The organism is Pseudomonas syringae pv. cilantro, from assembly GCF_001293775.1.
GTDB classification, from domain to species: domain Bacteria; phylum Pseudomonadota; class Gammaproteobacteria; order Pseudomonadales; family Pseudomonadaceae; genus Aquipseudomonas; species Aquipseudomonas syringae_P.
In genome coordinates this window covers 482,435-531,717 of the sequence record NZ_LGLN01000013.1, presented here as the reverse complement: position 1 = coordinate 531,717, position 49,283 = coordinate 482,435, and the positions used below count along the sequence as shown (strand labels likewise).

Here is a 49,283-nt window from a genome sequence, read left to right as displayed (position 1 = left end):
GCGAAGGCGGTAGTCCAGACACAGAAAGTGCATCGGATGTACCGACCCATTCGCGGACAAGTCCGCTCCTACAAAAAACGAGAGATCGTGGCCAAGCGAAGCGTCGCCGGGCCCACCACACAAGCCCTGTTCTGGGGGCTTTTCAGTGCTTGTGTTAGCGACCTGGGCTCAGCCCTGGGAAATAGTCTTGGCGATCACATCAACCGTTGCGTCGACCTTCTCCCGATAACGCTTCAGCTCGACCTTGTGCAACTGTTCGAGCTCGATCTGTTGCGAACAGAGGTTCAGGGCGGCGAGGACCAGTAAACGGTCACCGATCAAGGTCGGGTATTTGCGCTTGGTGTCGGCCAGCGACGCATTGAGCATCGCGGCCGCCTTCATGAGCGTCAGGTCTTCGCCAGCCGGGGCCTTGACCGAATACTCATTACCCAGAATCGAAAGAACGGTTACACCGCTGCCGTCGACGTTCATGCGCTGACAGCACTTGCGCTGGTCGCGCGATCAACCAGCGCCTGAATGCGGGCGGCGGTGCTGCCCTGCTTCTCTTCCTGTTCCATCAGGCTCAGTTGCAAGTTCTCGTTCTCGTCCTTGGCTTTTGCCAGCTCGGCGTTGAGCTGCGCATTTGTCTCTTGAAGCGCCTGATTCTGTTGCACCAGATCACCGACAAGTTGTTCCAATTGGCTAAGGGAGGCTTCCAACATTTTGATTTCTCGAGCAAATTTCAACGGGCGCACACGATAAAGAAAAGTCACTGCGCATGCCAGCGCTTGGCCATGAATACTGACCTGCCACGGCATGGACACGTCGATAACGCAACGCATAGGAGGCTTGTGACTGCGTAATCGGATTCCGGTTCCTGCTGTTCGTCAGCCCATCATCACGTGCGACAAATCCGCACACTAACTGGGCCAGTTGCCATCAACGAACTCCAGCCCACCTCAGTGTTTTCAAGGGGTTGCGCAGGGTGCGGGGGATTTCCAGTAAAAACATCAGCCATCTGCGGCGATCATTACGTGCCTGTTCGCTCAAGACTTTAGTCGTATGACCGATAGGCAGCCACTAACTACTTTTTCACGTCTGTTCATAGCCCCGCCGCATGGAACGCGCACCTCACTCTGGAAGCTTCTATGTCCCTTCGAAATATGAACATTGCACCCCGAGCGTTCCTTGGGTTCGCCTTGATTGGCTCACTCATGCTGATCCTCGGTGTTTTCGCCCTGTCGCAGATGAGCAAGATCCGTGGTGCTACCGAAATGCTGGCCGACAACAACGTGCCCAGCATCAAAAGCCTCGACCGCTTTGCGGAAGTCAGTATCCGCTTGCGCGTGCTGTCTTACCGCTTGCTGGTCAACCGCGATCCAGCCACCCAGCAGAAGACCATCGACCTGCTGGCCATGCGCAACAAGCAGATCACTGACGCCCAGGCGATCTATGAAAAGCTGATCGCCGATGCCGATGAGCGTGCCCTTTACGATCAGTACGTGCAGTTGCTGGGGCAGTACCGTCAGCTTGAAGAGCGCATGAAGACGCTCACTCGCGCCGACAAGATCAGCGAACTTCAGGCGTTGCTCAATAACGAGATGGTCAATAACTCCGACCAGATGAACGTTGTGCTCGGCAAGCTGGTGGAAATCAATACGGCGCAGTTGAACCAGGTCAAAAAGGACGCCTCCCGCGAGTACGACTCGGCGTTCAATATGGTGATCGGGCTGCTGATCGCCGCCACGCTGCTGACCATCGTGTTTGCCTGGATGCTGATCAAGAGCATCACCACACCGATTGCCACCGCGCTCCATGCCGCAGAAACCATCGCGCAAGGCAACCTGACCCAGCCGATCCGGATCGATGGTACCGACGAAGCCGGTCGTCTGCTGCTGGCCATGAAAACCATGCAGGACAAACTGCGTGACACCCTCCAGGGCATTTCCGGCTCTGCCACCCAGCTGGCTTCAGCGGCTGAAGAGCTGAATGCAGTGACCGACGAAAGCGCCCGCGGGCTGTTGCAGCAGAACAACGAAATCGAGCAGGCCGCCACGGCTGTCAACGAGATGACCAGTGCAGTGGAAGAAGTGGCCCGCAACGCCATCAGCACCTCGCAAGCGTCACGCAACGCAGCGACCTCGGCTGCCGACGGTCGTGATCTGGTTCAGGAAACGGTTGGCGCTATCGAGCGGATGAGCGGCGATGTGAAAGAAACCGCTGAATTGATCATCAATCTGGCCACTGAATCCCGCGACATCGGCAAGGTGCTGGATGTGATTCGCGGTCTGGCGGACCAGACCAACCTGCTGGCCCTCAACGCCGCCATCGAAGCGGCACGCGCCGGTGAAGCGGGTCGGGGTTTCGCGGTAGTGGCTGACGAAGTCCGGGCGCTAGCACATCGCACCCAGCAGTCGACCAGCGAAATCGAACGCATGATCGGCAGTATCCAGGGTGGTACGGAGCAGGCAGTCGGTTCGATGCGCAACAGCACCGAACGTGCTGAATCGACCCTGAGTATCGCCAAAGGCGCAGGCATGGCGCTGAACACCATCAACCTGGCAGTCGAAGAAATCAACGAACGCAACATGGTCATCGCCAGCGCCGCCGAAGAACAGGCCCAGGTCGCACGCGAAGTGGACCGCAACCTGGTGAACATCCGCGACCTGTCGGCCCAATCCACCACCGGCGCCAACCAGACCAGCGCCGCCAGCAGCGAACTGTCCCGCCTGGCCGTGGACCTTAACAGCATGGTGGCGCGCTTCGCGCTTTAAGGATCAACTATCATGCCGACTCTCTGAAGTCGGCATGCCGTTCTGGACGCTCCGCGTTCTCTTTGCGCGAGCCCCGCGTAACGATCAGTCAAATTAAAGCCGCACACTCGCAAACGTCGACTCATTGCGTGCCTGACTCAGTGCCGACAACGGCCCGGACAACGGCGCCAGAACCAGTGCTTGCGGGATTGGTAGCATGGCGACTTGTTGCGCGGTGTTGGAGCCTACGCGTTCATCGCGCGGCGGGATGCCGAAGTATTCGCGGTAGCATTTGGAAAAGTGCGGTGTCGATACAAAGCCGCACACTGACGCCACTTCGATGATCGACATCGGCGTCTGCTTGAGCAGTTGCCGGGCGCGAATCAGGCGCAGCTTCAGGTAATAGCGCGATGGCGAGCAGTGCAGGTATTTCTGGAACAGGCGCTCCAGTTGCCTGCGCGACACGGCGACGTACACCGCCAGTTCGTCGAGGTCGATCGGCTCTTCGAGGTTGGCCTCCATCAGCGCGACAATTTCCTGCAGCTTGGGCTGGTTGGTGCCGAGCATGTGCTTGAGCGGCACGCGTTGATGATCCTGCTCGTTGCGAATGCGCTCATAGACGAACATCTCGGAAATTGCCGCCGACAGTTCACGGCCATGATCGCGGCTGATCAGGTGCAGCATCATGTCCAGCGGCGCAGTGCCGCCGGAGCTGGTGAAACGGTTGCGGTCGAGCGTGAACAGACGTGTGCTCATCGCCACGCGCGGGAAGGCTTCCTGCATCGACGCCAGACATTCCCAATGCACGCTGCAATCGAAACCATCCAGCAATCCGGCGCACGCCAGCGCCCAGCTGCCGGTGCATACAGCACCGAGACGTCGGGACTGACGCGCCTGGCTTTGCAGCCAACTGACGTGCTCGCGGGTCACGGTGCGCTGGATGCCGACGCCACCGCAGACGATCACGGTGTCCAGCGCCGGGGCTTTCTGCATGGCCGCGTCCGGAGTGATCTGCAAGCCATCGCTGGCCCAGACCTGACCGCCGTCCACGCTCAGTGTGGTCCAGCGATACAGCTCGCGTCCCGACAACTGATTGGCCATGCGAAGAGGTTCTACCGCCGATGCGAGGGAGATCAGGGTGAAGTTATCCAGCAGCAGAAAGCCGATGGATTGTGGCGCGCGGTTCTGGGGTTGAGCCCCTGGATTGAACGATGTCATCACACTATCTCCTCACACATGGCATAGGTTGGCCTCAGATCGGGCTCTTGTTATAGCCCTTTCCTTTGCAGGGCTTTGTGATGACATCGCAAATCTCATGCCGGAAATTGACCGGGCATTCAATAACACCTGAAAACGACGTCGCGATGCGTCTATCCGGCAGCGACCCGGGTACCTGTTTGCGACGCCAAGGCACGCCGTCTGCGGCAGCCGATGAGCAATTCGGTAGCACTCCGGGGAAACGCTCGAGCGCCAGCCGCATGCTGAGTGCTACTCAAGGCACACCCTGAAAAACCCGGCGACGGGCAACTTTTCGCGCTAAAAGGTGGCGACCGGGAAAGTGCATGTTCGAAAAGCGCGCAGCGTCCGAAAGTGTCGTCCGGGATGGCGCCTCGCCAGCGAATACGGCCTGCAAAGTGAACTTGTCGGCGTTCCCTCCCTCCAAAGGTCCGCGTTCGCGCAGGCACCGACCTGCCAACCAACGCTGCCGACACGCGCAGCGACTGCGTAACGTACTGGCCGTTTTTCAGCTGCTCCAACGCTGCAACCGGGCGCTTGTACGATGCAACCAATCTGTAAGCGACCTTGCGCACACTGGATACGACGCCGCCTGCACTGGATACGACGCCCCCGGTAGGCGTTTCACTGTCCCTGTTAGATGATCGGTTCCGACTCGATCGCCCGGCGCAGTGATGGAGCTTCGTGAAAGGCCCCGCCACCCATAAGCCGCGTCAGCGTTCAACTGCTGATGACCAGAAGAAACTCACAGGAGTCCACCCCATGAAAGGTTCCAAATCGTTGCTGTTGGCCGCCACGCTCTGTATGCCGGTGCTTGCCCAGGCAGCCGAGCCAGAGGCCTGCCATACGGTCAACTTCTCCGACGTCGGCTGGACTGACATTACCGTGACTACCGCTGTGACCAGCGCCGTACTGGAATCGCTGGGCTACAAGACCAAGACCACCATGATTTCCGTACCCGTGACCTACAAGTCGCTGGCCGACGGCAAGAACATGGACGTGTTCCTCGGCAACTGGATGCCGACCATGGAAAACGACATCAAGCCTTACCGCGAAGCCGGCACGGTGGAAACCGTGCGCGCCAACCTGGAGAACGCCAAATACACCCTGGCCGTTCCAGAAGCGCTCTACAACAAAGGCCTGCATGACTTCGCCGACATTGCCAAGTTCAAGAAAGAGCTGGGTGGCAAGATTTACGGCATCGAGCCTGGCAACGACGGCAACCGCCTGATCCAGAGCATGATCGACAAGAACGCGTTCGGCCTGAAAGATGCAGGCTTCAAAGTCGTGGAATCCAGCGAAGCAGCGATGCTGTCGCAGGTCGACCGCGCCGTGAAACGCAAGAACGATGTGGTGTTCCTCGGTTGGGAACCGCACCCGATGAATACCCGCTTCAAGATGAAATATCTTACCGGGGGTGATGACTTCTTCGGCCCCAACTATGGCCAGGCGACTATCTACACCAACACCCGCAAAGGCTACAGTCAGGAATGCAGCAACGTAGGCCAGTTGCTCAAGAACCTGTCTTTCACCCTCGACATGGAAAGCACCCTGATGGGCAACGTGCTGGACGACAAGATCAAGCCTGATGCCGCTGCCAAGGCGTGGATCAAGAAAAACCCGCAAGTGCTCGACACCTGGCTCGCAGGCGTGACCACCGTGGATGGCAAACCAGGCCTGGAGGCAGCCAAGGCCAAGTTGACCCAGTAAGCCGACAGCAGGCGGGCCTGCCCCGCCTGCTGCCCTCTTCACCTTCCGCAAGCGGACACCCGATACCATGCTGACTGATCAAAAAATCCCTCTGGGCGAGTACATCGCCGCATTCGTCGACTGGTTGACGGCCAACGGCGCCGACTACTTCGATGCGATAGCCTCGACACTGGAAATGATGATCCACGGGTTCACCTTTGCGCTGACCTGGTTCAACCCGTTGGTATTGATCGGCCTGATCGCCGCACTCGCGCACTTCATTCAGCGCAAGTGGGGCCTGACGGTTTTCGTCATCCTTTCATTTCTGCTTATTCTCAACCTGCATTACTGGCAGGAAACCATGGAAACCCTGGCGCAGGTGCTCTTCGCCACCCTGGTCTGCGTCGTCATCGGCGTGCCACTGGGCATCATTGCCGCACACAAGCCGATGTTCTACACCATCATCCGGCCGATACTGGACCTGATGCAGACCGTGCCCACCTTCGTCTATCTGATTCCGACCCTCACCCTGTTCGGCCTCGGCGTGGTGCCCGGCCTGATCTCGACAGTGGTCTTCGCCATTGCCGCACCGATACGCCTGACGTATCTGGGCATTCGCGATGTGCCCCAAGAGCTGCTGGACGCCGGCAAGGCCTTTGGCTCCTCGCGACGCCAGTTGCTGACCCGCATCGAACTGCCCTATGCCATGCCGAGCATCGCGGCCGGCATTACCCAGTGCATCATGCTGTCGTTGTCGATGGTGGTGATCGCGGCACTGGTCGGCGCGGACGGCCTCGGTAAACCGGTCGTCAATGCGCTGAACACCGCCGATATCGCCCTCGGTTTCGAAGCAGGTCTGGCAATCGTACTGCTGGCAATCATGCTCGACCGCATCTGCAAACAACCCGAAGCCAAGAAAGGGTCCGACGCATGAGCATCATCAAATTCGACAAGGTAGACGTCATCTTCTCCAAGGACCCGCGTGAAGCCCTCAAGCTGCTGGATGAAGGCCTTACGCGTGACCAGATCCTCAAGAAAACCGGCCAGATCGTCGGCGTCGAGAACGCCAGCCTGGACATCGAAAAAGGCGAAATCTGCGTATTGATGGGCCTCTCGGGCTCGGGCAAATCCAGCCTGCTGCGCTGCATCAACGGCCTCAACACGGTAAGCCGTGGGGCATTGTTCGTTGAACATGAAGGCTCGCAGATCAATATCGCCAATTGCAGCGCCGCCGAGCTGAAAATGATGCGCACCAAACGCATCGCGATGGTGTTCCAGAAGTTTGCCCTGATGCCCTGGCTGACGGTGCGCGAAAACATCAGCTTCGGCCTGGAAATGCAGGGCCGACCGGAAAAGGAACGGCGCAAGCTGGTGGATGAAAAACTCGAACTGGTCGGCCTCACCCAGTGGCGCAACAAGAAGCCCGACGAGCTTTCCGGTGGCATGCAGCAGCGCGTAGGCCTGGCCCGTGCGCTGGCAATGGACGCTGACATACTGCTGATGGACGAACCGTTCTCGGCACTCGACCCGTTGATCCGCCAGGGTTTGCAGGACGAACTGCTCGCCCTGCAAACCAAACTGAGCAAGACCATCGTCTTCGTCAGCCACGATCTGGATGAAGCGCTGAAACTCGGCAGCCGCATCGCGATCATGAAAGACGGCCGCATCGTTCAGTACAGCGTACCGGAACAGATCGTCCTCAACCCGGCCGACGAGTATGTGCGGACCTTCGTGGCGCACACCAACCCGTTGAACGTGCTGTGCGGCCGCAGCCTGATGCGCCCGGTCGATGACTGCACCAAGGTCAACGGCTCGGTGTGCCTGGATCCGAGCGGCGACTCGTGGCTCGATCTGGCGGAAGGCAACGTGATCAAGGGCGCACGCCAGGGCACCGGCGCGCTCGACTTGCAAAACTGGACCCCCGGCCAGGACGTCAACAGCCTCGACCGCCGCCCGACACTGGTGCACTCCAACATCGGCATGCGCGACGCCTTGCAGATCCGCTACCAGACCGGCAACAAACTGGTGCTGCAGGACGGTGACCAGGTGGTCGGTATTCTGGGCGATACCGAGTTGTACCACGCACTGCTGGGTAAAAATCATGGGTAGATAAGAGAGCTGCAAGCCTCAAGCCTCAAGCTGCAAGTCAAAATCTGTTGGCTTGAAGCTTGTGGCTTGCCGCGTTTAGCTTGCCACTTGTAGGTTGTCGCTTGCCGCTAATCCCTTGCCCCTTTATCATCGCGCGCCCTGTTACACCCGGAACCCGGACCTGAAATGAAATCCACCTTGATCGCCGCCGCAGAACTCGATCGCATCGACACCTGGGCCAAGTACTCCAGCCACATGTGCGGTGGCTGCGTGTCCAGTTGCTGCACGTTGCCGGTCGAAGTGAAGATCAAGGACCTGATCCGCATTGGCATCGTCGATGAGTTCGAACGTGGCGATCCAGCGAAGAACATCGCCAAGCGTTTGCAAAAGGAAGGCATTGTCGAGCGCTACAACCAGAAGTCGGAAATCTTCACCTTGCAGCGCATGAGTAACAACGACTGCCTGTATCTGGACCGCAAGAGCCGTCTGTGCACGATCTACGACAAGCGCCCGGACACCTGCCGCAACCACCCGAAGATTGGCCCGCGCCCTGGTTACTGTGCGTACAAGCCCAAAGACGTCGTGCGCCAGGAAAGCGGTTCGCTGAAAAACGCCACCAGCGCGCCAGTGCCGAAGTTCTGAGCCTTTACGGCTGACGCCACGCGTCGACAATCGAGCGATTTCAATCAAGCCCCGATCAGGGGCTTTTTTGTGGGCGATGGAAAAGGGCAATTGGAAACACTTGGAATGTTAAATTTTGTTAGAAATAAAAATACTTCACATTATTTACCTATTGATTCACTATCGGATTCACAGATCAGAACAATAACGTCCGAGCGCTGGCATCACGGGCATCGACACAGACTTTGAGGATTACTGCATGAACACTAAAAATGTTGGCGTTATCGGCCTGGGTGCGATGGGCCTGGGTATTGCCCACTCGTTGCTGCGTAGCGGCTTCAACGTGCACGCCTGCGATGTGCGCAGCAGCGTGACCGAAGCGTTCGCCCAGGAAGGCGGTGTTGCCTGTGACTCCCCGGCAAGCATGGCGGCGGCCTGCGACGTGATCATTACCGTTGTGGTCAATGCCGAGCAGACCGAGACCGTCTTGTTCGGTGAAAACGGCGCGGTCGCGGCCCTGCGTCCGGGCAGTCTGGTGATCGGCTGCGCCACCGTCGCGCCAACCTTCGCGGTTGAACTGGGCGAGCGTCTGGCCGCACAGCACCTGCTGTACCTCGACGCCCCGATCTCCGGCGGCGCAGCGAAGGCCGCTGCTGGCCAGATGACCATGATGACCTCCGGCCCGGCCGAGTCCTACGCCAAGGCAGAAGCCATTCTCAACGGCATGGCCGGCAAGGTTTACCGCCTGGGCGACGTCCACGGGCTGGGTTCGAAAGTCAAAATCATCAATCAGTTGCTGGCGGGCGTGCACATTGCGGCCAGTGCCGAAGCCATGGCGCTTGGCCTGCGCGAAGGCGTGGATGCCGACGCACTGTACGAAGTGATCACCAACAGTGCCGGTAACTCGTGGATGTTCGAAAACCGCGTGCCGCACATCCTCAATGCCGATTACACGCCGCTGTCGGCGGTGGACATCTTCGTCAAGGACCTCGGCCTGGTGCTGGATACCGCACGCAGCAGCAAATTCCCGTTGCCGCTGTCGGCCACTGCGCACCAGATGTTCATGCAGGCCTCCAGCGCAGGGTTCGGCCGTGAAGACGACTCGGCGGTGATCAAGATTTTCCCGGGCATCGAATTGCCTAAAGCCAAACCAGAAAAAGCCTGAGGAGCGAATGATGAGCCTGAACAACGCTCGCCCGCTGCTGGGCTGCATTGCTGACGATTTCACCGGCGCAACCGACCTGGCCAACATGCTGGTACGTGGCGGCATGCGTACCGTACAAAGCATTGGCATTCCCGACGCCGAAATGGCGGCTGATCTGGATGCCGATGCCATTGTCATCGCCCTGAAATCCCGAACCACGCCAAGCGTTGATGCAGTGGCCGAATCCCTCGCTGCGCTGGAGTGGCTGCGCGAACGCGGTTGCGAGCAGATTTTCTTCAAGTATTGCTCGACCTTCGATTCGACCGCGGCAGGCAACATCGGCCAGGTCAGCGAAGCACTGCTTGAGCAACTGGGCAGCAATTTCACCCTGGCCTGCCCGGCGTTCCCGGAGAACGGCCGTACGATTTTTCGGGGTCACCTGTTCGTGCAGGACCAGTTGCTCAATGAATCGGGCATGCAGCACCACCCACTGACGCCGATGACCGATGCCAATCTGGTGCGTGTGCTGCAAGCGCAAACCCGTGGCAAGGTCGGCCTGTTGCGCTACGACACGGTCGCCAAAGGCGTCGACAGCGTGCGCAACAAAATCGCCGAACTGCGTGCCGAAGGCGTGAGCATGGCGATTGCCGATGCACTGTCGGACGCCGACCTGTACACACTGGGTGAAGCCTGTGCCGACTTGCCGCTGCTGACCGGTGGGTCGGGTCTGGCACTGGGCCTGCCAGGCAACTTCCGCAAGGCCGGCAAGCTGCGCGACATCGACGCGGCCAAACACATAGCCATCGGCGGTGGCGAAGTGGTGCTGGCCGGCAGTGCATCGGTCGCCACCAATGGTCAGGTCGCGGCCTGGCTGGAAGCCAATCGTCCTGCCCTGCGCATCAATCCGCTGGATCTGGCCGCCGGCAAGCCGGTGGTGGAGCAGGCATTGGCCTTTGCCAGAGACGCCGGCCAAACCGTGCTGATCTATGCGACCAGCACGCCGGACGAAGTCAAAGCCGTACAGAAAGAGCTGGGCGTCGAACGCTCCGGCGCCATGGTCGAAGCCGCGCTGGGCGCAATCGCCAAAGGGCTGCTGGACGCTGGCGTGCGCCGCTTCGTGGTCGCCGGTGGCGAAACGTCTGGCGCGGTGGTTCAGGCGTTGGGCGTGCAATTGCTGCAGATCGGCGCACAGATCGATCCGGGCGTTCCGGCCACGTTCAGCAACGGCGTGCAACCGCTGGCACTGGCGCTGAAATCCGGCAACTTCGGCGCACGCGACTTCTTCGCCAAAGCGCTCAAGCAACTGGCGGGAGCAGCCTGATGATCGACGAAAACGCTCTGCGTCAGGAAATCTGCGACGTCGGCAGGCTGTTGTATGGCCGTGGCTACACGGTCGGCAGCGCCGGCAACATCAGCGCGCGTCTCGACGACGGCTGGCTGATCACCCCGACCGACGCCTGCCTGGGCCGCATGGACCCGGCGGATATCGCCAAGGTCAATCTGGCCGGCGAATGGGTGTCCGGCAGCAAACCCTCCAAGACCCTGGCGCTGCACCGCGAAGTCTACGACCGCAACCCGCAGGTGGGCGGCGTGGTGCACACCCACTCGACCCATCTGGTGGCCCTGACCCTAGCGGGCGTCTGGCGTGAAGACGACATTCTGCCGCCGCTGACGCCGTATCAAGTCATGAAGGTCGGACACATCCCGCTGATCGCTTACGAGCGGCCCGGCTCACCGAAAGTTGCCGAGCGCGTGGCCGAGCTGGCCAACAGCGTGCGCGGCGTGATGCTCGAACGGCTTGGCCCGGTGGTCTGGGAAAGCTCGGTGGCCAAGGCCTGCTACGCCCTCGAAGAGCTGGAAGAAACAGCTCGTTTATGGCTGATGACCGACCCCAGACCCGAGCCGCTCGACCCGGCAGCGCTTGAAGAACTGCGTCAGGTGTTCGGCGCGAAATGGTAGTGAGCCCACGGTGATCGTGAGGCGCGCTGCGCTTCACGGCCGAAAAACAATAACAACAGGAATCGAGAGCATGACTTACATCTATCCCGCTGTTTCGTCGTCCTTCCCTACCAACTCAGCCCGGAGTGCGCAGGCATGACACCACTCATGTTGATGGTCGTGGCCGGTGCGGGCATCGCACTGCTGCTGTTTCTGGTGCTCAAGTACAAATTCCAGCCATTCGTTGCCTTGATGCTGGTCAGTATCATCGTTGCGCTGGTCGCCGGGGTTAAGCCGGCCGATCTGGTCGCCACTATCGAAGGCGGCATGGGCAAGACCCTCGGCCACATCGCGATCATCATCGCCCTGGGCGCGATGATCGGACGCATTATCGAGCTGTCGGGCGGCGCCGAAGCACTGGCCAAGACCCTGATCAAGCGCTTCGGCAACCGGCGCACACCGCTGGCCCTGACGGTGGCGGGTTTCATGGTCGGTATTCCGGTGTTCTTTGAGGTCGGCGTGATCATTCTCATGCCATTGGCCTACGGCGTGGCGCGTGCGGCGCGCAAACCGTTGCTGATTTTCGCGCTGCCGATGTGTGCTGCGTTGCTGGCGGTGCATGCGTTCCTGCCGCCACACCCTGGTGCCGTCGCTGCGGCCAGTCAGCTGGGCGCAGACCTGGGTCGTGTGCTGATGCTGGGTATTCCGATTGTTGCGGTGCTGTGCATGATCGGTTACTTCGTGGCAGGCCGCATGACTCGCAAAACCTACCCGATGACCGATGATATTCGCGCCGAAGTCTACGGCCCGCATGTCACCAACGAAGACCTGGAAGCCTGGGCGCGCAACGATTATTCCGGCGTGCGCGAAGCCACCGAAACCAGAACCCTGGTCGCGGAAGAAACCGCCAGCAGCCTGGCGAGCAAACTGCCGCCTGCACCTGCACCGGGTTTCGGGCTGATCATTGCGCTGATTCTGCTGCCAATCGTGCTGATTCTGATGGGCACGCTGGCCACCACCCTGCTGCCTGCTACGTCCACGCTGCGTGCAGTGCTGACGGTTCTCGGCGCGCCGCTGGTTGCGCTGCTGATCGACACACTGCTGTGCGCCTGGCTGCTGGGTTCGCGTCGTGGCTGGAGCCGTTCTCAGGTGTCCGACGTGATCGGCTCGGCATTGCCCGGTGTGGCAATGGTGATCCTGATTGCCGGTGCCGGTGGCGTGTTCGGCAAGGTGCTGGTCGATACCGGGATCGGTGCGGTGGTGTCCGAAGCCTTGCGTAACACGGGCTTGCCGGTATTGGCGCTGGGCTTTCTGCTGACCCTGTTACTGCGTGCCGTTCAAGGCTCTACCACCGTCGCGCTGGTGACCACTGCGGGTATTCTCAGCCCGCTGATCGCCACGCTGGACCTGAGCGCCAACCATCTGGCCCTGTTGTGCCTGGCGATGGGCGGTGGAGGTCTGGCCATGTCGCACATCAACGATGCCGGTTACTGGATGTTCACCAAGCTGGCGGGCCTCAACGTCGCCGACGGCTTGCGCACCTGGACTGTACTGGTCACGCTGCTCGGCACACTGGGCTTTGTGATCACCCTGCTGCTTTGGCCATTCGTCTGACCCTTTGAAGACTGGAGTTAACATGCCTCGTTTTGCCGCCAACCTCAGCATGCTGTACCCGCAGCATGATTTTCTTGAGCGCTTTGCCGCAGCCGCTGCCGACGGTTTCGGCGCGGTCGAGTACCTGTTTCCTTATGCCTACACGCCGCAGGAGCTCAAACAACGCCTGAGCGACAACGGTCTGGTGCAGGCGCTGTTCAACGCCCCGCCGGGCGATTGGGATAACTGCGAGCGCGGGATCGCCACGCTGCCGGGCCGCGAGGCGGAATTTCGCAGTGGGATCGAACGTGCGCTGGAATATGCGCAGGTGTTGGGCAACGACCGCGTCCACGTGATGGCCGGCCTGCTGCCTGACGAAAACCTGCGCGAACGTCATCAGGCGGTCTATCTGGAAAACCTGGCGTTCGCTGCCGAGCAGGCGAAGTCTGCTGGCGTCACGATCCTGATCGAACCGATCAACACCCGCGACATGCCGGGCTTCTTCCTCAATCGTCAGGATCAGGCGCAGAAAATCTGCAACCTGGTGGGTGCTGATAACCTGAAAGTACAGTTCGACTGCTACCACTGCCAGATCGTCGAAGGCGACCTGACCAGCACACTGCGCCGCGACTTCGCCGGCATCGGCCACATCCAGATCGCAGGCGTGCCGGATCGCAACGAACCGAATCTGGGCGAGCTGAACTACGAATACCTGTTCAACATCATCGACGAGCTGGGCTACACCGGCTGGATAGGCTGCGAATACCGCCCGAAAGGCGATACGAGCGAAGGACTGGCGTGGTTGCGGGCGTTGCAGGCGAAAGGCTGATTATGAGCAGGCAGCGTGGCGCAGATGCGTGACGCAGCTCCCATGCTCCGCGCTCACGTATTTGTGGGAGCGAGCTTGCTCGCGAAAACGGTGTTCGGGGCAATAAAAACTTTGCTACTGGAACGGCCCGTTCGCGGACGAGCGAAGCGTCGCCCGGTCCGCTCCCACGGCCTTCGGCCAGAAGCAGATTTGTGTATCGTGATGTATGCCCCGCTTATCAGTCCTCCACGTCGAACTGGTCCTTGATGTAGCGGATTTCAGTCCGGCCATGCGGTGCGGGCTGGCCGTCTTCGTCGAGGTTGACGAAGACGATCTTGTCGACCGTCAGGATGCTTTTGCGGGTGATCTTGTTGCGCACCTGGCATTTCAGGGTGATCGAGGTACGGCCAAACTCGGTGGCGGTGATACCCAGTTCGATGATGTCGCCCTGACGCGAGGCGCTGACGAAGTTGATTTCCGAGATGTACTTGGTCACCACCCGCTGATTACCCAGCTGGACGATGGCGTATATCGCAGCTTCTTCATCGATCCAGCGCAGCAGGCTGCCGCCGAACAGGGTGCCGTTGGGGTTGAGGTCTTCGGGCTTGACCCACTTGCGGGTGTGGAAATTCATGTTCACTCCTGAGCGTCTGGCCGGTAGAGACCCACATGATGGCAGAGCCGACGTCGCACGCCCATGACCGCGTGATAGCGACAGTACATCGACCCTATTAGCGGTAGATGGCTCAATAGAGGCCTTTAACCCGACAGAAAGTCTTGGGAAGAATCAAGAGCGAGGCTATACTGCCAAACGTTTCAAAACGGTCATCAACGCTTGATACCGTTCCCGCCACCTGTCCGAGGGGCGCTGCAGCAGGTTTTCCCTGTCAGGCTCGGATGGGGCGTTGTTTGCCAGGTCGATGATCGGCCGGCAAGCTTTAAACGCACAACGGCGCCCATTCGCATTTTTATGGAATGGAGACTCTCAATGAGTGCTGTAATCACGCCCGCAGATTTCAATGACTACAAGGTCGCCGACATTTCCCTGGCTGCCTGGGGTCGCCGCGAAACCATCATCGCCGAATCCGAAATGCCAGCCCTCATGGGCTTGCGTCGCAAGTATGCCGCCGAGCAGCCGCTCAAAGGCGCGAAAATCCTCGGCTGCATCCACATGACCATTCAGACCGCCGTGCTGATCGAAACCCTGGTTGCCCTGGGTGCCGAAGTACGCTGGTCGTCGTGCAACATTTTCTCGACTCAGGACCAGGCCGCTGCAGCCATCGCTGCGGCCGGTATTCCTGTGTTCGCCTGGAAAGGCGAAACCGAAGAAGAATACGAGTGGTGCATCGAGCAGACCATCCTCAAGGATGGCCAGCCTTGGGACGCCAACATGATCCTCGACGACGGCGGCGACCTGACCGAGATCATCCACAAGAAATACCCGGCGATGCTCGACAAGATCCACGGCGTGACCGAAGAAACCACCACCGGCGTTCACCGCCTGCTGGACATGCTGGCCAAGGGCGAGCTGAAAATCCCGGCCATCAACGTCAATGACTCGGTGACCAAGAGCAAGAACGACAACAAATACGGCTGCCGTCACAGCCTGAACGACGCCATCAAGCGCGGCACCGACCACTTGCTGTCCGGCAAGCAGGCGCTGGTGATCGGCTACGGTGACGTGGGCAAGGGCTCGGCCCAGTCCCTGCGTCAGGAAGGCATGATCGTCAAAGTGACCGAAGTCGACCCGATCTGCGCCATGCAGGCCTGCATGGACGGTTTCGAGCTGGTTTCCCCGTTTATCGACGGCGAAAACGATGGCACCGAAGCGAGCATCGACAAAGCGCTGCTGGGCAAGATCGACCTGATCGTGACCACCACCGGTAACGTCAATGTCTGCGACTCCAATATGCTCAAAGCGCTGAAAAAGCGTGCGGTGGTGTGCAACATCGGCCACTTCGACAACGAAATCGACACCGCTTTCATGCGCAAGAACTGGGCATGGGAAGAAGTGAAGCCTCAGGTTCACAAGATCCATCGTACTGGCGCTGGCTCGTTTGACGCACAGAACGACGACTACCTGATCCTGCTGGCCGAAGGCCGTCTGGTCAACCTGGGCAACGCCACTGGCCATCCAAGCCGCATCATGGATGGCTCGTTCGCCAACCAGGTTCTGGCGCAAATCTTCCTGTTCGAGCAGAAGTACGCTGACCTGGCTCCGGCCCAAAAAGCCGAGCGTCTGACCGTTGAAGTGCTGCCGAAAAAACTCGACGAAGAAGTGGCCCTGGAAATGGTCCGCGGTTTCGGCGGCGTCGTGACCAAACTGACCAAGACCCAGGCCGACTACATCGGCGTGACCGTCGAAGGTCCGTTCAAGCCAGACGCTTATCGCTATTGATAGATAGCTGCAAGCGGTAAGTTTCAAGCTGCAAGCAAGTGCACTTCTCTTGTTTGCAGCTTGGGCTTGAAGCTCGTTTCTTTATCGTTACTACACAGCCGTGAGCGGCAAGCGTGAGACTGCGAAGCCAGGCGTACAGCCCTCTTGCAGCTTGTAGCTTGCAGCTAAAAGCTGGAGGTCTCCTCCCCCATGTCTCAAGAACGCCGCTTCAGCTTCGAGTTCTTCCCCACCAAGACCGACGCTGGACATGAAAAGCTGCTGACCGTTGCTCGTCAGCTGGCTACGTACAACCCCGATTTTTTCTCCTGCACCTACGGTGCCGGTGGTTCGACCCGCGACCGCACGCTTAATACCGTGCTGCAGCTGGAGAACGAAGTAAAAGTGCCTGCCGCACCGCATTTGTCGTGCGTCGGCGACAGCAAGGACGACTTGCGCAACCTGCTGGCCCAGTACAAAGATGCGGGTATCAAACGCATCGTGGCCCTGCGCGGCGACCTGCCTTCGGGTATGGGCATGGCCAGCGGTGAGCTGCGTCACGCCAATGACCTGGTGGCATTCATCCGTGAAGAAACCGGCAGCCACTTCCACATCGAAGTCGCCGCCTACCCGGAAATGCACCCTCAGGCGCGTAATTTCGAGGACGACCTCAAGCACTTCGTCAACAAGGCCAACGCCGGTGCCGACAGTGCGATTACCCAGTACTTCTTCAACGCCGACAGTTATTTCAACTTTGTCGAGCGTGTCGAGAAGATGGGTGTGAGCATCCCGATCGTGCCGGGCATCATGCCGATCACCAACTACAGCAAACTGGCGCGTTTCTCGGATGCCTGCGGTGCGGAAATCCCGCGCTGGATCCGCAAGCAGCTGGAAGCCTACGGCGATGATGTGCAGAGCATCCAGGCGTTTGGCGAAGAAGTGATCACGCAAATGTGCGAACGCCTGCTGCAAGGCGGCGCACCGGGGCTGCACTTTTACACGCTGAACCAGGCAGACCCGAGCCTGGCCGTGTGGAACAACCTGCAATTGCCACGCTGATAACGTCGTAACACCGCGATCTGCCGGGTGATTCCCCGGAGATCGCGGCGTCATAAACCGTTGGGCAGCAGGAAAGCAGCGTATTGCGCTCGCTCTGTTATACTCCAGCCTTCCCGCCAGGCTTACGCCCGGACGCTCGGTCTTGCAATCGTCACTCGTTCACGCCATCAGCGCACTTTTCATCAGGCGCAGACGTCACGAGATGCACTGAAGACCCTGCAGGACCGGACGGGATCGCGTTGTCTTTACACGCCATTCGCGCCAGGCAAGACATCCCTTGAGCTTAAGCTCCAACAGAACAGGATTACTCATGTCCTTTGCTTCCCTCGGTCTCTCCGAGGCTTTAGTCCGCGCCATCGAGGCAGCGGGCTATACCCAGCCGACCCCCGTGCAACAGCGGGCCATCCCCGCCGTGTTGCAAGGTCGCGACCTTATGGTTGCGGCACAGACAGGTACTGGTAAAACCGGCGGCTTCGCCCTCCCCATTCTGGAGCGGTTGTTTCCCAATGGTGTTCCGGACAAATCCCAGCGTCACGGCCCGCGCCAACCGCGCGTCCTGGTCCTGACCCCGACTCGCGAACTCGCCGCGCAGGTGCATGACAGCTTCAAGCTGTATGCCCGCGACCTGAAGTTCGTCAGCGCCTGCATTTTCGGCGGCGTTGGCACGAACCCTCAGGTTCAGGCCATGGCCCGTGGTGTGGACGTACTGGTGGCCTGCCCCGGCCGCCTGCTCGACCTCGCCGGTCAAGGCAGCGTCGACCTGTCCCACGTTGAAATCCTGGTGCTCGATGAAGCAGACCGGATGCTCGACATGGGCTTCGTGCATGACGTCAAAAAGGTCCTTGCCCGCTTGCCTGCCAAGCGTCAGAACCTGCTGTTTTCGGCGACGTTTTCCAACGACATCACGGCGTTGGCTGGCAAGCTGCTGCATAACCCGGAACGTATCGAAGTCACGCCACCGAACACCACGGTCGAGCGTATCGAGCAACGGGTTTTCCGCCTTCCCGCCAACCATAAACGCTCGCTGCTGGCGCATCTGATTACCGTCGGTGCCTGGGAACAGGTGCTGGTCTTCACGCGTACCAAGCATGGCGCCAACCGCCTGGCAGAGTACCTGGACAAGCACGGTCTTGCGGCCGTTGCGATCCACGGCAACAAGAGCCAGAACGCCCGTACCAAGGCACTGGCCGACTTCAAGGCAGGTGATGTACGCATCATGGTCGCGACCGATATCGCCGCACGCGGCCTGGATATCGATCAGTTGCCGCATGTCGTCAACTTCGAGCTGCCCAACATCGACGAAGACTACGTTCACCGTATCGGTCGTACCGGCCGTGCCGGGCGTTCCGGTGAAGCCATTTCGCTGGTTGCGCCGGACGAAGAGAAGCTGCTCAAAAGCATCGAGCGCATGACCAAGCAGAAGATCGCTGACGGCGACCTTATGGGCTTCGACATCACCGCAGTCGAGGCTGAGAAGCCGGAAGTGCGTGAGCGTCCGGATGTTCGCAACTCGCGTGGCGCACGTCCTGCACGTGGCGACGGCGACAAGAACAACGGTGGTCGTCGCGACAAGGGCAAGGATAAAGGCAAGGAAAAACCTGCCGCTGCGGCCGCCGCCGGCGAACGCCCTGCCAGGCAGCCACGCGAAAAAAAACCTCGTGAGGGCACGCCTCGCAGCGAACAGCGTGCATCGCAACCTGCCACACCGCGCCCGGCAGCCGATCGTGCCCCTGATGAGTTTCGCGATGACGAAGTAGACAACTTCGGCAATCGCGCTGACTACGTCAGCCCTTATCAGGGTAAAGGCCAGAACCGTGGTCGTCGCCCGGCAGCCGCGCCTGGCGCAGCTGCACCGGCCGCTGGCGGCGCTGCTCGTCCAGCCAGTCAGGGTCGCCCTGCAGGTGGTGCTCCACGTACTGGCTCCGGTACTGGCGCACCCAAGCGGAACGGCTCGGGCACTTCGGCACCGCGCTCGCGCGATGGTCAGCCACGCGGTCGTCGTCCGGCCCGTGAAGAGCAACCCTTGCCTCGTGAAGGTCAGGAGCCAGCCGTGCGCGCCCCGCGTGACGGCCAGCCTCAGCCAAAGATCGTGCACAAGGAATCGAAGATCGACCGTTTCCCGTCTGCCGAGCAACTGGATCAGTTGCCAGCACGCCCGCGCGGTGAAAAACCGGCCCTGCTGACCCGCAACCGCGACAGCTGATAACCCGGCAACAAAAAAACGCCCCGACCTGTTCGGGGCGTTTTTGTTTGTGCCGATGATCGTCGTGCGAGATGATCGCTCTCGCACTCCGCGTGGTAGCGCAGCCCTGGACGCTCCGCGTCCGATCTTGGGCAACACCAACAAAAACGCCGACCCAAGGGTCGGCGTTTGTCGATCAGGCGTGCACTTACTTCTTCTGTACGCCTTCAAAGGTGATGTCCAGGTCCAGCGTCTGCGACGTCGGGCCAGGGCCTTTGATGCCGAAGTCGTTCAGGTTCAGCGTCGAAGTACCGTTGAAGCCGGCACGGTAGCCGCCCCACGGATCCTTGCCTTCGCCGTTGAAGGTTGCCTTGATCACGATTGGCTTGGTCACGCCGTGCAGGGTCAGGTCGCCGGTTACGTCAGCAGTTTTCTCGCCAGTCGATTTGACGCTGGTAGAGACGAACATCGCTTCAGGGTATTTGGCAACGTCCAGGAAGTCTTTGCTGGAGATGTGCTTGTCGCGCTCGGCGTGGTTGGTGAACAGGCTGGCGGTTTTCAGCTCGACAATGATTTTGCTGGCTTCAGGCTTGGCAGCGTCAAAGCTGAACGTGCCGTCCCAGTCCTTGAATGTACCGTGAATGAAGCTGTAGCCCAGGTGGCTGATCTTGAAGTCAACGAATGCGTGTTGACCTTCCTTGTCGATAACGTAGTCGGCAGCCATGGCCTGGCCAGCAGACAACAGTGCGGTACCCAGAGCCAGAGCGGCGAGAGACTTCTTCAACATGCTTTTATTCCCGTTTTGGTTGAACAATCAATTACGACCCAGCATACGCTTGAGGGTCACGTCGTGATCGATGAAGTGGTGTTTCAGTGCAGCGAGGCCATGGAGCACCGCGAAAACCACGATGACCCACGCCAGATACAGATGAATCCAGCCAGCCGTTTCCGCCTGTTCAGGCAAACCTGAAACCAGCGCAGGCACTTCGAACAGACCAAATACCGGAATCCCCACGCCGTCGGCAGTGGAGATTAGGTAGCCGGCAAGCATCACGGCAAACAGTGCAAAGTACAGAAACAGATGGCCGAACGCCGCGCCGAGACGCGTCAACTTACTGTAGCTGCTCAATGGCGGCGGTGGCGGGCTGAGCAAACGCCAGACCACGCGAATCAGCATGATCGCGAACAGCGTCATGCCAATGCTTTTGTGCAGATCCGGGCCGGCCTTGCGCCAGGTATCGTAATAATCCAGCCCGACCATCCACAGCCCCAATGCGAACATGCCGAACACGACAGCGGCCACACCCCAGTGCAACACCATACTGACCAGACCGTAGCGAGAGGATGAATTACGTAGCTGCATTACCAATACCTTGTCATAAGTGTTACCAGCCTAGCGTTTTATCTATCGAATGAAAGCGCAAAATATTGCTCTGATCTATCGAACGATACGATCGATCGGGGCAGCGTTTCACGCTTTGGCGCAGCTGGCTTTATCAGTGCCTGACCCGCTTGTCAGCGGCGCAGACGCCCTTGCCGCAACAGCATCTCGATAATTCGCGCTCAGTAACACTTTGTAATGACCGTCGGCCGTTCGATACCGATGAACGGCACAATCCCTCTGCGCAAGCCTGGTTGCTGTGTATAGAACGAATCAAGCGGGCATAAAAAAAGGAGCGCGGTATGAACCGCGCTCCTTTTTGATCAGCGTACGCCGGGTCAGTTACTGACGTCGGCAGGCGCTGGTTCAGCAGGCGTCTTGGCTGGAGCAGGTTTGCTCGCGGCTTTTTTGGCAGCCTCTTTCTTCGCAGCTTCTTTTCTAGCCGCCTCTTTCTTCGCGGCTTCCTTCTTCGCGTCTTCCTTGGACTGCGGCTTTTTCGCCGCATCGGCCTTGGCCGCCGGCTTTTTCGCAGGTTCTGCTTTCACGGGCGGTTTGACTGGCTGGACCACCGGCGCAACCACTGGCGCGGGCGCTACAACGGGTGGCGGCGCTGGAGCAGGCTCTGGCGCTTTCTCTACCGGCGCAGGCGCGGCGGCAGGGGCTTCTGAACCACCAAACAGGCGCGAGAAGAAGCCCGGTTTTTCAGCCTGCGGCTTGGCGGATTCAGCCGGTTTGTCAGAAGAACCGCCACCAAACAGATTGCTGAAGAAATTACCTTCGGACTTCTGCGAAGCCGGTGCAGGCGCTTTCGGTGGAACGACCTTGACCGGCTCGAACGACTTGCCAGCCGCCAGATCCTGCACCTGACTGGCAGCCCGCTGACCGCTGCGCAGTGCGCCTTCCAGCGTGCCTGGGTAAAGGGTATCGGTGTGCTCACCGGCAAAAGCCACACGCAGAATCGGCCTTTCCCACAAGCGCCAGTACTTGCTGATCTGACCTGGGCCATAGGCCAGATACGAACCGCCGGTAGACGGATCGACGCTGTAACGACGGATTTCGTAACCGGAGAAGGCGCCACGCGCCTCCGGGTAGAACGCGTTCAGACGAATCAGCACTTGATCGACCATCTGCTTGTCGCCGAACGCCTGCATGATGCGGGCATTGTCGCCGGCCAGGTTGATCACCACATTGGCGCCGCCCTTGAGAGCCGGTTCGATCCAGAGCATGCCCAGACCGGTGTTGCTGAACACTTCGCCCGACATGCGCGCTTTGCTGTCCCAGACCGGGGTCTTGAACTTGAGCATGATCTGGTCGCGCCAGCCGTAGTTGATGCTCTTGATCGCGCCCATGTGCTGAGCATCCAGCGCAGGCGTCATCTGAATCTTGCTCAGCGAGCGCAACGGCACGGCCATCACCACGTAATCGGCGGTGTAGCTGGTCGCGCCCGCCTTGACAGTCACCTTGTCCTTTTCCTGAACCACTGCCGACACCGGCGAGTTGGTCTTGACAGTCTTGAGCTGCTTGACGAACGCCTGGGTCAGTACCGCACTGCCACCGGGCAGGCGCGAGGCGCGCAAATCACGCTCGTCGACCGAACGATAAACCCGCGATTGCTGTGCGAGATACAGCAGCGACAGGCGCGAAGGCTCGTCGTAGCGGGTACGAATCTGCTGATTGATCAACTGACGGGCAGTGGCAGGCAGGCTCAGGCGGTCGAGCCAGTTGGCGACGTTGATCTGGTCCAGCGCGAACAGCGTGCTGTTGGACGCCGGGTTTTCCGGGTCGTCAACCGAGCGCGCCAGGTTGTCCAGCGTCTCGTTGTAGCGCTTGATGGCTTCGGCAGTCGCAGGCTGTTTGACAGCCAGATCAGCCTGGGTGAAATGCACCCCGTCAATCAGATAGCTCGGCGTCCGCACGAATTCCGGCGCTGGCACAGTGGTCAGCTTGAAAGTGTCCAGGTAGCGGTTCAACACCGGCTGGGCCTTGGTGTTGCCGATCCACTCGCTGGTCGCCAGACCGGAGCGCCCGCCGAGGGCCGGTTTGGCCTCCAGCAGCGTCACCTGCCAGCCCTTGGCTTGCAGTTCATAAGCAGCGGTCAAACCCGCCAGACCACCGCCGACGACAATCGCGGTGCGTTGTTTTTCATCGGCAAGCGTCGAAACGCTGACCAGCCCTGCAACTATCAGCGCACACACGCGCAGCCACCCAGAAAGCATTCGGCGAACTCCGAAAAAGCGTAGGAAAGATTGGGCAAGTCAGCCCGAAACATCGACTCGCTGGGCAGGATACGCGAGCCATCAAATAGCCGCCAGCAATGTCCTGCACCTGCTAAAAATGCATCAAAGGTTGTTCCACAGCCGGGCATTGCATAGGCTTGCGCGATTGTTCGTCCTCGCATCAGGCGAGTCGCTACCCGGAGATTGAAAATGGGCCTCAATGACCAGTGGATGCAACGTGACCTCAAGGTCCTGTGGCACCCCTGCACGCAGATGAAAGACCACGAAAATCTGCCGCTGATACCGATCAGGCGTGGCGAAGGCGTGTGGCTCGAAGACTTCGAAGGCAAGCGTTACCTGGACGCGGTAAGTTCCTGGTGGGTCAATGTGTTCGGACACGCCAACCCGCGCATCAACCAGCGCATCAAGGACCAGGTCGACCAGCTTGAACACGTGATCCTCGCCGGTTTCAGCCATCAGCCGGTGATCGAGCTGTCCGAGCGGCTGGTCAAGCTCACACCCGAAGGCCTGACGCGCTGCTTCTACGCCGATAACGGCTCATCGTGCATCGAAGTGGCGCTGAAGATGAGCTTTCACTACTGGCTCAATCGCGGCCAGCCGGAGAAGAAACGCTTCGTCACGCTGACCAACAGCTATCACGGCGAAACCATGGCGGCGATGTCGGTCGGTGACGTGCCGCTGTTCACCGAAACCTACAAAGCGCTGCTACTCGACACGATCAAGGTGCCGAGCCCAGACTGCTATCACCGCCCCGACGGCATGGGCTGGGAAGAACATTCGCGCAACATGTTTGCGGCCATGGAACAGACCCTGGCCGAGCATCACGCCAGCGTCGCCGCCGTGATCGTCGAGCCGCTGATTCAGGGCGCAGGCGGCATGCGCATGTATCACCCGATCTACCTCAAGCTGCTGCGCGAGGCCTGTGACCGCTACGGTGTGCACCTGATCCACGATGAAATCGCCGTGGGCTTCGGCCGTACCGGAACCATGTTTGCCTGCGAACAGGCAGGCATCCGTCCGGATTTCCTGTGCCTGTCCAAGGCGCTGACTGGCGGCTACCTGCCGCTGGCAGCCTGCCTGACCACCGACGATGTGTACGACGCGTTCTACGACGACTATCCGACCCTGCGCGCCTTCCTGCATTCGCACAGCTACACCGGCAACCCGCTGGCCTGCGCTGCGGCGCTGGCGACGCTGGATATCTTCGAGCAGGACAACGTCATCGAAAACAACAAGGCGCTGGCGCAACGGATGGCGACCGCCACGGCGCATCTGGTGGATCACCCGCATGTGGCCGAAGTGCGCCAGACCGGCATGGCCATCGCGATCGAGATGGTGCAGGACAAGGCCAGCAAAACCGCTTATCCGTGGCAGGAACGCCGTGGCATGAAAGTCTTCCAGCACGCACTGGAGCGCGGCGCACTGCTGCGGCCGCTGGGCAGCGTGGTGTATTTCCTGCCGCCGTATGTGATTACCCCGGAGCAGATCGACTTTCTGGCCGAAGTGGCCACCGAAGGTATCGACATCGCGACGCGCAGCAGCATCAGTGTGGCGGTGCGCGAGAATTTTCATCCGGATTTCAGGGATCCGGGTTAAGGGCTGGAATTTGCGGCGTCGCTGCTGACTTCTTCGCGGACAAGTCCGCTNCGCTTCGCTTGTCCGCGAAAGCGTCATCACAGAACAAACACCGGAACCGAGACATACCATGAGACTGTCCCGCTTTTTTACTGAAACGCCGCTGAGCCTGGGCGAACACGAACTGCCTGAAGCTCAGGCGCATTACATCAGCCGCGTGTTGCGTATGACCGAGGGCGACGCCCTGCAACTGTTCGACGGCTCAGGCCTTGAGTTTCGCGGCACGCTGCTGGAAGTCGGCAAGAAACGCGTGCGCGTGCAATTGACTGAAAGCTTTGCCGGGCAGGTTGAGTCAGGCTTGCGCATCCATCTGGGTCAGGGTTTGTCGCGTGGTGAGCGCATGGACTGGGCGATTCAGAAGGCGACCGAACTGGGCGTCAGCGAGATTACCCCGATCATCAGCGAGCGCTGCGAAGTGCGCCTCAAGGACGAACGCGCCGAGAAGCGTCAGGCGCATTGGCAGCAGATCGCGATCAGTGCGTGCGAGCAATGCGGTCGTTCGGTGGTGCCGGTGATTCATCCACCGATGCCGCTGACCGACTGGATAACACTCACCGAGGCCGATCTGAAACTGGTGCTGCACCCGGTGGCCAAACCGCTGACCCGCCACACCAAACCCGCCAGCCTGGCCTTCCTGATCGGCCCGGAAGGTGGTTTGAACGATGCAGAAGTCGATCAGGCAAAAACCGCCGGCTTCCACGCCGCCCGCCTCGGCCCGAGAATCCTGCGCACCGAAACCGCCCCGGTGGTTGCGCTCAGCGTGGCGCAGCAGTTGTGGGGCGATTTCTGATCGTTTGAGACGTCATCAATGATGATCGTCCCCACGAGCGTGGGGACGATCATCGAGCCCAACGAAAACTTAGCTTAAGCGCCCCTCCTCAAAGCACATAAAAACAGATCGCCACAAAGTGCATCAGACTGCCGCCGATCACGAACAGGTGCCAGATGCCGTGAAAGTGGCGGATCTGGTCGTAGGCGAAGAACAGGATGCCGACGGTGTACAGCACGCCGCCGCCTGCCAGCCAGATGAAGCCCGCCGTGCCGAGCGCTGCGATCAGCGGTTTGACGGCCACCAGCACGATCCAGCCCATCAGCGCATAGATCACGATGGACATGATCCGCGCTTCGGAGCGGGGTTTTATCTCCTGCAGAATACCGATCAGTGCCAGCCCCCAGACGATGCCGAACAACGTCCAGCCCCACGGCCCGTGCAGGGTCACCAGACAGAACGGTGTGTAACTGCCGGCAATCATCAGGTAGATCGAAAAATGATCAACCTTCTGCATGATCGATTTCGGGCGACCCTGAACGCTGTGGTAAATCGTCGACACGCTGTACAGCGTGACCAGACACATGCCATAGATCGCCATGCTGACCACTTTCCAGACATTGCCGTGCAGACTCGCCATCACCAGTAACCAGATCGCGCCGACCGCTGCCAGCACTGCGCCGATCAAGTGTGACCAGGCGTTGAATTTTTCTCCGTGGTACATCCGCGTATTGCCCTCTTGTCGCGAAACACTGATTGCAGAGGCTCCGGTTTATTGAAACAAAGCGCAACGTATCTGTCAGTACAGGGCACAATCAGTTCACATAAACGATAAGCGCCACGACATGCAGATCGATGACGAACTCACCCTGAAGAAACTGGAAATATTCCTCGCGTTCATGCGCACCGGCAATCTGGCCCGTGCGGCGGAGGCGTTGCAGACCAGTAACGTCAGCGTCCACCGTGCCATTCATTCGTTGGAAAGCGCCCTGCGCTGCCCGCTGTTCAAGCACGAAGGGCGCAACCTGACGCCGCTGGAAAGCGCCTATGTGCTGGAAGAACGTGCCCAGAAACTGGTGCAGGATGTGCTCACCACAGTGGAGTTGACCCGTCAGGCGGCGGGCTTCTCGGCGGCGCGATTCCGGCTCGGGGCCTTATATTCGCTGACGGTCAAGACCGTACCGCAGTTGATCATGGGCTTGAAGATCCGCCGCAGCGAACTGAACATCGACCTGATTCTGGGCTCGAACATTGATCTGCTCTACAAGCTCAAGAACATGGAAGTCGACGCCATGCTGGTGGCGCTGGACGAGAGCACCAATGACCCGGATTGCGAGCACCTGGCGCTGTTTTCCGATGATATTTTTCTCGCCGTTCCTACCGATTCGCCCTTCGCCGAACGCAACGAAGTCGACTTGAGCGACCTGCGCGAAGCGACCTTCATCACCCTCACCCAAGGCTTTGCGACCCATCGCGACGGCATACGGGTTTTTCAGCAGGCCGGGTTCGAGCCAAAGGTGGCGATGCAGGTCAATGACATCTTCACCCTGCTGAGCATGGTCAGCTCAGGCGTCGGCTATGCGCTGCTGCCGGGGCGCATCGCAGCGGTCTATGAGAACCGCGTGCGCCTGATCCCGCTGCAAAGCCGCTACCGCATGCAGCAACACATCGGCATGGTTTTTCTCAAATCCAAAGAGCGCGATCCCAACCTGCTGGCGCTGGTGGCCGAGTGCCGGATGTATGCAAATCGCCTGCTGGAACAGGCGACCTGACGGGCATGGACTAACCGACGATAGCGCGCACGATGAAATACAACACCGAAGGGCCAAGCAAGCAGCCCAGCCCGGTGTGGAACGTTGCAGTCAGCGCGCCGTAAGGCACCAGACGCCGATCGGTCGCCGCCAGCCCGGCAGTCACGCCGCTGACCGTGCCGGCCAGACCGCCGAAGACCATCGCCGAGCGCGGGTTGTCCAGCCCCATCCAGCGCGCCGCCATCGGTGTGCCGACCATCACCAGAATCGCCTTGATCAGGCCGGTGGCAATCGACAGCGCCATGACGTCCGAGGTCGCCCCCAACGCAGCGCCGGTCACCGGGCCGACGATATAGGTCACCGCGCCCGCGCCGATGGTGGTCATGCTGATTGCGTCACGATAGCCAAACACCCAGGCAATACTCGCACCGACGATAAACGGCAGAATCGTGCCCAGCAGCAGGGCAATCACGCCGATCAGCCCGGCCTTGCGGGCTTCGGTGGCCTGCACTTCAAAGGCGGTGGCGACGATAGCGAAGTCGCGCAGCATCGCCCCGCCCATCAGGCCGATGCCGGAGAACAGCGTGATATCGGCCAGTCCCTTCTGGCCACCGGTCAAGGTGCCGCCGACCCAGGCCAGAATCAGGCCGATGACGATGGCAATCGCCGAGCCGTGCACGCGGCCAAACGTCAGGCGTTTTGAAAGCACCACGGAGACCCACATGATGATGCCGACGAAGGCGAAGGCGGTGATCAGACCGTTGTGTTCAAGTCCTTTCTCGATAAGTGGCCACATATCAGCGCCCCCCGGCCGGGTTGATCACCGGGGTCAGCAACGGCTCTTCATTGGGCAACGGCTCGCCCCGGTGGGTGCGGCTGATCAGGGCGATGGTGCAGGCACACAAAACCACTGAACCGACGGCTGCCAGAACCGCAACGGGTCCGCCTTTCAGCGCGGTCACGACGTTCTGTTGCGCCGCCATCGCGACCACCACCGGAATGTACAGCGCGCCCCAGAAGCCGACGCCCATTTCGCAGTCCTTGCTCATGCCGCCGTGTTTTTCCATCCACAAACGCGCGCAGATCAGCAGGATCATGGCGATCCCGACCCCGCCCACGTTGGATTTGACGCCCAGCAGAACGCCGAGCATGTCACCGAGAATCACGCCTGCGAGGGTGCAGATAGCCAGTAGTGCAACACCGTAGATAATCATTGTTGTTATTCCTCTGTTCGCATTGCTGAAGTTGTTGTTTTTGTCCTTCGTAGCATCTGCATGGCGCCTCTATCGGCTGCGGCTGCCCTCCTCTCGCGACAGCGCGAGCAGACTGTCCAGACGCGCGGCCTGAAAGGCCAGCGCCGTTCCCTGCTGGAAAACCTTGCGCGCCAGCCCGGTCAGTACCGAACCAGGCGGCAGCTCGATGTGCAGGCGCACGCCGCGTTCGTAGGCAGTTTCCACGGTGCTGCGCCAGTCGATGACCCGGCACATGTTGAACGCCAGGTCGTCACGCAGCTTTTCGGCGCTCAGCAGCGGCCGCGCCGTGCTGCCACTGAGGTAGCGCACTTTCGGCGCTTTCAGTTCGATGCGTGAAAACGCGTCGGCCAGTTGCTGCGCGGGCGCGTCCAGCAAGGCGCAATGTGACGGCACACTGACGGCAAGTCGCTTGACGGCTGCGGCCCCCGCAGCCTTGGCCAGTTGCCCGACCTGCTGCATCGCCTCGAAGCTGCCTGCGATGACCATCTGGTTGTCGGCATTGATATTGGCGAGGAACACCGGGGTTTTCGGGCGGTGTACCTGGCTGATCATCGTCTCGACCTGCGCTTGATCCAGGCCGATGACCGCGGTCATGCCGTAGCCCTCGGGGTAAGCGCTCTGCATCAGTTCGCCGCGCAGCGCGACCAGCCGCACGGCATCGTCGAAGGCCAGCGCGTCACAAATGACAGCTGCCGGATAGGCACCGATGGACAGCCCTGCGACGTAATCCGGCATACAGTCACGCGCCTGCAACAGCCGGGCGCAGGCGACACCGGCGATCAGCAGGCAAAGCTGCACGGCGCGCGTCGATTGCAGTGCCTGAGGGGTGTCCAGCGCCAGAATATTTTCACCGAGCGCGTCGGCGGCCTCTTGCAGGCAATCGCGAACCACCGGGTCGTCGGGCAACTGATGCAGCATGCCTGCCTGCTGCGCGCCCTGGCCGGGAAATACCCACAGGCTGCTCATGCGCACACCTCGGCCAGATGCCACGGGTCACTCACCAGCCGCGCACCGCTGGTGGTCTTGAGCAGCACCCGCCCGTTTGGCCGCGCCCATTCACGCAGCGCGACCGCGCCCTGTTCGAGCTGGAGTTGAACATCGACGCGACAAACCGCTGTGTCCAGTGCTTCGACCAGTTCGGCAGCACTTTGCCGGCTGAACGGCGCGGGGCTGCGCAGAATCAGGTCCAGATCGCTGTCCTGATGCAGCGCTGGAAAACCGCTGGCCAACTCAAACCCGGCACTGCCGCCAACACCCCAGCCCCGCTCCAGCGCCTCCATCACCGGACGGGCCTGGCGCAAGGCGCGCAAGGCGGGCCAGTCGCACCGGCTGTTGAAAGAGCAATCACGCAATTGTTCGGGCGTGACCCGGCGATAAACATCGGCCAGCGACATCACGGCGCCGTAACGCTGCTCGCGCGCCCGGCCACGCAAGCCCACCGCCACCCGACCGACAGGCGTCACCTGGCGACGCACGACCACCGGCTGCCCGGCGAGCACGGCGTCGAGCGCCCATTGGGGCGCGTCATCCGGCAAGGCCGACAGCGGCATGCCCCACAACAAATCATGGGGCAGCACGGCGAATGCGTGATCGATCACCATTGCGCCCGCATTATCTGACGCACGTGTGCCGATGCCGCACGGTGGCTCGCGCCGAGGCGACTGCTCAGGTCAACACCACTGGCCTGCACGTCCCTGATCGCGCTGCTCAGCACATGGCGCACCTGGGCCAGGTCATCCGCCGCAGGCTGCTCGATCTGGCTGACCGACAGGGTTTCCCACAGCAGACCGAGGCTGGCGTAGCTATCGATGTCGTAGGCCATCGGCGGGATGCTGGCGGCGAGTCTTTCCAGGTCCTCGACACTGCGCTGGGTCACGCGGGCGGCCGAGGCCTTGCCCATCGCGTGCACCATCACGCCGGGATCACGCAGTGCGATCAACCGATTGGCTTGATAGCCGTGAGCCAGAAATGCACCGGACATCGCCTTGCCGACCAACAAGCCAATCACCGGATGCCCGGCCAAACGCGCTCGCGCATAGCTGTCCACCGCACCGGCCAGCGCCTGATGAATGCCGAGCGCTTCTTCGCGACGCCCATAAGCCTGGCTCGGCACATCGACAATCGCAATCAGTGCACGTTTTTCGGCGCGGTCGCGATCCTGTTTGATGGTATCGTCCACTGCCTTGGCCAGACCCCAGCCCTCCAGCAGGCCGACTTCGCCCTGGCGCGCCCGAGCAAAGCGGTTGTCCGCATCGGCAACCACCGCCACAAAGCGCACCGGCTGCTCACCCAGCAGGCCATCGGCCACTTTAAGCGAGGCAGGCAGACCGCTGACTTCGCTCGCGCCTGCGCTCAACGCGTTGAACCAGTTCAAACCCCGTTGTGAATGGCTCATGACCGGGCTCCTTGATAAAGAGTACGCACGCTGTGCGGATCGATTTGTGGCTCGGTGTCGAAGCTGGCGAGGCGCTGCAAAAACAGTGCGTATTGACTGCTGCGGTGTGTCGCAGGTACGCCCCGCTCAAGCCAGTCGCTGACCTGTTGGCGGATATCGGCAACATCGTCAGCAGCAAAACCGTCTACCAGATGGCTGGCGAAACGCTGCTCGCCACCGGTCAGGCTCCAGATAAACGGCCGGTCGCGGGAGTCATATTCTTCGATGCCGGCTTCTTGCTCGATCACCTGCGGGCCGTTGAGGCCAAGTCGGGCTTCCTGGGTCACCAATAAATAGCTGCACAAACCGGCGGCAATCGACATCCCGCCAAAACAGCCGACGCTGCCTGCCACCACGCCGATCACTGGCTGGTACTGGCGAAGATCGACCATCGCGGCATGAATCTCGGCAATCGCCGCCAGGCCCAGATTGGCTTCCTGCAAACGCACCCCGCCGGTTTCCAGCAGCACGATGGCGGCAGTGGGGATGCCGTTGCGGTTGTCTTCGGCGGCCAGTTCCAGCGCGCCGGCCATTTTTGCGCCACCGACTTCGCCCATGCTGCCGCCCTGAAATGCACCTTCGATGGCGGCGATCACCACCGGCAGGCCGTCAACGGTGCCTTTGGCGACCACCACGCCGTCATCGGCCTGTGGCACAACGCCTTGCATGGCCAGCCAGGGCGACATGACGCGATCGAACGGGCCGAGCAATTCCCGAAAGCTGCCCGCATCCAGCAGAGCGCGGGCGCGTTGACGGGCACCGAGTTCGATGAAGCTGTGCTGGCTCAGCAAACGTGCGTTGTCAGTCATGGCCGATCTCCTCGAAACCCTGCTCCAGACGCAGGCGAACCACGCCGGGGGTGGCGCCGAAGTCATGAATATCGATGCTCAGCGCGGGCGGGGTCTGGCCGTCGAACATGCGCTCGAACAGGTGCTGCCAACGCAGCGAGGCACCGTTGACCGAGGTCACCACCTTGATTGACAACGTGCCAGGCTGACCGGGCTCCAGCAGCACTTCCAGATCACCGGAACCGACCACACCCACCAGCGCCCGGCCTTTGGGCGGTTGTCCGGCAGGGAACTCAAAAGACAGGGTTTCCATTTCAGGCACTCCTCGAAACAGGGCCGAGCGCAGGCTCCAGGCCGTCGATGAACAGGCAGGCGGCCAGCAGATCAGCCACTCCGCCAGGCGAGGCGTTGAGGGCCAGCAGTTGCTGATCCAGTTGGTTCAGTGCGCGACGACCAGCCAGGCTGGAACTGCCGCCAGCGTCCAGCACGCGCTGTGCGCCCGTCTGCATGGTCTGCAGCCCTTCCAGGCCGGCGCGATGCAGCACGCAGGTGTCGGTCAGGCCGGTCATGATCGCCAGCAGCGCGTCGAGCCGGGCGTTCTGTTCGCCACAGCCTGCCGCACGACTGCGCTGCAATTGCGGCAGCGCACGCTGAGTCACGGCAGGAAAGCCCTGTTGCGCCTGCTCGCGGGCGCCCATGACCCCGTAGCGACGCACCACTTCACTGCCGTTACTGTTTTTTTGCGCAGGCACGTGTCGATCCGGGATCAACGCCAGACTTGCTGCACGCCGACAGACTGCTTCAGGCCCGCAGTTTTGTGGGTCCAGCGCTGCGGCGGTCACCAGCAGGCCCAACGCCCAGATCGCACCGCGATGAGTATTCACTCCGCCCGTGGTGCGCAGCATGGCGGCTTCGCCTTCGCGGCCCAGACGACCCAGCGCGTCACGCAGCGGCTGGCCCGCTGTTTTAAATTGCGCGGGGGCGTCAGCCATCAGCTTGAACGTTGGCCATAACGAGAGCGCCGAAGAATGCATCAGTCCCAGATGCAGGTCGCTGTGCGCGCCGCTGCCACGCCGGTCCACCAGTGCGGGTTTGGGCGACAGGTCAGCCTCGGCGATCAGTGCGTCGACGGCCAGATCAGCCAGCCGTTCGGCCAGCGAAGCGGGTTGCGGTGTCCGTTGGAGTGCGCTCATCACCAGCTCCTGAATTTGGCAGGCGGGTTGTAGAGACCGCCGGACCACTGAACCAGATCGGCAATGCTCTTGGCGGCCAGCAGTTCGCGGCTGGCGTCGGTGCGCCGGATACCGAGGTCTTCCGGCAGGGCAATCAGGCCTTCACGGCGCATGCGGGCGGTGTCTTTCGGGTTGTGGCGCAAACCGATCACGGTCACGCCTGCCACCGCCGCAATCATTGCCTGGCGCTCTTCCAGGCTGCGTGCCTTGTAGAGGTAGGCGATGCCTTCTTCGGTCAACAAGTGGGTGACGTCGTCGCCGTAGATCATGATCGGTGCCAGCGGCATGCCGCTCTTCTTCGCCACTTCGACTGCGTCCAGGGTTTCGACGAACGTCGGTTTGCCGCCCTCCTGGAAGGTCTCGACCATCTGCACCACGAGCTTTTTGCCGCGTTCCAGATAGGCCGCCGGGCCGTCATCGGTCTGTTGACGCATGTCCAGCCAGGCCGGAGTGGCATGGCGCCGACCGCGCGGGTCATGGCCCATGTTCGGCGCGCCGCCAAACCCGGCCAGACGCCCACGGGTGACGGTCGAGGAATGCCCGTCGCCATCGACTTGCAGGGTAGCGCCAATGAACAGGTCAACGGCGTACTGGCCGGCCAACTGGCAGAGTTGCCGGTTGGAACGCAGCGAGCCGTCGCGCCCGGTGAAGAACACGTCCGGGCGGGCGGCAATGTAGTTTTCCATGCCCAGCTCGGTGCCGAAGCAATGCACGCTCTCGACCCAGCCGCTTTCAATGGCCGGAATCAGGGTAGGGTGCGGGTTGAGCGTCCAGTTACGGCAGATCTTGCCTTTGAGCCCCAGCGACTCGCCGTAGGTCGGCAGGATCAGTTCGATGGCGGCCGTGTTGAAACCGATGCCATGGTTCAGCGACTGAACGTTGTGTTTCTCGTAGATGCCGCGAATCGCCATCATCGCCATCAGTACGTGCACCGGCTTGATGTGGCGCGGGTCGCGGGTGAACAGCGGTTCGATGTAGAACGGCTTGTCGGCCACCACGACAAAATCGACCCACGAGGCAGGAATGTCGACCCGTGGCAGCTCGCTGACGTCATCCACCAGTTGATTGACCTGAACGATGACAATGCCATCACTGAACGCGGCCGGCTCGATCAGCGCGGGGGTGTCTTCGGTGCTCGGGCCGGTGTAGATGTTGCCGGCCCGGTCGGCCATGAAGCCTGCGGCCAGCACCACGTTGGGGATCAGGTCCACCACCAGCCGCGAATACAGTTCGATGTAGGTGTGAATCGCACCGATTTCCAGCAGGCCGTCTTCCAGCAACTGGCTGATGCGCAGGCTTTGCGTGCCGGCAAACGAGAAGTCCAGCTTGCGGGCGATGCCCTGCTCGAACAGGTCCAGATGCTCGGCGCGGCCGACGCTGGGCATGATCATGTGCAGGTCATGCACCTTGCCCGGATCGACTTTGGCCAGCGCGCGGGACAGAAAGTCCGCCTGTTTCTGGTTATTGCCCTCAAGCACCACCCGATCCCCGGAAACCAGCAAGGCCTCCAGCGCCGCGACAATCTTGTCGGTCGGCAACACCACGCCGTCGGCCAGCGCCCGCACCTGCTCCAGACGCCTCTGTTTCTCGGTGCGACGACGTGTCCAGCGTGCGTCGGGGGAAGTTGCTGTTGTCATGATCGCTCCACGATTGTGCTGTCGTAGGTCACCTTAGGAGCCATGGGGGCGAGCATCAATCAAGCAGCGAGGCGGATCGTTACGGCTGGAGTAACGATGAGCGACACGATGTTTTTCATTGGGCGTTCGTGCGTTCGTAACATTGGCGAAACGCCCTGCCGATCTTTGCGTAGGACCTGTCTCCAAGTGGCTTTCGTCGCCCCCGAACCACGGATTTACACCTAGCCTTCAGGTTTTCCAGAACCAAGAGGACGGGCTGTCATGTCATTCATTGTCAGGGAAGGCGATTCAACGACCACCGGCGGGTTTGTGCTGAGCGGGTCGGCAAGCGAGGTCATCGACCAGCGCCGCGTGGCCCGCATGGGCGATCCGGTGTGGTGCCCGGTGTGCACGAGCATAGGCTTCATCGCTCAAGGCAACCCGACTTACGTCGACGACTTGGTGGCAGTCGCCACGCAGGGCCATAAAGTGGCGTGCGGCTGCACACCCGGCAGCAACCGCCTGACCGCATCCCAGGAACACGTCCAGGCCGACATGGACGCTGCTGTCACCATCTCCACGGAACTGGCCTCGGCCGCGCGGCTGAATGCCGAACACCTGGCGCGCTCATTGAGAGATGGCAGCTATACGCCCGAGGTGCTCCGGCTGCGCTGATTCCCGCGCTCCAGAGTTATATAAATCCTGAGAGCCCCGTAGATTGGGCTCCTGCCCGAAGGGCGTGGGAGCGGACTTGTGTACAACGCTTAGTGCTACCCGCGGTACATACCCATCACGGATGGGCATTGGTTTCCAGCCAGTGGTGCAGGTCCACGAACTGCTGTGTCAGTTTGTGCCGTGGGTCGAGGTGGATCAGTGGCAGGTTGGCTTGATGGGACTCGCGCATTTTCACCGAGGCATTGAGGTAGACCGGCAGCACCGGCAGGCCCTCGGCGATCAGTTCGTCGAGCATCTGCTGCGGCAGGCTGGCCCTTGGCTGGAACTGGTTAACGATGATGCCTTCGACCAGCAGATCCTCGTTGTGATCTTCTTTCAGCTCTTCGATCTCGCGCATCAATCCATACAGCGCCTGCCGGGAAAAGCTGTCGCAATCAAACGGTATCAACACGCGATCAGACGCAATCAACGCCGAAACCGCATAGAAATTCAGCGCAGGCGGCGTATCCAGGTAAATCCGCTCGTAATCTTCGCTCAACTCGTCCAGCAGTTTGCGCAGCTTGTTGATTTTGTGTTTGGCCTCAAGCTTGGGTTGCAGGTCGGCCAGTTCGGCGGTGGCCGTTACCACATGCAGATTATCGAACGGCGTTTCGTAGATATCGACATGGTTCTTCTTGGCGAACGGCGCCGCCGCCAGCGTGTTCTTGAAGAACTCGGCAATGCCCATCGGAATGTCGTCGCCGGTAAGGCCGGTGAGGTATTGAGTCGAGTTGGCTTGCGCATCGAGGTCGATCAACAGTGTCCGATAGCCTTCGTGAGCGCTGACTGCAGCCAGATTGCAAGCGATGCTGGATTTGCCGACACCACCCTTCTGATTGAATACCACGCGACGCATGCTTTGGACTCCTTGAAGATGAAGAAACAGCGAGAGTGGCCGATAACGACCTCAAGGAGATCGATTCTAGGCAACACATATGACAACCGAGAGCTTAACGTAAAACAGCATGTGTCTGGTTGTCATACGCAAAACCGGCAAAGGTCCTACAAAACCGACCTTATTAAAGCACTTTCATGTAACAGATTTGCCAGTCGTGACCCCCATCAGGATAATGCGCGCACTCGGTCAGATACCGCACCCAGGCTCACATCGTCCTGATAATGATGTAGCGAGAATCAGGCCCGCAGGGGCGGGAAGAGAAACCTTGATCACCTTCAACATTGCACGATGGCATGCCTGGGCTCCTGGCCTGGCGAGTGTGGACGATTGGCGGCAGTGGAGCCGCCATCCGACGCTGCTTGAAACCAGTGATGAAGCGCCAGATGTGTCTTTTCTTCCTGCGATGCAACGGCGACGCCTGGGCCGCATGGCGCGCATGGCATTTGCCGTTGGCTGGCCGTTGACCGAGGGCTACGGGCGTGTGCCGCTGGTTTTTGTCTCGCGCCACGGCGAAACCCCGAGAACATTCGATATTCTGCGTGATCTGGCCGCTGAAGAACCGCTTTCACCGACCCAGTTCAGTTTGTCAGTGCATAACGCAGTGATCGGTCTGTGGTCGATCATGCGCGGTGAAACCAGTGAAATGACGGCCCTGGCGGCCGCAGGCGACGGCCTGGAAAATGGAGCATTCGAGGCAGCGGCGCTGCTGGCTGAAGGAGCTGAAGCAGTGCTGTTGGTGGTGACCGAAGAGCAGCCACCGCAAGCCTATGCCCAATGGATTGATGACGTGCCTTTTCCCTACGCGGTCGGCTTGCTGCTGACGCCCGGCAACGAATGGGAACTGTCTTTGCACAGCGACACACAAGGCATCCCGCAGACCCGATGGCCCCACGCATTGAGCCTGCTGCAAGCCTTGCACACCAATCAATCCGCCTGCCTGCACCCCTGGAATAACCGGTTATGGAACTGGCAACGCAACCACTGAAGAAGGGCCGGGACGCCTATTACTGGCGCCTGTTGGCAACCGGCATCAGTTTTGCCCTGTTCGGGGTGAGCGGTCTTTGTCTGCGATTGTTCGTTTTTCCGGTGCTGAGCTGCCTGCCGGGCACTGCTGCCAGCCACCAGCGCCGCGCCCGGCGAACCATCAGCCGGTTGTTCTGGCGCTTTATCCGCATCATGGCGCGCATGGGCGTGCTGACTTACGAAGTACAGGGTGCCGAAAAACTCGGGCGCCCCGGGCAGATGATTATCGCCAATCACCCGTCGCTGATCGACGTGGTGTTCCTCATCGGGCTGGTGCGTGACGCCAACTGCGTGGTCAAGCGCAGCCTCTGGGAGAACCCGTTCACCCGTGGCCCGGTGCGTTCTACCGGTTACATCAGCAACGACGGCAGCATGGACATGCTCGACGCCGCCGTAGAGCGCCTGCAAAGCGGCCAGACACTGATCATCTTTCCGGAAGGCACGCGCACCCAGCCGGGTCAGCCGCCGGTCTTTCACCGTGGCGCGGCGGCCATTGCGTTGCGTGGCGCACGCATGATCACGCCGGTGACCATCCAGGTCCACCCCACCACCCTGACCAAGGCCGAGCCCTGGTATCGCATTCCGCAACGCCGCGTGCACTTCACTTTGCGCGTCGGTGCCGATATAGACCCCAACGCCTTCAGTGCGCTAGGCCCAGCGCCCATAGCGTCCCGCAAGCTCAACGATTACCTGCATGACTATTTCACCAAGGAGCTCGCCTCAGATGAGCGATCTGCACCAGGACATTAAAGTGTTGATCATCGATGCCCTGGGCCTCGAGGACATCACGCCCGAAGACATCGGCAACGACATGACCCTGTTCGGCGAAGGCCTGGGGCTGGATTCGGTGGATGCACTGGAGCTGGGCCTGGCCATCCAGAAACGCTACGGCATCCGGATCGATGCCGATGCCAAGGACACCCGCAACCATTTCGCCAGCGTCGACAGCCTTGCGGCGTTCGTCAGCGCAAGACAATCGGCCTGAGTATCGAACATGCAAACCCGTGAAGACATCTTCGAAATCCTGCGCACCGCAATGGTGGAACTGTTCGAGCTGGAGCCCGAAAGGGTCACGCTTGATGCCAATCTCTATCAGGACCTGGAGATCGATAGCATCGATGCCGTTGACCTGATCGACCACATCAAACGCAAGACCGGCAAGAAGATCGCTGCCGAAGAGTTCAAGTCGGTGAGAACCGTCAATGATGTGGTCGAAGCCGTGTACCGGCTGGTCAGCGCAGCCGAATGAAGCGGCTGATTGGCCTGATCCTGCTGCTCGCCGGTGTGCTGTACCCGTTTGCCGTCTATTGGGGAACCGAGCATTTCGCGCCCTGGCAGTTCGCCTTGTTGCTGGGCGGCCTGTGGCTGGCCCGCGCACTGACCGGCGAACGCAAGCCCGGCAGCCTGGCGATGGCCATTGTGGCGCTGCTGTTTTGTGTGGTGCTTGGGCTACTCGACAGCCATGTGATGCTGCGCTGGTACCCCGTGCTGGTCAGCGCATTCATGCTTTGCCTGTTTGGCTCCAGCCTGATCTATGGCCCGCCGATTGTGGAAAAGATGGCGCGAATCAACCGGCCGGACCTGCCCGCGGCCGGCATTCATTACACTCTCAGAGTCACGCAGGTCTGGTGCCTGTTCTTTTTGCTCAACGGCTTCACAGCGGCGGCGCTGACGCTGTGGGCGCCTCTGTCATGGTGGACGCTGTACACCGGTCTGATTTCCTACGGACTGATGGGGCTGCTGTTTGCAATCGAATGGATCGTCCGCCCGCCCTCTGCAGGCGGCAAATGAAATGGATCGCATGAACTGGCTGAACCTGCAACACCTGCTGCTCGACGCCTTGCCCGGTCGGCTGCTGACCCGATCTCCCGAGCTGGATCACGCGCAATTTCGCGATCAGGCGCTGAGCGTCGCGGCGGCTTTGCAAGCGCGTGGCGTCACGCGCATCGCCGTGCATCTGCAAGACGCAGCCGAGCTGGGCGTTGCGCTGTTCGGGGCATGGCGCGCCGGTGTGCACGTGTTGCTGCCCGCCGACTTGCAGGGTAAAACCCGCGAACGCTGGGCAGATCAGGTCGATCTGTGGCTGACCGACCTGGCAGACGACGCGCATTTGAGCGATCTGCACGCTACGCCGCTTGCGCCGGCCGCGCTCGATCTGGACCAGTGCCGACTGAGCCTGTGCACCTCCGGTTCCAGCGGTGAGCCCAAGCTGATTGAAAAACGGCTGCGGCAACTGGCCAACGAGGTCTGCGGGCTGGAACAGCGGTGGGGCGCAGAGCTTGGCTCGGCGTGCATGATCGGCAGCGTCGCGACCCAGCACATTTATGGCTTGCTGTTCCGCCTGCTATGGCCGTTGTGCGCTGCACGCCCGTTCGTGCGCCGTCAGTTGCCGTTTGCCGAGGACCTGCAACGCGCCAGCCGCGAATACCCGTCTTTTGCCTGGGTCGCCAGCCCTGCGCTGCTCAAACGCATGGGCGACAACCTCGACTGGCCGCGCCTGAGCGCCGTGCGCCGGGTATTTTCATCCGGCGGCGCTTTGCCCGCCGAAGCCGCGCAACGCCTCCAGCAACGCCTCGGTCAGTGGCCGACGGAAATTCTTGGCAGCTCGGAAACCGGCGGCATCGCCTGGCGGCAGGGCGGACAACACTGGCAGGCGTTTGATGGCGTCGAACTGAGCCAGAACAGCGAGGGCGCACTGTGCATCAGCTCGCCTTATCTGCCGCCCGGCCACGTCGAGCAGACGGCTGATGCGGTGCTGATCGGTGCAGACGGCCGTTTTGAGCTATTGGGCAGGCTGGACCGCATCGTCAAACTTGAAGAAAAACGCGTTTCGCTGCCGCTGATCGAGCAGGCCCTTACGTCTCATGAATGGGTCAGCGAAGCGCGGCTGGGTGTGTTCCAAAACAACCGTGCATCTTTGGGTGCGTTGCTGGTGCTGAGCGACAGCGGCGTGCTGGCGCTACGCAATAAAGGCCGTCGTGCGCTGACCGAAGCGTTGCGAGACCATCTGCGCCCGCACTGCGAAACCATCGCCCTGCCCCGCCGCTGGCGTCTGTTGCGGCAAATGCCACTCAATGCCCAAGGCAAGCTGCCGCAGGCCGAGGTCGAGGCATTGCTCATCGCGCCACGCCCGAAACAGCCGGAAGTACTCGGGCAACAGACCGTCGACGGCGAGTTGCAGCTGCAATTGATCGTCCTGCCCGACCTGGCGTATTTCAGCGGCCACTTCCCCACAGCGCCGATCTTGCCGGGCGTGGTTCAGGTCGACTGGGCGATCAGCCTGGGCCAGCAGTTGCTCGATCTGCCACCCGATTTTGCCGGCATGGAAGTGCTCAAGTTTCAGCAATTGGTGCGCCCCGGCGATCACCTGAAACTGACCCTGCGCTTCGATGCCGCGCGCTCAAAACTGCATTTCGCGTTTAACAACGCCGAGAACGAGCCCTGCTCCAGCGGCCGTATTGTGCTGGGAGGCGAGCATGCATAAGCCTTGCGTGATCATTCCGGTCTTCGACCACGAGCTGGCCGCGCCCGACGTCGTCAAGGCCGTGCGCGACGCCGGTTTGCCCTGTGTGCTGGTGGACGACGCCAGCAGCCCGCCCTGCGCCGCAGTGTTGCGACAGCTCGCTCATGGCGACGAAATCTATCTGGTTTGCCTGCCGGTCAATCAGGGCAAAGGCGGCGCGGTCATGGCCGGGTTCAGGGAAGCGGCACGCCTGGGTTTCAGCCATGCGCTGCAGGTCGATGCCGACGGCCAGCATGACTTGAGCGATATCCCGGTATTTATGCAGCAGTCGCGTGAGCACCCCGATGCACTGATCTGCGGCTATCCGCAGTATGACGAAAGCGTGCCGACAGGCCGTTTGTACGCGCGTTACCTCACTCACGTCTGGGTATGGATCAACACGCTGTCATTGCAGATTCGCGATTCGATGTGCGGCTTCCGGCTATACCCGCTGGCACCTGTGCTGACCCTGATCAACCGCGTAAACATCGGCAAACGCATGGACTTCGATTCGGAGATCCTCGTGCGTCTGGCGTGGCGCGGTCAGGCGATGCGCTGGCTGCCGACCCGCGTTCACTACCCGCAGGACGGTCTGTCGCATTTCCGCCTGTTTCACGACAACGCACTGATCTCGAAGATGCACGCCAAACTGTTCTTCGGCATGCTGGTCCGGTCGCCAATGATTCTCTGGCGACGGTGGCGCTCATGAGCCTGAACAAAGCGCCCAGAGAACATTGGGCCCGTCACGAAGAGCGCGGCAGCTTCATGCTCATGAAACTCACCGCCTGGGGGATGCGTGTACTGGGCCGACGCCTGCTCAGCCCGCTGCTGTATGGCATCGTCCTGTATTTCTATGTGTTCGGGCGACGTGCGCGGCGCAGTATCTGGCAGTACCAGCAGCACCTGTCGAACTGGAGCGCCAGGCCTGAACTGCGCCCCAGCCAACGGCGGGTGTTTGGCCAGTTCATGGCCTTCGCCGAGGCACTGCTCGACAAGCTCGACGTGTGGAACGGCAGGCTGGGCCTCGATCAGATCGAGATTATCGACTCCGGCAAGATTCGCCAGAACCTGCGTGGCGCACGCGGCCAGATGCTGGTGGGCGCGCACCTGGGCAACCTTGAGGTGTGCCGTGCGTTGGCCGAACTCGGTGAAAAGATCACCATGAACGTGCTGGTGCACACCAAGCACGCCGAACGCTTCAATCGCCTGCTGGGCGAGGCCGGGGCAAGCAACCTGCGCCTGATTCAGGTCAGCGAGCTGGACCCGGCGATCATGCTGCAACTCAGCCAGCGTCTGGACGAAGGCGAGTGGCTGGCCATCGCCGGCGACCGCGTTGCGCTGCACGGCGGGCGCAACGTGCGGGTCGATTTTCTCGGCCAACCCGCAACGTTCCCGCAAGGCCCGTGGCTGCTGGCCGGCCTGCTCAAGTGCCCGGTCAATCTGTTTTTCTGCCTCAAGGGCCCGAAGGGCTACCGGGTGATTCTCGAACCGTTCGCCGAGGCAATCGAATGGCGTCGCAGCGACCGCGCACAGGTGATCACCCACTGGGCCACGCTTTACGCCGAGCGCCTGGGTCATTACTGCCTGGAAGCGCCACAGCAGTGGTTCAATTTCTACCCATTCTGGAAGTCCGATGACGAATCAAGCTCCTGACCCGATCATGTTCGGCGAACGCGCCCTGTGTATCGAAGACGTGCTGGCCTTGGCCAATCGTCAGGCACCGAGCGCGCTGCAAGGCGACGATGCATTTCGCGCACGCATCGCCAGAGGCGCTCAGTTTCTCGATTCGTTGCTGGACAAGGAAGGCGTGATCTACGGCGTTACCACCGGTTATGGCGACTCCTGCGTGGTGGCCGTGCCGCTGGAGCATGTCGAAGCGCTGCCGCGTCATCTGTACACCTTTCACGGCTGCGGGCTGGGCAAACTGCTGGATGCCCAGACCACCCGCGCAGTGCTGGCCGCGCGCTTGCAGTCGCTGTGTCAGGGCGTTTCCGGGGTTCGGGTCGAACTGCTCGAGCGTTTGCAGGGGTTCATCGATCAGGACGTCTTGCCGTTGATTCCGGAAGAAGGCTCGGTGGGCGCCAGCGGTGACCTGACGCCGCTGTCGTACGTGGCCGCGACCCTCTCCGGCGAGCGCGACGTGCTGTTCCGTGGCCAACGCCGCCCGGCCAGCGAAGTGCATCGCGAACTAGGCTGGACGCCGCTGGTGCTGCGCCCCAAGGAAGCGCTGGCGCTGATGAACGGCACCGCGGTCATGACCGGCATTGCCTGCCTGGCGTTCGCACGCGCCGATTACCTGCTGCAACTGGCGACTCGTATCACCGCGATGAATGTGGTGGCGCTGCAAGGCAACCCGGAACACTTCGATGAGCGCCTGTTCGCCGCCAAACCGCATCCGGGCCAGATGCAGGTCGCGGCCTGGCTGCGTCAGGACCTGGCCATCGACGCACCGACGGCTCCGCTGCATCGCTTGCAAGACCGCTATTCGCTGCGCTGTGCGCCGCATGTGCTGGGCGTGCTGGCTGATAGCCTGAACTGGCTGCGCTCGTTCATAGAGATCGAACTGAACAGCGCCAACGACAACCCGATCATCGACGCCGAAGCCGAGCGCGTATTGCATGGCGGGCATTTCTACGGTGGGCACATCGCCTTTGCGATGGACAGCCTGAAAACCCTGGTGGCCAACGTCGCGGACTTGCTCGACCGGCAACTGGCGCTGCTGGTAGACGAACGCTATAACCACGGCTTGCCGAGCAACCTGTCGGGCGCCAGCGCCGAGCGGGCGATGCTCAATCATGGCTTCAAGGCGGTGCAGATCGGCACCAGTGCATGGACCGCCGAAGCGCTGAAGAACACCATGCCGGCCAGCGTGTTCTCGCGCTCAACCGAATGCCACAATCAGGACAAGGTCAGCATGGGCACCATCGCCGCACGCGATGCCATTCGGGTACTGGAACTGACCGAGCAGGTCGCCGCCGCCACACTGATCGCCGCCAATCAAGGTATCTGGCTGCGCTGCCGGGCCGCCGCTGCGCCTGCGCTACCACCGGCACTGGCGACCATGCACAAACAGCTGGCCGAGGATTTTGCGCCCGTCATCGAAGACCGGGCACTGGAAGCAGAACTGCGCCTGTGCCTGAAACACATCGCCAACCGCCGCTGGAGGTTGCATGCGCAGTAAAGGCGTTCTGCACGTCGACACCGAAATCGTGGTGCCGTTTTTCGACGTCGACATGATGAATATTGTCTGGCACGGGCACTACGTGAAATACCTCGAAGTCGCGCGCTGTGCGTTGCTCGATCATATCGGTCATAACTACATGCAGATGCTCGAATCCGGTTATGGTTGGCCGGTGATAGACCTGCAATTGCGCTATGTGCGCAGCGCCGTGTTCGGCCAGAAACTCAACGTGCGCGCCAGCCTGGTGGAGTGGGAGAACCGCTTGAAAATAAATTATCTGATCACCGACGCCGGAACCGGCGAACGCCTGACCCGCGCCAGCACCGTGCAGGTGGCGGTCGACCGCGACAGCCGCGAAATGCAACTGGCCTCACCGCGGATTTTCATCGATGCCGTAAAGAGAGCGTTGCCATGAGTCGTCCGTTTCGCGCATTGATGCTGCTGGGTTTGCTGGGGCTCTCTTCGCTGGCGCAGGCGTTCGACCTGCAACAACTGAGCGATCAGTTGGCCAGACCTGCCGTGGTGCAAGGTCGTTTCATTCAGGAAAAACACCTGCGCTCGCTGCCGCAGCCGTTGGTCAGTAAAGGCCGCTTTGTGCTCGCCAAAGAGCTCGGCCTGCTGTGGCTGCTGGAAACTCCATTGAAACAGGATTACCGCATCAACGCCGACGGCATTGCCCGGCGTGAAACCATTGGCACTGTCAGCAGTTGGAAACCGGTGCCGAACAAAAATGCCGGAGCCGAGCAGAACCGCTTGTTCCTTGCCGTGCTACAAGGCGACAGCAGCGGCCTGCAACGTGATTTCGATTTGCAGCTCAAGGGCGATGCAAACGCCTGGCAACTTACCCTCACACCACGCTCGCTGTTGCTGCAGCAGGTGTTCAAACAGATCAATATCGATGGCGGCGAACTGGTGCAGCGCATCGAACTGCTGGAAACCCAGGGCGACAGCACGCTCCTGAAAATGATCGACAGCAGCAGCGCCGCAACCCTCACCGATGCGCAGCGTAATGACTTCAGCAACTGAGCGGCTGTTACCGCGACTGTTCCTGCTGATTCTGACGGGCGTGCTGGCGCTGGCCGTCTGGCAGTGGCACGACCGCTCGCCGCTGTCGGCCAACCTCATGGAACTGGTGCCGGGCACTGATAACGATGCGCTGGTGACGAGCGCCGAAAAACGCATTCAGGAACCCCTCAACCGCGAAATGCTGGTGCTGGTCGGGCATGTCGAACGCCAGCAGGCGGTCGAACTGGCCCGTAAACTGGCCGAACAGTGGCAAGCAAGCGGTCTGTTCGAGAAGGTCCAGTGGACGCTGCAAGCCGACCTGCCCGCGCTGCGCACCCAGTTGCTGCAAGGGCGGATCGCCATGCTCCCAGCAGCAGATCGCAGCCTGCTGATCGACGACCCGAAAACCTTCATCGAGCAGCGCGTACAAACCCTGTTCGACCCGTTTGCCGGTTTCAGTCTGGTGCCGAGTCAGGATGACTGGCTGGGCCTGACCGGACGTATCCAGAACGGCTTGCCCCGGCAAGGTGCGGTCGAACCCGATCTGGCCAGCGGCGCGCTGATCGCCACCGCCGAGGGCAAAAGCTGGGTACTGCTGCGCTCGCGAACCCGCACCGATGCGTTCGACATGCACCTGCCCGGCCAGGTCGCGGACTTGCTGGCCAACGCTCGCGTGCAGGCGCGCCAGGCCGGTGGCCAGTTGCTCGCCGCCAGCGGCCTGCTGTATGCCGCAGACGGTCAGAAACAGGCGAGTCGGGAAATCACCTGGGTCGGCGGTGGCGCGACGGTCGGCATTCTGTTGCTGCTGTTATTGGCCTTTCGGCGCTGGAGCGTGTTGCTGGCGTTCATTCCAGTCGTGGTCGGTATGCTGTTTGGTGCGGTGGCCTGCGTGGCGCTGTTCGGCAGCATGCACGTCATGACGCTGGTGCTCGGTTCCAGCCTGATCGGCGTGGCCGTGGATTACCCGCTGCACTACCTGTCGAAAAGCTGGAGCCTGAAACCCTGGCGCAGTTGGCCCGCCTTGCGCCTGACATTACCGGGGCTGAGCCTGAGCCTGATCACCAGTTGCATCGGCTATCTGGCGCTGGCCTGGACGCCCTTCCCGGCGCTGACGCAAATTGCCGTGTTCTCGGCGGCAGGGCTGGTCGGTGCTTATCTGACGGCGGTGTGCCTGCTGCCCGCGCTGCTCGCCAGGGTAGATATCCGCCCGGCGCAGTGGCCGCTTCAACTGGCGCAGCTGATGCTCGATTGCCGCGCGGCGCTGTTGCAGCGCATCAGTACGCCGATCCTGCTGGCGCTGTTACTGGCTTTCTGCGGCGGCGGGCTCTGGCACCTGACCACCAAGAACGATATCCGCCAATGGGTGGCAGCCCCGCAGGCGCTGACTGACGAAGCGCAGGCCATCGCGCGGATTACCGGTTATCAGCCTACCAGCCAGTTTTTTCTGGTGCGCGGCAAGGATCAGCAGCAATTGCTGGATCGCCAGTCGGCACTGACGCAGCGTCTCGATCAACTGATCAGCATGGACAAACTGCAAGGCTACATGGCAATCAACCAGTTGCTCGACTCGCCTGCCGAGCAACAGGCAACCCGTGCTGCGCTGAGCAAACTGCCGCAATACTGGGCACCGCTGGTGCAGCTCGGCGTTCCGGCCAGCGCCTTGAAAGCCGAACTCGCTCAAGTGCAGGCACTGCCCACGCAGGCTATCGAGCAGGCGCTTCAGGGTCCGCTGAGTGAACCCTGGCGCACGCTCTGGCTGGGCAGCTCAGATGACGGCGTCGCCAGCATCGTCAGCCTGCGCGGCCTGAACAGCATGGCCTTGCTGCGCATCCAGGCCACCGGGCTGGAAGGCGTGCAACTGGTGGACCGTCTGGGCGAACTCAATGATGTGTTTGCTCACACACAAATCAGCGCCGCCGAACTGAAGCTGGCGTCGTGCGTGCTGATCGTCCTGTTGCTGATCGTCCCGTTCGGCTTCAACGGCGCGTTGCGCATTGTCGCCCTGCCGCTGCTGGCAGCGCTGTGCAGCCTCGCCAGCCTCGGTTGGCTGGGGCAGCCGTTGACCCTGTTCAGCCTGTTCGGGCTGCTGCTGGTCACGGCGATCAGCGTCGATTACGCCATTCTGATGCGCGAGCAGATCGGCGGCGCCGCAGTCAGCCTGCTGGGCACGCTGCTGGCGGCGGTCACCACCTGGCTGTCGTTCGGGTTGCTGGCGATCTCCAGCACGCCGGCGATCAGTAACTTCGGCCTGTCGGTCAGCCTCGGGCTGGCATTCAGCTTTCTGCTCGCGCCGTGGGCCAGCCCGCGTAAGCTCGCGCATGTGCCAGCCACTGCTGAAGAGCCACGACCATGAGTCATGCACCTTTTTCGTCACGCCTTGCCACCGTCAAACCGCAAAGGAAAACCTGTGCCTACCATCGATAGGGAAATTCGTCAGGTCGTCGTTATCGGTGCCGGTCCGGCCGGTTCAATCGCGGCGGCTCTGCTCAAACGTCAGGGCCACGATGTGCTGGTCATCGAGCGCCAGCTGTTTCCGCGCTTTTCGATTGGCGAAAGTTTGCTGTGCCACTGCCTGGACTTCGTCGAGGAGGCCGGGATGCTCGAGGCCGTCGAGGCGGCCGGTTTCCAGCGCAAGAACGGCGCGGCCTTCGCGCGTGGCGAGCAGTACAGCGATTTCGATTTCGGTGACACGTTCAGCAATGGCAAGCCCACGACTTTTCAGGTTCAGCGTAGCGAATTCGACAAACTGCTGGCTGATCAGGCCGAGCTGCAAGGCGTGGACATCCGCTATCAACAGGCAATCATCAGCGCAGACTTCGACGGCCCGCAGCCGGTTCTGCAGGTAAAGCGTGAAGACGGCAGCGAATACAGCGTGCAGGCGACCTTCGTGCTCGACGCCAGCGGTTACGGACGCGTGTTGCCGCGCTTGCTCGACCTCGAAGCGCCTTCGGGTTTTCCGGTGCGTCAGGCGGTGTTCACGCATATCGAAGACCACATCGACAGCCCGCCCTTCGACCGCCAGAAAATCCTTGTCAGCCTCCATCCGCAGCACAGCGATGTGTGGTTCTGGTCGATCCCGTTCAGCGCAGGCCGTTGCTCGGTAGGCGTGGTGGCCTCGGCCGAGCGCTTCAAGGACAAGCCTGCTGATCTGGATGCCTGCCTGCGTGCTTTCATTGATGAAACACCGCAACTGGCCAGCGTACTGAAACATGCAGTCTGGGATACGCCAGCGCGGACCATCGGTGGCTATTCCGCGAACGTCAAAACTTTGCACGGCAAGGGCTTTGCGCTGTTGGGCAACGCGGCGGAGTTCCTCGACCCGGTGTTTTCCTCGGGGGTGACCATCGCCATGCGTTCGGCGAGCATGGCGGCCGGGGTCTTGAATCGGCAGTTGCAGGGCGAGAACGTGGATTGGGAGCGCGAATTTGCCGTTCCCTTGAAACGCGGCGTCGACACCTTCCGCGCCTATGTCGAAGGCTGGTACGACGGCTCCTTCCAGAACGTCATTTTCTACCCCGGCAGCGCCCCGGATATCCGCCGCATGATCAGCTCGATTCTGGCCGGTTATGCCTGGGATGAACGCAACCCGTTCGTCAGCGAGCCCAAGCGACGCCTGCGCACGCTGTCGGAAATCTGTGCGGACGGCGGCTCATGAATCGACCGTTTTTGAGTGACAGCTATGTCGAAGAAACCCGCTTCGGCTTGTGGTTTCTGCGCAGTCACACCTGGCAACACCGAGTGCTGCGCGTCGCCATTGATGACCTGCGCAGCCTGTTCAGCGGCCCGCCGCCTGCCGCACCGGTGTTGCTCGACGCCGGTTGCGGACAAGGCAAATCGTTCCAGCACCTGAGCAAGGTGTTTGCGCCCTCGAAGCTGCTTGGGGTCGATGCAGACCCGCACAGCCTGAGCATGAGCCTTCAGGAAGCGGCTGCCCGAGGTATTGAGGTTGAGCTGATCGGCAGCGATTGCGCCGCCCTGCAATTGCCGGACGCCAGCGTTGATCTGCTGTTTTGTCACCAGACCTTTCATCATCTGGTCGAGCAGGAAAAGGCGCTGGCCGAGTTTTACCGGGTCCTCAAGCCGGGCGGCTATCTGCTGTTCGCCGAATCCACCGAGGCCTACATCGATACCTGGGTGATCCGCTGGCTGTTCCGTCACCCGATGCACGTGCAGAAAAGCGCTGCGCAGTATCTGCAGATGATTCGTGAGCAGGGTTTCGAATTCGACGCGCGCTCTGTTTCGTACCCTTATCTGTGGTGGAGCCGCGCCACAGACTTCGGCCTGTTCGAAGCCCTCAAACTGCAAAAACCCAAGCCATTTGGCCAGCGGGAAGAAACGCTGGTCAATGTCGTGGCCCGCAAACCGCTGCAAGGTGACGTTTCATGATTCGCGTAATGTTG

At 61.0% G+C, this 49,283-nt stretch carries 50 protein-coding genes, 1 pseudogene and 1 riboswitch (1 of these 52 cut by a window edge); of the genes and pseudogenes, 33 read left to right on the top strand and 18 right to left on the bottom strand.

Features of this window, described 5'->3' with window-relative positions; translation table 11 throughout:
• Positions 1–168 precede the first annotated feature (168 nt).
• Both ABJ99_RS03760 and ABJ99_RS03755 read right to left on the bottom strand, forming a co-directional pair.
• A complete protein-coding gene (locus tag ABJ99_RS03760) occupies positions 169–471 on the bottom strand; it encodes a cell division protein ZapA (protein ID WP_005896439.1) in 303 nt (100 codons plus the stop codon).
• Positions 468–701 (bottom strand): hypothetical protein, encoded by a 234-nt coding sequence (locus ABJ99_RS03755; protein ID WP_007248008.1) that lies wholly within the window; start codon positions 699–701, stop codon positions 468–470. Before ABJ99_RS03755 ends, ABJ99_RS03760 begins: the two co-directional genes overlap by 4 nt.
• A gap of 426 nt (positions 702–1,127) precedes the next feature.
• On the opposite strand from ABJ99_RS03755, the pseudogene ABJ99_RS29705 reads away from it, so the two are divergent.
• Together ABJ99_RS29705 and ABJ99_RS29700 are read left to right on the top strand one after the other, a co-directional pair.
• A pseudogene (locus ABJ99_RS29705) lies at positions 1,128–1,898 on the top strand (MCP four helix bundle domain-containing protein); the annotation flags it as partial.
• Positions 1,881–2,753 (top strand): methyl-accepting chemotaxis protein, encoded by an 873-nt coding sequence (locus tag ABJ99_RS29700; protein ID WP_412032773.1) that lies wholly within the window; start codon positions 1,881–1,883, stop codon positions 2,751–2,753. The pseudogene ABJ99_RS29705 and the gene ABJ99_RS29700, both read left to right, overlap by 18 nt.
• A 93-nt stretch (positions 2,754–2,846) precedes the next feature.
• Here ABJ99_RS29700 and gbdR read toward each other — a convergent pair whose 3' ends face one another.
• Positions 2,847–3,950 (bottom strand): choline metabolism transcriptional regulator GbdR, encoded by a 1,104-nt coding sequence (gene gbdR / locus ABJ99_RS03745; RefSeq protein ID WP_007248011.1) that lies wholly within the window; start codon positions 3,948–3,950, stop codon positions 2,847–2,849.
• Between the two features lie 780 nt (positions 3,951–4,730).
• Here gbdR and ABJ99_RS03740 point away from each other — a divergent pair.
• From ABJ99_RS03740 to otnI, 9 genes are all read left to right on the top strand, one after another.
• A complete protein-coding gene (locus ABJ99_RS03740; RefSeq protein WP_054084668.1) occupies positions 4,731–5,678 on the top strand; it encodes a choline ABC transporter substrate-binding protein in 948 nt (315 codons plus the stop codon).
• 67 nt (positions 5,679–5,745) lie between these two features.
• Positions 5,746–6,591 (top strand): choline ABC transporter permease subunit, encoded by an 846-nt coding sequence (gene choW / locus ABJ99_RS03735; protein WP_007248013.1) that lies wholly within the window; start codon positions 5,746–5,748, stop codon positions 6,589–6,591.
• A complete protein-coding gene (choV, locus tag ABJ99_RS03730; protein ID WP_054084667.1) occupies positions 6,588–7,766 on the top strand; it encodes a choline ABC transporter ATP-binding protein in 1,179 nt (392 codons plus the stop codon). The genes choW and choV overlap by 4 nt, the downstream gene beginning before the upstream one ends.
• 165 nt (positions 7,767–7,931) lie before the next feature.
• A complete protein-coding gene (locus tag ABJ99_RS03725; protein ID WP_024645802.1) occupies positions 7,932–8,387 on the top strand; it encodes a YkgJ family cysteine cluster protein in 456 nt (151 codons plus the stop codon).
• Between the two features lie 238 nt (positions 8,388–8,625).
• Complete coding sequence (gene ltnD / locus ABJ99_RS03720; protein WP_054084666.1) at positions 8,626–9,531, top strand: L-threonate dehydrogenase; 906 nt, start codon at positions 8,626–8,628, stop codon at positions 9,529–9,531.
• Positions 9,532–9,541: 10 nt separating this feature from the next.
• Positions 9,542–10,831, top strand: a complete 1,290-nt coding sequence (gene otnK, locus ABJ99_RS03715; RefSeq protein WP_054084665.1) for a 3-oxo-tetronate kinase — start codon at positions 9,542–9,544, stop codon at positions 10,829–10,831.
• On the top strand, positions 10,831–11,469 hold the full coding sequence (gene otnC, locus ABJ99_RS03710; RefSeq protein WP_054084664.1) for a 3-oxo-tetronate 4-phosphate decarboxylase: 639 nt from the start codon (positions 10,831–10,833) through the stop codon (positions 11,467–11,469). The genes otnK and otnC overlap by 1 nt, the downstream gene beginning before the upstream one ends.
• Before the next feature lie 135 nt (positions 11,470–11,604).
• Positions 11,605–13,062 carry a GntT/GntP/DsdX family permease gene (locus tag ABJ99_RS03705; RefSeq protein ID WP_054084663.1) on the top strand — a complete coding sequence of 486 codons (1,458 nt, stop codon included), beginning with the start codon at positions 11,605–11,607 and terminating at the stop codon, positions 13,060–13,062.
• 22 nt (positions 13,063–13,084) lie between these two features.
• Entirely contained in the window at positions 13,085–13,870 is a 786-nt protein-coding gene (gene otnI, locus ABJ99_RS03700) for a 2-oxo-tetronate isomerase (protein WP_054084662.1), read from the top strand.
• A 217-nt stretch (positions 13,871–14,087) separates the two neighbouring features.
• Here the strand turns inward: otnI and ABJ99_RS03695 are convergent, their stop codons facing one another.
• A complete protein-coding gene (locus tag ABJ99_RS03695; protein ID WP_004409331.1) occupies positions 14,088–14,483 on the bottom strand; it encodes an acyl-CoA thioesterase in 396 nt (131 codons plus the stop codon).
• Between the two features lie 220 nt (positions 14,484–14,703).
• Positions 14,704–14,814: riboswitch (S-adenosyl-L-homocysteine riboswitch) on the top strand.
• A 23-nt stretch (positions 14,815–14,837) separates the two neighbouring features.
• Between ABJ99_RS03695 and ahcY the strand changes: the two genes are divergently transcribed.
• From ahcY to ABJ99_RS03680, 3 genes are all read left to right on the top strand, one after another.
• A complete protein-coding gene (ahcY, locus tag ABJ99_RS03690) occupies positions 14,838–16,247 on the top strand; it encodes an adenosylhomocysteinase (protein ID WP_007248023.1) in 1,410 nt (469 codons plus the stop codon).
• A gap of 189 nt (positions 16,248–16,436) precedes the next feature.
• Positions 16,437–17,282, top strand: a complete 846-nt coding sequence (gene metF / locus ABJ99_RS03685) for a methylenetetrahydrofolate reductase [NAD(P)H] (RefSeq protein ID WP_054084661.1) — start codon at positions 16,437–16,439, stop codon at positions 17,280–17,282.
• 310 nt (positions 17,283–17,592) lie between these two features.
• On the top strand, positions 17,593–19,485 hold the full coding sequence (locus ABJ99_RS03680) for a DEAD/DEAH box helicase (RefSeq protein WP_054084660.1): 1,893 nt from the start codon (positions 17,593–17,595) through the stop codon (positions 19,483–19,485).
• 187 nt (positions 19,486–19,672) lie between these two features.
• Here the strand turns inward: ABJ99_RS03680 and ABJ99_RS03675 are convergent, their stop codons facing one another.
• The 3 genes from ABJ99_RS03675 to ABJ99_RS03665 form a co-directional block, all read right to left on the bottom strand.
• On the bottom strand, positions 19,673–20,251 hold the full coding sequence (locus ABJ99_RS03675; protein ID WP_054084659.1) for a YceI family protein: 579 nt from the start codon (positions 20,249–20,251) through the stop codon (positions 19,673–19,675).
• Between the two features lie 27 nt (positions 20,252–20,278).
• Positions 20,279–20,827, bottom strand: a complete 549-nt coding sequence (locus ABJ99_RS03670; protein WP_054084658.1) for a cytochrome b — start codon at positions 20,825–20,827, stop codon at positions 20,279–20,281.
• A gap of 356 nt (positions 20,828–21,183) precedes the next feature.
• Positions 21,184–23,061 (bottom strand): flavin monoamine oxidase family protein, encoded by a 1,878-nt coding sequence (locus tag ABJ99_RS03665; RefSeq protein ID WP_054084657.1) that lies wholly within the window; start codon positions 23,059–23,061, stop codon positions 21,184–21,186.
• 210 nt (positions 23,062–23,271) lie between these two features.
• Here ABJ99_RS03665 and ABJ99_RS03660 point away from each other — a divergent pair, with 210 nt between their 5' ends.
• Both ABJ99_RS03660 and ABJ99_RS03655 read left to right on the top strand, forming a co-directional pair.
• The gene (locus ABJ99_RS03660) at positions 23,272–24,678 is read left to right on the top strand and encodes an adenosylmethionine--8-amino-7-oxononanoate transaminase (RefSeq protein WP_054084656.1); all 1,407 of its coding nucleotides are present in this window, start codon (positions 23,272–23,274) and stop codon (positions 24,676–24,678) included.
• Between the two features lie 109 nt (positions 24,679–24,787).
• The gene (locus ABJ99_RS03655; RefSeq protein WP_054084655.1) at positions 24,788–25,507 is read left to right on the top strand and encodes a 16S rRNA (uracil(1498)-N(3))-methyltransferase; all 720 of its coding nucleotides are present in this window, start codon (positions 24,788–24,790) and stop codon (positions 25,505–25,507) included.
• A gap of 88 nt (positions 25,508–25,595) precedes the next feature.
• Here the strand turns inward: ABJ99_RS03655 and trhA are convergent, their stop codons facing one another.
• Positions 25,596–26,210: a PAQR family membrane homeostasis protein TrhA gene (trhA, locus tag ABJ99_RS03650; RefSeq protein WP_054084654.1), complete on the bottom strand. Its 615-nt coding sequence runs from the start codon at positions 26,208–26,210 to the stop codon at positions 25,596–25,598.
• Between the two features lie 121 nt (positions 26,211–26,331).
• On the opposite strand from trhA, the gene ABJ99_RS03645 reads away from it, so the two are divergent.
• Positions 26,332–27,258 (top strand): LysR family transcriptional regulator, encoded by a 927-nt coding sequence (locus tag ABJ99_RS03645; RefSeq protein WP_054084653.1) that lies wholly within the window; start codon positions 26,332–26,334, stop codon positions 27,256–27,258.
• Between the two features lie 10 nt (positions 27,259–27,268).
• Here ABJ99_RS03645 and madM read toward each other — a convergent pair whose 3' ends face one another.
• From madM to mdcA, 9 genes are all read right to left on the bottom strand, one after another.
• A complete protein-coding gene (madM, locus tag ABJ99_RS03640) occupies positions 27,269–28,033 on the bottom strand; it encodes a malonate transporter subunit MadM (RefSeq protein ID WP_054084652.1) in 765 nt (254 codons plus the stop codon).
• Between the two features lies 1 nt (position 28,034).
• A complete protein-coding gene (madL, locus tag ABJ99_RS03635) occupies positions 28,035–28,451 on the bottom strand; it encodes a malonate transporter subunit MadL (RefSeq protein ID WP_054084651.1) in 417 nt (138 codons plus the stop codon).
• 69 nt (positions 28,452–28,520) lie between these two features.
• Complete coding sequence (gene mdcH / locus ABJ99_RS03630) at positions 28,521–29,456, bottom strand: malonate decarboxylase subunit epsilon (protein ID WP_054084650.1); 936 nt, start codon at positions 29,454–29,456, stop codon at positions 28,521–28,523.
• Positions 29,453–30,091 carry a malonate decarboxylase holo-ACP synthase gene (locus ABJ99_RS03625; protein ID WP_054084649.1) on the bottom strand — a complete coding sequence of 213 codons (639 nt, stop codon included), beginning with the start codon at positions 30,089–30,091 and terminating at the stop codon, positions 29,453–29,455. Before ABJ99_RS03625 ends, mdcH begins: the two co-directional genes overlap by 4 nt.
• Positions 30,085–30,885, bottom strand: a complete 801-nt coding sequence (gene mdcE / locus ABJ99_RS03620) for a biotin-independent malonate decarboxylase subunit gamma (RefSeq protein WP_054084648.1) — start codon at positions 30,883–30,885, stop codon at positions 30,085–30,087. Before mdcE ends, ABJ99_RS03625 begins: the two co-directional genes overlap by 7 nt.
• Entirely contained in the window at positions 30,882–31,733 is an 852-nt protein-coding gene (locus ABJ99_RS03615) for a biotin-independent malonate decarboxylase subunit beta (RefSeq protein ID WP_054084647.1), read from the bottom strand. The genes mdcE and ABJ99_RS03615 overlap by 4 nt, the downstream gene beginning before the upstream one ends.
• Positions 31,726–32,025, bottom strand: coding sequence for a malonate decarboxylase subunit delta (locus ABJ99_RS03610; protein ID WP_054084646.1), 300 nt, complete (start codon positions 32,023–32,025; stop codon positions 31,726–31,728). The genes ABJ99_RS03615 and ABJ99_RS03610 overlap by 8 nt, the downstream gene beginning before the upstream one ends.
• Before the next feature lies 1 nt (position 32,026).
• The gene (locus ABJ99_RS03605; protein ID WP_054084645.1) at positions 32,027–32,905 is read right to left on the bottom strand and encodes a triphosphoribosyl-dephospho-CoA synthase; all 879 of its coding nucleotides are present in this window, start codon (positions 32,903–32,905) and stop codon (positions 32,027–32,029) included.
• On the bottom strand, positions 32,905–34,581 hold the full coding sequence (gene mdcA, locus ABJ99_RS03600; RefSeq protein WP_054084644.1) for a malonate decarboxylase subunit alpha: 1,677 nt from the start codon (positions 34,579–34,581) through the stop codon (positions 32,905–32,907). Before mdcA ends, ABJ99_RS03605 begins: the two co-directional genes overlap by 1 nt.
• A gap of 261 nt (positions 34,582–34,842) precedes the next feature.
• Here mdcA and ABJ99_RS03595 point away from each other — a divergent pair, with 261 nt between their 5' ends.
• The gene (locus ABJ99_RS03595) at positions 34,843–35,235 is read left to right on the top strand and encodes a PAAR domain-containing protein (RefSeq protein WP_054084643.1); all 393 of its coding nucleotides are present in this window, start codon (positions 34,843–34,845) and stop codon (positions 35,233–35,235) included.
• Between the two features lie 115 nt (positions 35,236–35,350).
• Here the strand turns inward: ABJ99_RS03595 and ABJ99_RS03590 are convergent, their stop codons facing one another.
• Entirely contained in the window at positions 35,351–36,130 is a 780-nt protein-coding gene (locus ABJ99_RS03590; RefSeq protein WP_054084642.1) for a ParA family protein, read from the bottom strand.
• 307 nt (positions 36,131–36,437) lie between these two features.
• Between ABJ99_RS03590 and ABJ99_RS03585 the strand changes: the two genes are divergently transcribed.
• The 15 genes in view from ABJ99_RS03585 to ABJ99_RS03515 are tightly spaced (at most 54 nt apart) and all read left to right on the top strand, a layout consistent with a single transcriptional unit that may run on beyond the window.
• Positions 36,438–37,157, top strand: coding sequence for a beta-ketoacyl synthase chain length factor (locus tag ABJ99_RS03585; RefSeq protein ID WP_054084641.1), 720 nt, complete (start codon positions 36,438–36,440; stop codon positions 37,155–37,157).
• Positions 37,133–37,945, top strand: coding sequence for a lysophospholipid acyltransferase family protein (locus tag ABJ99_RS03580; RefSeq protein ID WP_054084640.1), 813 nt, complete (start codon positions 37,133–37,135; stop codon positions 37,943–37,945). Before ABJ99_RS03585 ends, ABJ99_RS03580 begins: the two co-directional genes overlap by 25 nt.
• Positions 37,920–38,180 (top strand): phosphopantetheine-binding protein, encoded by a 261-nt coding sequence (locus tag ABJ99_RS03575; protein WP_054084639.1) that lies wholly within the window; start codon positions 37,920–37,922, stop codon positions 38,178–38,180. Before ABJ99_RS03580 ends, ABJ99_RS03575 begins: the two co-directional genes overlap by 26 nt.
• Positions 38,181–38,189: 9 nt before the next feature.
• Positions 38,190–38,444, top strand: a complete 255-nt coding sequence (locus ABJ99_RS03570; protein WP_054084638.1) for an acyl carrier protein — start codon at positions 38,190–38,192, stop codon at positions 38,442–38,444.
• Positions 38,441–38,986, top strand: a complete 546-nt coding sequence (locus tag ABJ99_RS03565; protein ID WP_054084637.1) for a COG4648 family protein — start codon at positions 38,441–38,443, stop codon at positions 38,984–38,986. Before ABJ99_RS03570 ends, ABJ99_RS03565 begins: the two co-directional genes overlap by 4 nt.
• Before the next feature lie 10 nt (positions 38,987–38,996).
• On the top strand, positions 38,997–40,679 hold the full coding sequence (locus ABJ99_RS03560; protein WP_054084685.1) for an acyl-CoA synthetase family protein: 1,683 nt from the start codon (positions 38,997–38,999) through the stop codon (positions 40,677–40,679).
• On the top strand, positions 40,672–41,406 hold the full coding sequence (locus ABJ99_RS03555; RefSeq protein WP_054084636.1) for a glycosyltransferase family 2 protein: 735 nt from the start codon (positions 40,672–40,674) through the stop codon (positions 41,404–41,406). The genes ABJ99_RS03560 and ABJ99_RS03555 overlap by 8 nt, the downstream gene beginning before the upstream one ends.
• Positions 41,403–42,350, top strand: coding sequence for an LpxL/LpxP family acyltransferase (locus tag ABJ99_RS03550; RefSeq protein ID WP_054084635.1), 948 nt, complete (start codon positions 41,403–41,405; stop codon positions 42,348–42,350). The genes ABJ99_RS03555 and ABJ99_RS03550 overlap by 4 nt, the downstream gene beginning before the upstream one ends.
• The gene (locus ABJ99_RS03545; RefSeq protein ID WP_054084634.1) at positions 42,331–43,878 is read left to right on the top strand and encodes an HAL/PAL/TAL family ammonia-lyase; all 1,548 of its coding nucleotides are present in this window, start codon (positions 42,331–42,333) and stop codon (positions 43,876–43,878) included. The genes ABJ99_RS03550 and ABJ99_RS03545 overlap by 20 nt, the downstream gene beginning before the upstream one ends.
• Positions 43,868–44,293 carry an acyl-CoA thioesterase gene (locus ABJ99_RS03540; protein ID WP_054084633.1) on the top strand — a complete coding sequence of 142 codons (426 nt, stop codon included), beginning with the start codon at positions 43,868–43,870 and terminating at the stop codon, positions 44,291–44,293. Before ABJ99_RS03545 ends, ABJ99_RS03540 begins: the two co-directional genes overlap by 11 nt.
• Entirely contained in the window at positions 44,290–44,904 is a 615-nt protein-coding gene (locus ABJ99_RS03535) for an outer membrane lipoprotein carrier protein LolA (protein WP_054084632.1), read from the top strand. Before ABJ99_RS03540 ends, ABJ99_RS03535 begins: the two co-directional genes overlap by 4 nt.
• Positions 44,888–47,236, top strand: a complete 2,349-nt coding sequence (locus tag ABJ99_RS03530) for an MMPL family transporter (RefSeq protein ID WP_054084631.1) — start codon at positions 44,888–44,890, stop codon at positions 47,234–47,236. Before ABJ99_RS03535 ends, ABJ99_RS03530 begins: the two co-directional genes overlap by 17 nt.
• A 54-nt stretch (positions 47,237–47,290) precedes the next feature.
• A complete protein-coding gene (locus tag ABJ99_RS03525) occupies positions 47,291–48,538 on the top strand; it encodes an NAD(P)/FAD-dependent oxidoreductase (protein ID WP_054084630.1) in 1,248 nt (415 codons plus the stop codon).
• The gene (locus tag ABJ99_RS03520; RefSeq protein ID WP_054084629.1) at positions 48,535–49,269 is read left to right on the top strand and encodes a class I SAM-dependent methyltransferase; all 735 of its coding nucleotides are present in this window, start codon (positions 48,535–48,537) and stop codon (positions 49,267–49,269) included. Before ABJ99_RS03525 ends, ABJ99_RS03520 begins: the two co-directional genes overlap by 4 nt.
• Positions 49,266–49,283 carry the 5' end (the start) of a hypothetical protein gene (locus ABJ99_RS03515; protein ID WP_054084628.1) on the top strand. It continues 465 nt past the right edge of the window, so 18 of the gene's 483 nt are visible here — the first part of the coding sequence; its start codon is at positions 49,266–49,268; its stop codon lies off the right edge, out of view. Before ABJ99_RS03520 ends, ABJ99_RS03515 begins: the two co-directional genes overlap by 4 nt.

Coding starts and splice junctions, on each gene's coding strand:
- ABJ99_RS03760 (WP_005896439.1), bottom strand. CDS start 471: ATGAACGTCGACGGCAGCGGTGTAACCGTTCTTTCGATTCTGGGTAAT.
- ABJ99_RS03755 (WP_007248008.1), bottom strand. CDS start 701: ATGTTGGAAGCCTCCCTTAGCCAATTGGAACAACTTGTCGGTGATCTG.
- ABJ99_RS29700 (WP_412032773.1), top strand. CDS start 1,881: ATGAAAACCATGCAGGACAAACTGCGTGACACCCTCCAGGGCATTTCC.
- gbdR (WP_007248011.1), bottom strand. CDS start 3,950: ATGACATCGTTCAATCCAGGGGCTCAACCCCAGAACCGCGCGCCACAA.
- ABJ99_RS03740 (WP_054084668.1), top strand. CDS start 4,731: ATGAAAGGTTCCAAATCGTTGCTGTTGGCCGCCACGCTCTGTATGCCG.
- choW (WP_007248013.1), top strand. CDS start 5,746: ATGCTGACTGATCAAAAAATCCCTCTGGGCGAGTACATCGCCGCATTC.
- choV (WP_054084667.1), top strand. CDS start 6,588: ATGAGCATCATCAAATTCGACAAGGTAGACGTCATCTTCTCCAAGGAC.
- ABJ99_RS03725 (WP_024645802.1), top strand. CDS start 7,932: ATGAAATCCACCTTGATCGCCGCCGCAGAACTCGATCGCATCGACACC.
- ltnD (WP_054084666.1), top strand. CDS start 8,626: ATGAACACTAAAAATGTTGGCGTTATCGGCCTGGGTGCGATGGGCCTG.
- otnK (WP_054084665.1), top strand. CDS start 9,542: ATGAGCCTGAACAACGCTCGCCCGCTGCTGGGCTGCATTGCTGACGAT.
- otnC (WP_054084664.1), top strand. CDS start 10,831: ATGATCGACGAAAACGCTCTGCGTCAGGAAATCTGCGACGTCGGCAGG.
- ABJ99_RS03705 (WP_054084663.1), top strand. CDS start 11,605: ATGACACCACTCATGTTGATGGTCGTGGCCGGTGCGGGCATCGCACTG.
- otnI (WP_054084662.1), top strand. CDS start 13,085: ATGCCTCGTTTTGCCGCCAACCTCAGCATGCTGTACCCGCAGCATGAT.
- ABJ99_RS03695 (WP_004409331.1), bottom strand. CDS start 14,483: ATGAATTTCCACACCCGCAAGTGGGTCAAGCCCGAAGACCTCAACCCC.
- ahcY (WP_007248023.1), top strand. CDS start 14,838: ATGAGTGCTGTAATCACGCCCGCAGATTTCAATGACTACAAGGTCGCC.
- metF (WP_054084661.1), top strand. CDS start 16,437: ATGTCTCAAGAACGCCGCTTCAGCTTCGAGTTCTTCCCCACCAAGACC.
- ABJ99_RS03680 (WP_054084660.1), top strand. CDS start 17,593: ATGTCCTTTGCTTCCCTCGGTCTCTCCGAGGCTTTAGTCCGCGCCATC.
- ABJ99_RS03675 (WP_054084659.1), bottom strand. CDS start 20,251: ATGTTGAAGAAGTCTCTCGCCGCTCTGGCTCTGGGTACCGCACTGTTG.
- ABJ99_RS03670 (WP_054084658.1), bottom strand. CDS start 20,827: ATGCAGCTACGTAATTCATCCTCTCGCTACGGTCTGGTCAGTATGGTG.
- ABJ99_RS03665 (WP_054084657.1), bottom strand. CDS start 23,061: ATGCTTTCTGGGTGGCTGCGCGTGTGTGCGCTGATAGTTGCAGGGCTG.
- ABJ99_RS03660 (WP_054084656.1), top strand. CDS start 23,272: ATGGGCCTCAATGACCAGTGGATGCAACGTGACCTCAAGGTCCTGTGG.
- ABJ99_RS03655 (WP_054084655.1), top strand. CDS start 24,788: ATGAGACTGTCCCGCTTTTTTACTGAAACGCCGCTGAGCCTGGGCGAA.
- trhA (WP_054084654.1), bottom strand. CDS start 26,210: ATGTACCACGGAGAAAAATTCAACGCCTGGTCACACTTGATCGGCGCA.
- ABJ99_RS03645 (WP_054084653.1), top strand. CDS start 26,332: ATGCAGATCGATGACGAACTCACCCTGAAGAAACTGGAAATATTCCTC.
- madM (WP_054084652.1), bottom strand. CDS start 28,033: ATGTGGCCACTTATCGAGAAAGGACTTGAACACAACGGTCTGATCACC.
- madL (WP_054084651.1), bottom strand. CDS start 28,451: ATGATTATCTACGGTGTTGCACTACTGGCTATCTGCACCCTCGCAGGC.
- mdcH (WP_054084650.1), bottom strand. CDS start 29,456: ATGAGCAGCCTGTGGGTATTTCCCGGCCAGGGCGCGCAGCAGGCAGGC.
- ABJ99_RS03625 (WP_054084649.1), bottom strand. CDS start 30,091: ATGGTGATCGATCACGCATTCGCCGTGCTGCCCCATGATTTGTTGTGG.
- mdcE (WP_054084648.1), bottom strand. CDS start 30,885: ATGAGCCATTCACAACGGGGTTTGAACTGGTTCAACGCGTTGAGCGCA.
- ABJ99_RS03615 (WP_054084647.1), bottom strand. CDS start 31,733: ATGACTGACAACGCACGTTTGCTGAGCCAGCACAGCTTCATCGAACTC.
- ABJ99_RS03610 (WP_054084646.1), bottom strand. CDS start 32,025: ATGGAAACCCTGTCTTTTGAGTTCCCTGCCGGACAACCGCCCAAAGGC.
- ABJ99_RS03605 (WP_054084645.1), bottom strand. CDS start 32,905: ATGAGCGCACTCCAACGGACACCGCAACCCGCTTCGCTGGCCGAACGG.
- mdcA (WP_054084644.1), bottom strand. CDS start 34,581: ATGACAACAGCAACTTCCCCCGACGCACGCTGGACACGTCGTCGCACC.
- ABJ99_RS03595 (WP_054084643.1), top strand. CDS start 34,843: ATGTCATTCATTGTCAGGGAAGGCGATTCAACGACCACCGGCGGGTTT.
- ABJ99_RS03590 (WP_054084642.1), bottom strand. CDS start 36,130: ATGCGTCGCGTGGTATTCAATCAGAAGGGTGGTGTCGGCAAATCCAGC.
- ABJ99_RS03580 (WP_054084640.1), top strand. CDS start 37,133: ATGGAACTGGCAACGCAACCACTGAAGAAGGGCCGGGACGCCTATTAC.
- ABJ99_RS03575 (WP_054084639.1), top strand. CDS start 37,920: ATGAGCGATCTGCACCAGGACATTAAAGTGTTGATCATCGATGCCCTG.
- ABJ99_RS03570 (WP_054084638.1), top strand. CDS start 38,190: ATGCAAACCCGTGAAGACATCTTCGAAATCCTGCGCACCGCAATGGTG.
- ABJ99_RS03565 (WP_054084637.1), top strand. CDS start 38,441: ATGAAGCGGCTGATTGGCCTGATCCTGCTGCTCGCCGGTGTGCTGTAC.
- ABJ99_RS03560 (WP_054084685.1), top strand. CDS start 38,997: ATGAACTGGCTGAACCTGCAACACCTGCTGCTCGACGCCTTGCCCGGT.
- ABJ99_RS03555 (WP_054084636.1), top strand. CDS start 40,672: ATGCATAAGCCTTGCGTGATCATTCCGGTCTTCGACCACGAGCTGGCC.
- ABJ99_RS03550 (WP_054084635.1), top strand. CDS start 41,403: ATGAGCCTGAACAAAGCGCCCAGAGAACATTGGGCCCGTCACGAAGAG.
- ABJ99_RS03545 (WP_054084634.1), top strand. CDS start 42,331: ATGACGAATCAAGCTCCTGACCCGATCATGTTCGGCGAACGCGCCCTG.
- ABJ99_RS03540 (WP_054084633.1), top strand. CDS start 43,868: ATGCGCAGTAAAGGCGTTCTGCACGTCGACACCGAAATCGTGGTGCCG.
- ABJ99_RS03535 (WP_054084632.1), top strand. CDS start 44,290: ATGAGTCGTCCGTTTCGCGCATTGATGCTGCTGGGTTTGCTGGGGCTC.
- ABJ99_RS03530 (WP_054084631.1), top strand. CDS start 44,888: ATGACTTCAGCAACTGAGCGGCTGTTACCGCGACTGTTCCTGCTGATT.
- ABJ99_RS03520 (WP_054084629.1), top strand. CDS start 48,535: ATGAATCGACCGTTTTTGAGTGACAGCTATGTCGAAGAAACCCGCTTC.